Below are 55,753 nucleotides of genomic sequence, written 5' to 3'. Positions count from 1 at the left end.
CGTCGCCTCGCGGTAGACCGACGACACCACCGGCAATTGCTGGAGCGGGTTGACCACGTCGAGCAGATCGTCGAAGCCGACGCTCATCCTGTCGGCCAGCGTCTCCTCCGGCTCGGCGGCGGCCTTGCGCTGGGCGGTCGGCGGGCTGACGGCCTGGGCGGCCAGTCTCCTGTCGATGGTTGGGGTATTGACGCTCATGCGTGGTCTCCGAGGGCGGCGAGCAGCGACTCCAGCCGGGCGAAGCTGTCGGCGGAGGGGGAGGGGTCGTCCTTGCCCTGGCGCAGGAAATCCTCCAGCCGGGGGTGCAGGTCGATGGCGGCGTCGGTCTCCGGATCGGTGCCGCGCTTGTAGGCGCCGAGCCGGATCATCTCCTTCATGCCGTCATAGCCGGCGGCCAGCGCGCGGGCGCGGCCGACGATGCGGTTCTCGCGCGCGTCGTGGCAGCCGGGCAGGCTGCGCGACACGCTGCGCAGCAGGTTGACGGCGGGATAGCGCCCCTGCTCGGCGATCCTGCGGTCGAGCACCAGATGCCCGTCGAGGATGCCGCGCACCGCGTCGGCGATGGGTTCGTCATGGTCGTCGCCATCGACCAGAACGGTGAAGATGGCGGTGATGTCGCCGTCTCCAGAGCCTTCGGGACCGGGACCGGCGCGTTCCAGCAGGCGGGGCAGTTCGGCGAAGACGCTGGGCGGATAGCTCTTGGCGGTCGGCGGCTCGCCGGCGGCCAGCCCGATCTCGCGCTGGGCCATGGCGAAGCGGGTGACGCTGTCCATCAGGCACAGCACATGCTTTCCCTGGTCCCTCATCTCCTCCGCCACCGTCATGGTCAGCAGTGCCGCCTGCCGGCGCATCAGCGGCGGCTCGTCCGAGGTAGCAACGATAACGACGGAGCGCGCCAGCCCCTCCGGCCCCAGATCGTCCTGGATGAATTCGCGCACCTCGCGCCCGCGCTCGCCGATCAGGCCGATGACGATGGCGTCAGCCTCGGCATGGCGGGCGACCATCGCCAGCAGCGTCGATTTGCCGACGCCCGACCCGGCGAACACGCCCAGCCGCTGGCCGCGGCAGAGCGGCACGAAGCTGTCGATTACCCGGATGCCGCTGTCCAGCCGCGCCCCCACCCGGCGGCGGGCGCAGGCGGCCGGCGGCGGCTGGCGCAAGGATCGCGGATGCTCGCCGTTCGCCAGCGGCCCCTTGCCGTCGATCGGCTCGCCCAGCGCATTCACCACCCGGCCGAGCCAGCCCGGACCGGGCCTGAGCGTGAAGGCGGTGTCGTCGGTGACGGCGGCACAGCCCTCCGCCACGCCGTCGAGGCTGTCGAACGCCATCAGCAGCGAGCGGCCGTTGCGGAAGCCGATGGTCTCGCACAGCACGCGCCCGCCGCGGACGGTCTCCGCATGGCATTTGTCGCCGACCGACAGCACGCGCTGCAACCCGTCGACCTCCAGCGTCATGCCGGCGGCAGAGCGGATTTCCCCGCGCCACCGGCGCGTCGGCAGCCGGTCGAATTCCGCGGCCAGGGTGGCGAGTGCCCGCATCGCTTCTGTCTCCACCATGTCCATCGATGGAATCAGCCTAGAGCAGCGAATTTAAATCCGGTTTTAAACGGGCGCGGTCATCGTCCGGCACAGTGTTCCGGCAAGTTGTGATAGACCGAGGTCGCAATGGATTTGGGTAAAATTGGTTTCTTTCAGCTTGCCGGCACGCGGCTGGACTATCTGGCGCAGCGGCAGAAGCTGGTCGCCGAGAATGTGGTGAACGCCAACACGCCCGACTACCAGGCGCGCGACCTGAAACCCTTCGACAGCGTGATGGACGGCATCCGCCCGGTGGAGACCGCCCGCACCTCCGGCCTGCATCTGGCGAGCACCCGCTCCACCGCCGGCTTCCGCGAGGAGGGCAGGGCCGCCCTGTGGGAATCGACGCCCAGCGGCAACGCGGTGTCGCTGGAGCAGGAGATGATCAAGGGCAGCGAGACCCGCGACGCCTTCGCGCTGACCACCAGCCTGTTCCAGCGCAATGTGCAGATGCTGCGCATGGCCTGGAAGAACGGTTGACGGTATTCAAGACGGAGACGACCCGATGATGAACGATGTCCTCGGCGCCACGCTGAAGATCGCCGGCGCCGGGCTCCAGGCGCAGTCGACCCGCCTGCGCGTGGTGGCGGAGAATCTCGCCAACGCCGACAGCACCGCCACCGCCAAGGGCGGCGATCCCTACCGCCGCAAGACGGTGTCCTTCGACAGCGTGATGGACCGCGGCGTCGGGGCGGAGCTGGTGCAGGTCAAGCAGATCGGCCGCGACCGCAGCGACTTCCAGCTCGCCTACGACCCCTCGCACCCGGCGGCCGACGACAAGGGCTACGTCAAGAAGCCCAACGTCCAGCCGCTGGTCGAGATGATGGACATGCGCGAGGCCGGCCGCGCCTTCGAGGCCAGCATGAACGTCATCGAACAATCGCGCGCGATGATGACCCGCGTCGTCGACCTGCTGCGCAGCTGAGGAGCCGTTCCATGATCGAGATGTCCGTCGGCCGCGTCGCCGCCGCCTACGCCGCCAACCGCAGCCCGATTTCCAGCGGCCTCGCCGAGACCCAGGCGGCGGCTTCGCCGCTGTCCTCCGCCGGTCAGACCGACGCGGTCGCCGCCAGTGCCGAGAGCGACTTCGGCGGTTTCCTCGACAAGTCGATCTCCCAGGCGGTCGACACGCTGAAGGAGAGCGAGCGGGTGTCGCTGGCCGCCGTGTCGGGCAAGGCCAGCGCGCAGGATGTCGTGCGCTCCGTCCTGGCCGCCGAGATGACGGTGCAGAGCGTCGTCGCCATCCGCGACAAGATGGTCCAGGCCTATCAGGAGATCATGCGCATCGCAGTGTGAGCGGGTGCGTTTGAGAAGGAGTCCACCATGAATCAGGCCGACGTGCTGGAGGTGCTGCGCAGCGGCATCTGGACGACCCTGCTGGTCGCCGCCCCGCCGCTGATCGTCGCGGTGGTGGTCGGCGTGTCGATCTCGCTGGTGCAGGCGCTGACCCAGGTGCAGGAGATGACGCTGACCTTCGTGCCGAAGATCGTCGCGATCCTGGTGGTGACGGTGCTGGCGCTGCCCTTCATGTACGGCACGCTCGCCACCTACGCCGACCGGCTGAGCGACCTGATCGTCGCCATCGACTGATACCCGGCGATGCGGCGCCTCCTGTTGCGAGCGGTCATGGTCCCCCTTCTCGGGCTGCTCGTAAATCCGGCCGGCGGTGCGGCGGCGCCGCCGGCCAACCTCTCGCAGATCGGGGTGTGGAGCACCGCCCTTTACGCCCCGCCCAAACAGCCCGCCCCCCAGACACCGGCCAAAGCCCTGCCGCCGGAAGCGCAATGCATCGCCGCCATCCTCGATGCGGAGAAGGCGGCGGGTATCGCCGACCATCTGCTGCTGGCGATGGGCTTCACCGAGTCCGGCCGGCGGACCGAGGATAGGCTGTTCACCGCCTGGCCCTGGACGGTCAACACCGAAGGCCGCTCCCATTACTTTCCGACGCGCGATGCCGCAATATCCTTTGTGCGCGAGACCCAGGCGCGCGGCGTGCAGTCCATCGACGTCGGCTGCCTGCAAGTGAATTTGCGCTGGCACCCCGACGCCTTCCCCGACCTTGTCACCGCTTTCGATCCGGTCGCCAACGCCCGCTATGCCGCGTCCTTCCTGTCGGCGCTGCGGCGCGACCACGGCTCGCTGGAGACGGCCATCGCCCGCTATCACTCCGCCCAGTCCGAGCGTGGCGAGGCCTATCGCCAGCGGGTGACCGGCAACCTGCGCTGGGTCGCCGGGGCGCTGGGCTATCTGGAGACGCTGGCCGCCGGCCCCGGCGGCTCCGCCCCGGTCTGGACCGCGGCCGAGCGCGGGCGCCTGAGCTTCCTGTCCGGCCTGTTCGCCGACGGCCCGGCCCGGCCGCTGCTGCCGGCGGGGCAGAACTGAAGCCGGTTCAGTGCGGGAAATGCTCGACATGGCATTCCGCGGTCCGGCCGTAATAGACCACCCGCCTGCCGGAGAAGGACACCATGTAGCCGGCGCATCCGGCCGCCTTCACCGCCTCGCAGAAGCCGCGGTAGCTGTAGCCCGGCGCGTTGGACTGCGCCGCGCGCACCGCCGCCTCGACCCCGTCCGCCCGGAAGGCTGCGGCGACCGGCGTCGGCGTCGCGATGGCCGGCAACTCCACGCTGTCGCCGTCCGGCAGATAATAGATGCTGGTGCCGCGGCGGTAATCGACGGCATAGCCTTCGAACCCGGCGTCGATCAGCACGGCGACGATGGACGGGAAGTTCATCGTGCCGTCATGCGACGCGGCGAGGCAGGTCTGGGCAATCGTCTTCTGCTGCGCGTTCATCGGCGCTCTCCGTCTTGCGGTTCGGTGGGTTTGCAGGGGCGAGGGGAGATCAGCCGGTGGGGCTGCTCTTCAGCCCATGCGCCCCGGCGATCTTCCTCAAAATCCGGTCGAGCTGCGCGCGTTCCTCCGCCGTCAGGCAGGCGAAGGCCGCCTCGTCGTTCTCGTCGGCCAAGCGGGCCAGATCCGGCACCAGCAAGCTTCCCGCCTCCGACAGGGCCAGCACATGGGCGCGGCCGTCGGCCGGGTCGTCGTCGCGGGTGACCAGGGCCTTGGCGACCAGCCGGTCGGCCAGCTTGCTGATGGCGCCGCGGGTCATGCCCATCCGCCCGGCGAGCCGGTTGGGGGCCAGCGGACCGGCGTCCTGCAACTCCCGCATCATGACCCACTCGGCCACCGTCACCTCCTTGCCCTCCAGGCGGCGGGCGAAGGCGAAGGAGACATGGTTGGATACCATGCGCATCCAGTAGCCGAGATGGTCGGTCAGCCGGGAAACCGCGCCGTTGGCGTTCATGGAAGGCCGCTCCGTTTGTTGACTAGGAAACTACATGACGGTTTGTTTCCTAGTCAACCACTTTCCTGTCCCGACGCCAAACCGGGCCCGCCCTTAAATCCCGGTTTTACCGCGTCCCCCTATCGTTGCCGGAACGCCTCTCCTCCTCAAACCCGCCCCTCCACAAACCCGCCGGGATCCCCATGACCCTCACGGATCACGTCCGCAGCCGGTTCGGCCTGATCGGCGACATCGGTCTCGCGAACCGCGACGTGCTGTTCGCGGTCGGCATCCTGCTGGTGCTGGCGGTGCTGTTCCTGCCTGTGCCGTCCTGGTTCCTCGATCTCGGACTGGCGCTGTCCTTCTCGGTCGCGGTGCTGGTGCTGATGGTGTCGCTGTGGATCCCGCGGCCGCTGGATTTCTCCTCCTTCCCCACCGTGCTGCTGGTGGTGACGATGCTGCGGCTGGCGCTGAACATCGCATCCACCCGGCTGATCCTCAGCGAGGGGCACAACGGCCACGCCGCCGCCGGCCACGTCATCCAGGGCTTCAGCCAGTTCGTGATGGGCGGCAACTTCGTCATCGGCGTGGTGATCTTCTGCATCCTGGTCGTCATCAACTTCGTCGTCATCACCAAGGGCGCCACCCGCATCGCCGAGGTCGGCGCCCGCTTCACGCTCGACGCCATTCCCGGCAAGCAGATGGCGATCGACGCCGATCTCTCCGCCGGCATGATCGACGAGGGCGAGGCGCGCCGCCGCCGCAAGGAGCTGGAGGACGAGAGCACCTTCTACGGCGCCATGGACGGCGCCTCGAAATTCGTGCGCGGCGACGCGGTGGCCGGTCTGGTCATCACCGTCATCAACGTGCTCGGCGGCATGGCCATCGGCATCGCCCAGAAGGGGATGAGCTTCGAGCACGCCGCGTCGATCTACACCACCCTGACGGTGGGTGACGGTCTGGCGACGCAGATCCCGGCGCTGGTGGTGTCGCTGGCCGCCGGCCTGCTGGTGACCAAGGGCGGCAATGTCGGCTCGGCGGAAAAGGCGGTGATCGACCAGCTCGGCGCCTATCCGAAGGCGCTCTTGGTGGCGTCGGGCCTGCTGGTGGCGCTGGCGCTGACGCCCGGCCTGCCGATGGCGCCCTTCCTCGCCATCGGCGCCGCCTTCGCCCTGCTCGGCTGGTACGCGCCGCGCCGCAAGGCCCGCGCCGCCGCCCTCGCCAAGCTGGAGGAGAGCCGCAAGGCGCCCGCCGCCGTCCCGGAAGAGGCGGTGGAGGACATGCTGAAGGTCGACGAGGTGAAGGTGGAGGTCGGCAACCACCTCGTCCCGCTGATCCTCAACAAGAACGGCCCGCTGACCACCAAGGTGAAGACGCTTCGCAAGCGCTTCGCCACCGAGTTCGGCTTCGTCCTGCCCTCGGTCCGCATCAAGGATTCCAGCTTCCTGGCCCCCAAGAGCTACGTCATCAGCATCATGGGGGTGGAGGCGGCGAAGGGAGAGGTGCGGCCGAAGCACCTGCTCGCCATCGACCCGACCGGCGGTGCCGTCCCCGACATCGCCGGCGACGCGACGCGCGAGCCGACCTTCGGCCTGCAAGCCAAATGGATCGACCCGGCCCGCCATGAGGAGGCGGTGGCGAAGGGCTACACCGTCGTCGATCCGGAAAGCGTCATCACCACCCACCTGACCGAGGTCATCAAGGACAACCTCTCCACCCTGCTGACCTTTGCCGCCGTGCAGAAGCTGATCGACGGGCTGGGCCGCGAGTACCAGAAGCTGATCAACGACATGGTGCCGAGCCAGATCTCGCTGGTCGTGCTCCAGCGCGTTCTGCAGCAGTTGCTCTCCGAACGGGTGTCGATCCGCAACCTGCCCGCCATCGTCGAGGCGGTGGCGGAGGCGGTCGGCTGGACCCGCCACATCACGCTGATCACCGAGCATGTGCGGATGCGGCTGGGCCAGCAGATCCACCAGGGTCTGGCCGGGCCGGACGGCTTCGTCTCGGTGATCGCGCTCAGCCCGCGCTGGGAGCAGGCGCTGCTCGACAACATCGTGGTGGAGGGCGACGACCGCCGCTTCGTCATGCCGCCCAGCCAGGTGCAGGAGTTCCTGACCGCCGTGCGGCTGAAGATCCAGAAGCACGCCACCTCGCAAATCTGGCCCGCCCTGCTGGTGGGGGCCGAGGTGCGGCCCTTCGTGCGGTCGCTGCTGGAGCGGGTCAGCCCGATGACCCCGGTGCTGAGCCATGCCGAGCTGCACCGCAAGGCGGCACTCAAGACCGTCGATCAGGTGTAGGCGTCTATGGACAGCCTGAGCCAGTTCCTCACCCTGGAGATCTACTGCGGCCTGCTGGTGCTGGCGCGGGTGGCGGCGGCCATCGGCCTGCTGCCGGGCTTCGGCGAGGCGGCGGTGCCGATGCGGGTGCGGGCGGCCTTGGCGGTCATCGTCACGCTGGTGCTGCTGCCGGGGGTGGAGGGCCTGCCCGACCGCATGCCGGACCAGCCGGTGGAGATGCTGCGGGCGCTGGCCGGTGAAACGCTGGTCGGCGCCTATCTCGGCCTCGGCGCCCGGCTGTTCATGGCCGCCCTCCAGACCGCCGGCGCGGTGGCGGCCCAGGTGGTGGGGCTGAGCAACCCCTTCTCGATGGCGGCGGCGGGGTTCGAGGGCGGGTCGGTGCTGTCCGGCGTGCTGCTGATCGGCGGGCTGGCACTGCTGTTCGCATCCGACGTGCATTACCTGATGATCGGCGCGCTCGCCCGCTCCTACGGCTCCTGGCCGGCGGGGGTGTTCCCCGACCTCGGCATGATCGCCCAGCGCTTCGCCGAACTGCTGGCGACCACCTTCCGGTTGGGGGTAGGCTTGGCCGCACCCTTCATCCTCTATGGGCTGGTGGTCAATCTGGCGCTGGGTCTGGTCAACCGGGTGATGCCGGCGATGCCCGTCTATTTCGTTGCGACGCCCGGCGTTCTGATGATCGGCATGGGGCTGTTCATGGCGACGGCCGGGGCGATGCTGACCGCCTTCGTCGCCGCGCTGGGCGGCTGGCTGGCGGGAAGCTGAGGCATGGCGGAGCAGGACGACGAGCAGAAGACCGAGGAACCGACGGAGAAACGCCTGCGCGAGGCGGCGGAGAAGGGCGACGTCCCCCGTGCCCGCGACGTCGGGCTGCTGTCGGCGATGGTCGCCGCCTGGATGATCGTGCTGATGGCGGTGCCCGGCGTGGCGGCGAACCTGTCGGCCCTGCTGCTGCCGCTGATCGAGAATCCCGACGACATCCGCATCGACGGCAGCGCCATCGACGTCATCCAGAGCCTGCACTGGCTGATCGGCGGTGTCGCCGTCGCCCTGCTGCCGGTGCTGGGCATCCTGCTGGCCGGAGTGGCGGTGTCGGCGCTGGGGCAGGGGCCCTTCGTGGTGGCGTCCGACCGCATCCGGCCGAAATGGTCGCACCTGTCGCCCGCCTCCGGCTGGACACGGATCGCCGGCCGGCCGGCACTGGTCGAATTCGCCAAGAGCCTGGTCAAGCTCGCCATCATCAGCGGTGCCGCCTGGCATGCGCTGGCGCCCTACATCGCATGGACGGAGGATACTGTGGGCATGGACGTCGCCGGATTGCCCGTGCTGCTGCGGGACGTGACCTTGCGGCTGCTGCTGGCGGTCCTGCTGGCGACCGTCCTGATGGCGGCGGTGGACGTGCTGTGGAACCGCATGGAGTGGCGCCGCCGCCTGCGCATGAGCCACCAGGAGATCAAGGACGAGTTCAAGCAGATCGAGGGCGATCCCAACGCCAAGGCCCGCCTGCGCGACATCCGCCGCTCGCGCTCGAAGAAGCGGATGATGGCGAATGTCCCGCGCGCCACGGTGGTGATCACCAACCCCACCCATTTCGCCGTGGCGCTGGAGTATGAGCGCGGCCGCACCGCCGCCCCGATCTGCCTCGCCAAGGGCGCCGACCTGATCGCACTGCGCATCCGCGCGCTGGCCCAGGAGCACGGCATCCCCATCGTCGAGAATCCGCCGCTCGCCCGCGCCCTCCACGCCTCGGCCGAGGTCGACGGCACCATCCCGCTCCAGCACTATCAGGCGGTGGCGGAGGTCATCACCTATGTGCTGAAGCTGAAGGGCGGTCTGGCGCGGCGGGGGTGAGCGTCGCGCCAGCCGGAGCATGGGCCGGCAAACAGCCGCCAATATTTTATTTAATAAAAACTCTGAAATCTTTTGTAACACGATGCTATCGGCTTGCTAACGCGCGAATATCTGGAGCTACCTCGCAATTGTCACAAATTCGGTTGAGAGAGTTGTAGATGCGCATTCTGAATATCGCTGCCGTCGCCGCCGTCGCCATGATGGCCGTTCCCGCCGTTGCCTTCGCCGATGACTTCGAGGCGCTGTGCACGGCCACCGACAAGTCCGAGCCGACCGTCGCGTCCTGCAAATGCGCGTCCGGCAAGGTGACGGGTGCCGACCGCACCACCGCCATCGAGGCGATGAAGGCGATGAACGCCGCCATGGCGTCCGGCAAGGCCGAAGATGCCGCCGCGGCCACGCAGAAGCACGCCAAGGGCATCGAGATCGTGATGACCGCGCAGGCCACCTGCATGTAACCGGCTCACGCCGTCTGCCTGTTGCCTATCGCCTATCGGTTGTCCGGGCCGTCCATGGGACGGCCCGTTCCGTTTCAGTGTTGCACATCGTCCGAAAATCCCCGCCGGCTTCGCCGTCCAGGGCGGCCCCCCTTGCCATCCCGCCGGTCGCGTGTCAGGAACGGATCCGTCAGCCCGTGACGTGAAGGGGACCTCCGATGCCGCCGCTCTCCGCCAAGCCCGCCGCCAAGGCGGCAGCGCCCAAATCCGCCGCCGGCTCGCTGGCCGGTTTCTGTCCCTGGGCGGGGGAAGAGGGCGTGCGGGTCTACCTCCGTCCGGTCGCGCTGATGCCCATCGCCGCCTGGGCCAAGGGGGCGGCGGTGCCGCTGGCCGGCGGACGCTTCGCCTTCTCCACCGCCGAACTGATCGTGCGCGATGGCCTGTACCATGGGGCCTCGCGCATCGACCGCGCCTTCGCGCCGCTGTCGGAAATCCTGGCCTGGGGCTGGGAGCGCTCGCGTGCGGTGGCGGAGGCGCTGGACCGCCAGCTCGGCGCCCTGACCCGCGCCCGCGCGCCCTTCGCCGGGCTGTCGCCCGACCGGCCGCAGATCATGGGCATCGTCAACGTCACGCCGGACAGCTTCTCCGACGGCGGCGACTTCCTCGACCCCGGCGCCGCCATCGCCCATGGCGAGGCGATGCTGGCGGCCGGCGCCGACATCCTCGACATCGGCGGCGAGTCCACCCGCCCCGGCGCCGTCCCGGTCCCGCCCGAGGAGGAGGAGCGGCGCGTCCTGCCGGTCATCCGCCATTTCGCCGGAAAGGGGGCGACCGTCTCGGTCGACACCCGCCATGCCCGCGTGATGGAGTCCGCCGCCGCGGCCGGCGCCCGCATCGTCAACGATATCGCCGGCCTGTCCGATCCGCAGGCGCTGCCGGTGGTGGCGCGCACCGCCACCCCGGTGGTGGTGATGCACATGCAGGGCGACCCCGGCACCATGCAGGCCAACCCGACCTACCGCGACGCCGCACTCGACGTGTTCGACTGGCTGGAGGAGCGGGTCGCCCGCTGTGTCGCGGCCGGCGTGGCCCCGGAGCGCATCGCCGTCGATCCCGGCATTGGCTTCGGCAAGAAGACGGAGCACAATCTGGAGATCCTGCGCCACACCGCGCTCTATCATGCGCTGGGCTGCACGGTGCTGATCGGCCTGTCGCGCAAGGGCTTCATCGGCCGGCTGTCGCGCGAGGAGCCGCCGAAGGAGCGGCTGGCCGGCTCGCTCGCCGCCGGGTTGGAGACGCTGAACCAGGGCGCGCAGATCCTGCGCGTCCACGATGTGGCCGAAACGGCGCAGGCCCGTGCCTTGTGGGAGGGGTTGCATCCTCGGTAAAGGGCCGCGACGGCGGCCCCGCAGGCTCATGCCTGCGTAGGCAAGCGGCCGGACGGCCGCGCCCGCCGATTGAGGGAAAAGACGATCAGTCTGTAACCCTTTCGCGCAGCCGCGGATGGGGCCTTGACCCGGCCCGCCCGCCGCGCGAAGAAACATCCCAAGCTTGCACATCCGGTCCCGCACCCCGACATGCGGGGCCTGGATACCGTATCTGCACGAGGTTTTCATGACGCGACACCTGTTCGGCACCGACGGCATCCGTGGCACCGCCAACATCGACCCGATGACCGCCGAAACGGCCCTGCGCGTGGCGATGGCGACCGCGTTGCAGTTCCGCCGCGGCGACCACCGCCACCGGGTGGTGATCGGCAAGGACACCCGCCTGTCCGGCTATCTGCTGGAACCGGCGCTGACCGCCGGCTTCATCTCCATGGGGATGGACGTGGTGCTGGTCGGCCCGCTGCCGACCCCGGCGGTCGCCATGCTGACCCGTAGCCTGCGTGCCGACATGGGCGTCGTGATCTCCGCCTCGCACAACCCCTATCAGGACAACGGCATCAAGCTGTTCGGCCCCGACGGCTACAAGCTGTCGGACGAGGTCGAGGCCGCCATCGAGGCGCGCATGGCGCAGCCCTTCGCCCCCGACCTCGCCCGTCCGGCCGATCTCGGCCGCGCCAGCCGGATGGAGGACGCCACCGGCCGCTACATCGAATATGTGAAGAACACCTTCCCGCGCGGCCTGCGGCTGGACGGTCTGAAGATCGTCGTCGATTGCGCCAACGGTGCCGCCTACAAGGTGGCGCCCAAGGTGCTGTACGAGCTGGGGGCCGACGTGATCCCGGTCGGCGTCAGCCCGGACGGCACCAACATCAACAAGGGCTGCGGCGCAACATCCACCCAGACCCTGCAGGAGCAGGTGGTCGCCCACGGCGCCCATCTCGGCGTCGCGCTGGACGGCGACGCCGACCGCCTGATCATGGTGGACGAGGCCGGGCGCCCCATCGACGGCGACCAGCTGATGACGCTGATCGCCACCTCCTGGGCGCGGTCGCAGACGCTGCGCGGCGGCGGCGTCGTCGCCACCGTGATGTCCAACCTGGGCATGGAGCGCCATCTCGGCGGGCTCGGCCTGCATCTGGCCCGCACGCCGGTCGGCGACCGCTACGTCGTCGAGATGATGCGCGAGCGCGGCTATAACGTTGGCGGCGAGCAGTCGGGCCATGTCGTGCTGTCCGACTATTCGACCACCGGCGACGGGCTGATCGCCGCGTTGCAGGTGCTGGCGGTGCTGATCCAGGCCGACGGCCGGTCGGCCAGCGAGGTCTGCCGCGTGTTCGATCCCGTCCCGCAGAAGCTGACCAACGTCCGCTTCACCGCCGGGACCAAGCCGCTGGAGGACGCCGTCGTCCAGCAGGCGATCAAGGAGGGCGAGGCGCGGCTGGCGTCGAGCGGCCGTCTGCTGATCCGTAAGTCCGGCACCGAGCCGCTCATCCGCGTGATGGCGGAGGGCGACGATGCGGCGCTGGTCGACAGCGTGGTCGCCGACATCGCCGGCACCATCCAGGCCAGCGCCACCCGCAGCCTGGAGGCCGCGCAATGAGGGACAGCACCGTCAATGGCACCAGCATCAACGGCCGTGTCCTGATCGTCGCCGGGTCCGACTCCGGCGGCGGCGCCGGCATCCAGGCCGACATCAAGGCGGTCAGCGCGCTCGGCGCCTATGCCATGACCGCCATCGCCGCCTTGACGGCGCAGAACACCACCGGCGTCTATGGCGTGGTGCCGGTCGATCCCGCCTTCGTCGCCTTGCAGATGAAGCTGGTGCTGGAGGATATCGGCGCCGACGCGGTGAAGATCGGCATGCTCGCCAACGCCCCCGTCATCGAGGCGGTGGCGGCGGAGTATGAGGCGCGCGCCGTCAATGTGCCGCTGGTGCTCGATCCGGTGATGATCGCCAAGAGCGGCCACCATCTGCTCGACCCCGACGCGGTGCTGACCTTGCGTAAGCGCCTACTGCCGCTGGCCGAGGTGGTGACGCCCAACCTGCCGGAGGCCGAGGCGCTGACCGACCTGCCGATCCGCGACCTCGATGACATGCGCCGCGCCGCCGAGCTGATGCTCAGCTTCGGCCCGAAATCGGTGCTGCTGAAGGGCGGTCATCTGGAGGACGACACCCTCTACGACCTGCTGCTGACTGAGGAGGGCGAGACGGTCTTCCAGGGCAAGCGGGTGCACACTCCCCACACCCACGGCACCGGCTGCACCCTGTCCTCGGCCATTGCCGCCGGTCTGGCCCAGGGCCTGAACACCCGCGACGCGGTCGCCCGCGCCCGGCGCTATGTCGAGACGGCGATCCTGACCGCCCCCGGCCTCGGCCACGGCCACGGCCCGCTCAACCACCTGCACACGGTGCGGGAGTTTTCGTAAGGGGGCGGGTGCTCTGATATTCCAAGGAGCTTGGGCTGGCTGTCTCGGATGCCCTTCTCCCCTTGCGGGAGAAGGGTTGGGATGAGGGGGCGCGGCCTTAGGCCGTTGGAAATATTGGATTTGCAACCCCTCACCCCAACCCCTCTCCCGCAAGGGGAGAGGGGCATTTCCTCCGTAAGACGGGTGGTTGCGCCCTCACGGCACCCGCTTCTTCTCCAGCTTGCGCGCCAGGGTGCGCCGGTGCATGCCAAGCCGCCTTGCGGTCTCCGAGATGTTGAAGTTCGTCTCCACCAGCGTCTCGTGGATGCGCTCCCACTCCAGATTCTTGATCGAGGTGGTGCGGACGGTCGGGGCGATGGAGGTGTCGCCCTCGGTGCGGTCGAAGGCCGCCTCGATGTCGTCGGTGTTCGACGGCTTCGCCAGATAATGGCAGGCGCCCAGCTTTATCGCCTCCACCGCGGTGGCGATGCTGGCGAAGCCGGTCAGCACGACGATGCGGGTCTCCTCGTCCGCCTCGTGCAGCTCCTTCACGCATTCCAGCCCCGATCCGGTGGCGAGCTTCAGGTCGACCACGGCATAGTCGGGGTCCAGCGTCTGCAAAAGCTCCCGCATCTCCTCCAGCCCGGCGCAGGCATGGACTTCGTAGCCGCGGCGCTCGAAGGACCGGCGCAGCGCCTTGGCGAAGGACGCATCGTCCTCGACGATCAGCAGGGTGCGGAGGATGTCCTCTTCCAACTCAATCGTCTCCATCGGATCCTCCCGGCGACAGGGCGGACAGCGGCAGGGTCAGCGTCACGGTGGCGCCGCCTCCCGGCCGGTTCTTGGCCGAAACCGTCCCGCCCAGCTTGCGCAGCACATTGACCACCAGGAACAGACCGAGCCCGCTGCCCGGCCGCTTCTTGGTGGAGCGGTAGGGCTTGCCCAGCTCCTCCAGAATGGCGGAGTCGAAGCCGGGGCCGCCGTCGTTGACCGCCACCACCAGATTGTCGCCCTGCCGCAGGGCCGCGACGCCGATCCAGCCCGGCGAGGCTTCCAGCGCATTGTCCAGCACGTTGAACAGCACCTGTTTCAGGGCGAGGTCGGCGATCATCCGCTCACTTGGGCCGACCGTGTTGTCGTAGTCGAAGCGCTTGGGCGACCGGCTGGACAGCCAGTCTTCCACCAGCCCGTCGAGGAAGCCCTTGACCGTCGTGCGCACCGTGCCTTCGCCGCGCGCCTCGCCCGACGACATCAGGATGCCCGACACGATGGTCTTGCAGCGGTCGATCTGGTTCTGCATCTCCGCCATCTCGTCGGCCAGATCGGGGTCGGAGGTCAGCGACGGCATGCGGCGCCAGTCGTTGACGATCACCGACAGGGTGGCGAGCGGCGTCCCCAGCTCATGCGCCGCACCCGACGCCAGCAGCCCCATGCGGACGATGTGCGCCTCCTCCATCGAGCGCTGGCGCAGTTCCGCCAGATAGGCGTCGCGGGCGCGCAGGTTGCGGTTGATCTGGGTGAGGAAGGGGACCAGCAGGCTCGCCGCCAGCACGAAGCAGATGAACATGCCCTGGATGTGCAGGCTGAACAGCTCGCCCTCATAGGCGGGCGGCAGCGGCAGGGGTTGATTGTTGCCGATCAGCCAGGTGAAGCCGGCGGTCGCCACCAGGACCAGCGCCCAGGCCGACCAGGCCTCCAGCAGCACGGCGCCCAGCGCCACCTGGAGAAGATAGAGCGAGACGAAGGGGTTGGAGGCACCACCGCTGAGATAGAGCTGCAAGGTCAGCGCCCAGACGTCGATCAGCAGCTCCAGGAACAGCTGGGTGTTGGAGACGTCGGAGCTGCGGCGGATCTGGATCAGGCTGGCGATGTTCAGCGCGATCAGGACGAAGATCACCGCGGCCATCGGCAGCAGCGGCAGGCGGATGCCCATCTGCGCATGGACGATCAGGATCGTCACGATCTGTCCGACGACGGCAAGCCAACGCAGCTGGACGAGCAGGAACAGGTTTTTGCGGTCGGTGGTGTCGCGCACGAAAGACGTCCTGTTCCTCACCCGGTTCATCAGTCCATCGACTTATATAGAGAGTTACCGGCGGGCGGGGAGTTTTAGGACGCCTGTTTTCCGCTGAGTGTTTTCCGTCAGGCCCGCCGGCGCCGCATCTCGCTGCGGACCACGAACAGGACGGCGCCGATCAGCATCAGGTCCAGCGCGAACCAGGTCAGCGCATAGCCGAGATGGCTGTTGGGGAAGCTGACCACCGTCAGCCCGCCGACCGGCCAGCCGCCGGGATTGCGGGTGCTGTCGGCGTCTATGAAGTAGGGAGCGTCCTGCTCCAGCCCGGTCGCGGCGGCGATGGCGGCCACGTCGCGGGAATACCAGCGGCCGGCGGCCGGGTCGTTGCTGCGCAGGAAGCCGCCCTTCGGCTCGGTGAGGCGCAGCAGGCCCGTGACGCTCACCTCGCCTTGCGGTTGCCCCTCGGCGCGGGTCGCGGGATCGCGCTTGTCCGGCGGCACGAAGCCGCGGTTTACCAGAACGGCGAAGCCACGGTCGGTGACCAGCGGCGTCATCACCCAGAAGCCGCCGCCCAGGTCGCTGACGGCCTGTACCAGCGCCTCGCGGTCGTTGAGGAAGCGTCCTCTGACGCCGACCCGGCGGTATTCGTCCGAGGCGGCGCTGACCGACGCCCACGCCTCCGGCCCCGGAGCCGGGACGGGGGAGGCGTGGATGCGGGCGTCCACCCGCTCGATCAGGTCGAGCTTCCACACCCGGCGTTCGAGCTGCCAGATGCCGAGCGCGGTCAGGCCGGCGATGCCGGCGAGCGCCAGAAGGCCGAAGAGGGCCAGCGCCCAAGCCGGGCGGGCCCTCTTCACCGAAGAACCGCCCGCAGGGGGCGCGGACGGCAGTCCGGTCACGGCATCTTGCTCATGTCGTGGCCGGGCATCATGTTGGTGTTCAGGTGGTACATCACCCAAAGCGAACCGGCGAACATGATGACCACGACGATGATCGTGAAGATCATCGCCAGCATCGACCAGCCGCCTTCGACGCGGCCGTTCATGTGCAGGAAATAGACCATGTGGACGATGATCTGGACCACGGCCAGCGCCAGGATCACGGCCGTGGTGGTCGTGTTGTCCAGCGTGCCGTTCATCACCAGCCAGAACGGGATGACCGTCAGGATCACTGACAGGACGAACCCGATCATGTAGCTGCCGAAGGTGCCGTGGGCGCCCGCCGGATGGCCGTGGTCCCCATGATCCCCATGGCTGCCGTGGCCGTGATCGGCGTGGTGGTCGCTGTGCGCGTGGGTGCTCATCGCAGCGCTCCCATCAGATAGACGAAGGTGAACACACCGATCCAGATGACGTCCAGGAAGTGCCAGAACATGCTGAGGCACATCAGGCGCCGGCGGTTCGCCGGGATCAGGCCGCGGCGGGCGACCTGGACCATCAGCGTCACCAGCCACACGCTGCCGAAGGTGACGTGCAGGCCGTGGGTGCCGACCAGTGTGAAGAAGGACGACAGGAAGGCGCTGCGCCACGGGCCGGCGCCCTCATGGATCATGTGGGCGAACTCGAACAGCTCGATGCCGAGGAAGGCGAGGCCGAACAGCAGAGTGATCACCAGCCAGCCCTGGGTCTGGGCGGTGCGGCCCTTCTCCATCGCCAGCATGGCGAAGCCGTAGGTGATGGACGAGAACAGAAGCATGGAGGTGTTCAGCGCCACCAGCTTCAGGTCGAACAGCTCCTTCGGCGTCGGGCCGGCGGCGTAGCTGGTGCCCAGCACGCCGTAGGTCGCGAACAGCACCGCGAAGATGAGACAGTCGCTCATCAGGTAGATCCAGAAGCCGAGCGCGGTGCTGGCTCCCTCGTGGGCGTGCTCGTCCGTCACATGGAAGACGGGCGGGGTGGCGCCGCGCGGGGTGTCGTGCCCCGCGTGGCCGCCATGCATGGCTTCAACGGTCGTCGTCATGCTTTACACCTGTCCGGAGAGCAGACGGGTCCGCTCGTTCTCGGTCCGCACCACCTCATCCACAGGGATGTGGAAGTCGCGGTTGTAGTTGAAGGTATGGTTGATGGCGACCGCCAGCAGGCCGATGAAGCTCACCGCGGCCAGCCACCAGATGTGCCAGATCAGGGCGAAGCCGAGAGCCGTGCTGAGGCCGGCCAGGATGATGCCGGTGCCGGTGTTGCTCGGCATGTGGATCGGGCGGAAGCCCTCCAGCGGACGGGCGTAGCCGCGCTTCTTCATGTCCCACCAGGCATCGTTGTCATGGATGACCGGCGTGAAGGCGAAGTTGTAGTCCGGCGGCGGCGAGGAGGTCGCCCATTCCAGGGTACGGCCATGCCACGGATCGCCGGAGACGTCGACCAGCTGCTTGCGCTTCAGGATGCTGACGGCGATCTGGATCAGGAAGGACCCGATGCCGAGCGCGATCAGGACGGCGCCGAAGGCAGCGATCTGGAACCAGATCTGCAGCGACGGATCCTCGAAGACGCGCAGGCGGCGGGTGACGCCCATCAGGCCCAGGACGTAGAGCGGCATGAAGGCGAAATAGAAGCCGATCACCCAGAACCAGAAGGACATCTTGCCCCAGAACGGGTCGAGGCGGAAACCGAAGGCCTTCGGCCACCAGTAGTAGATGCCGGCGAACAGGCCGAACAGCACGCCGCCGATGATGACGTTGTGGAAGTGGGCGATCAGGAACAGGCTGTTGTGCAGGACGAAGTCGGCCGGCGGCACCGCCAGCAGAACGCCGGTCATGCCGCCGAGCACGAAGGTCAGCATGAAGGCGATGGTCCACATCATCGGCAGCTCGAACCGGATGCGGCCGCGGTACATGGTGAACAGCCAGTTGAAGATCTTCGCACCCGTCGGGATCGAGATGATCATCGTCGTGATGCCGAAGAACGAGTTCACGCTGGCGCCCGAACCCATGGTGAAGAAGTGGTGCAGCCACACCAGGTAGGACAGGATGGTGATGACGACGGTCGCGTAGACCATCGAGGTGTAGCCGAACAGCTTCTTGCCGGTGAAGGTGGAGGTCACTTCCGAGAAGATGCCGAAGCACGGCAGGATCAGGATGTAGACTTCCGGATGGCCCCAGATCCAGATCAGGTTCACGTACATCATGGGGTTGCCGCCCATGTCGTTCGTGAAGAAATGCGTGCCGGCATAGCGGTCCAGCGACAGCAGGACCAGCACGGCGGTCAGGATCGGGAAGGAGGCGACGATCAGGACGTTGGTGCAGAGCGAGGTCCAGGTGAAGACCGGCATCTTCATCATGGTCATGCCGGGGGCGCGCATCTTCACGATCGTGCAGATCAGGTTGATGCCCGACAGCGTCGTTCCGACACCCGCCACCTGCAAGGCCCAGATGTAATAGTCGACGCCGACGTCCGGGCTGGCCTCCAGCCCCGACAGCGGCGGATAGGCCAGCCAGCCGGTGCGCGCGAACTCACCGATGAACAGCGAGGCCATGATCAGGACGGCGCCGCCGACGGTCATCCAGAAGCTGAAATTGTTCAGGAACGGGAAGGACACGTCGCGGGCGCCGATCTGCAGCGGCACGACATAGTTCATCAGCCCCGTCACGAAGGGCATCGCGACGAAGAAGATCATGATCACACCGTGAGCGGTGAAGACCTGATCGAAGTGGTGCGAGTTGAGGTAGCCCTCGCTGCCGTTGAAGGCCATGGCCTGCTGGGCGCGCATCATGATGGCGTCGGCGAAGCCGCGCAGCAGCATGATCAGGCCCAGGATCATGTACATGATGCCGATGCGCTTGTGGTCGACGGTGGTGAACCACTCTTTCCACAGATAGCCCCACAGCTTGAAATAGCTGAGGGCGGCGACCAGCGCGATGCCGCCCAGCATCACCGCGAAGAAGGTCGCGACGACGATGGGCTCGTGATAGGGGAAGGACTCCAGGCTGAGGCGCCCGAAGAGGAAGGTCGTCAGTGTCTCAAGCATGCCGGTTTGCCCAATCAGGGATTGGCCAGCCGCTGCGGCCCGGCCGGGGAGGCGGACGCGCTGATCGGCGTGACGGTGGGGCGCTGCACGGCGCCCGAGTTTGCGGCGGCTTCAACGGCCTCGGCGACGGTGCACAGGCCGGTCGCCTGCGTGTCCGGGAACCCGGCCAGCGTGTTGGCCCGCAGGATGGCGTCGGCCGCGGCCTTGCCGCCGGCGTTCAGCCCGCCCGCGCGGTCGATGGCGGCCATGTCGCTCATGCACATGGTGCCGGGACGCACGCACATGTTCACGACGGCGTTGAACAGCTTCGGATCGACGGTGCCGAAATGCTGGACCGGAACGGCCTCGCTCGGCTTTTCCAGCGCCAGATAGGCGTTGCGGTCGAGCGAGCCGCCCGCCGTCTTCACCTTGGACACCCAGCCGTCGAAATCCTGGTTCGACAGGCCGAGGAAGTTGAAGCGCATGTGCGAGAAGCCCGCACCGCTGTAGTTGGACGAGAAACCCTTGTAGGTCCCCGGCTCGTTGATCACGGCGTGGAGCTTCGTCTCCATGCCCGGCATGGTGTAGATCATGCCGGCCAGCGCCGGAACGTAGAACGAGTTCATCACCGTCGAGGCGGTGAGGCTGAAGCGGATCTGCCGGTCGACCGGGGCCGCCATCTCGTTCACGGACGCGATGCCGTATTCCGGATAGACGAACAGCCATTTCCAGTCGAGCGCCACCACCTGCACGTCCAGCGGCTTGGCGCCGGCCGGAACGGGCTTGTCCGCCGCGATGCGGTCGAGCGGACGGTAGGGATCGAGCTTGTGGGTGGTCACCCAGGTGATGGCACCCAGGCAGATGATGATCAGCAGCGGGGCGGCCCAGATCACCAGTTCAAGCTGCGTCGAATGGTCCCAGTCCGGTTCGTAGCGGGCTGTGTTATTCGACTGACGGTAACGCCAGGCGAACAGCACGGTAAGCGCCATGACCGGGACGATGATCAGGAGCATCAGCAGGGTTGAGATGACCACAAGGTCACCCTGCTGGCTTGCAACGTCGCCGGCCGGGTTCAGCACGACCAGGTTGCAGCCACTCAACGCCGCCATCACTGGCAGCAGGGCGATTGCGCGATAACGGCTCAAGGCAGGACCTGTATCAAAGGTTTGCTTTGGGGAGAGAGCTAGCGGCAATAGCCTAGCTCCGACATTGGACAATTTGTCCAATGCAGCACTCCTGCGCGCTTGACAGATCACCGACTGTTGCGGTGACATATTGTATGATCTGCGGATCATCGCAAGCGAAATAACGCAGCCGGAGCCGACATGATGACTTCATCGATTGCGGCCGTAGAACGGGATGCGAGGCTGGTGAACGCGCGGCATCACGGGATCAATCCCGGAGAGATTGCCATCGGCGTGATCATTGGCCGAACCTCCGAGTTTTTCGACTTTTTCGTTTACGCCATCGCTTCCGTGATCGTTTTCCCGAAGCTGGTGTTCCCCTATGTCGATCCGCTGACCGGGACGCTTTGGTCCTTCGCCATCTTCGCGCTGGCCTTTGTCGCGCGACCGATCGGCACCTTCATCTTCATGGCCATCGACGAGAATTACGGGCGCAGCGCCAAGCTGACCATCGCCCTGTTCCTGCTGGGCATCTCCACCGTGGCGCTGGCCTTCCTGCCGGGCTACGAGTCCATCGGCGTCGCCGCCGCATGGCTGCTGGCCCTGTCCCGCATCGGGCAGGGTGTCGCGCTGGGCGGCACCTGGGACGGTCTGGCCTCGCTTCTGGCGATGAACGCGCCGGAGAACAAGCGCGGCTGGTACGCCATGATCCCGCAGCTGGGCGCGCCCATCGGCCTGATCGTGGCGAGCGGCCTGTTCGCCTACATGGTCAACAGCCTGTCGGCGGAGGATTTCTTCGCCTGGGGCTGGCGCTATCCTTTCTTCGTCGCCTTCGCCATCAACGTGGTGGCCCTGTTCTCCCGCCTGCGGCTGGTGCAGACGCCGGAGTTCGAGCGCCTGTTCGTGAACCGGGAACTGCAGCCGGCCCCGGTGGTGGAGACGCTGCAGGTGGAAGGCAGGCGCGTGGTGATCGGCGCCTTCGCCCCGTTGGCGAGCTTCGCCCTGTTCCACATGGTCACCGTGTTCCCGCTGTCCTGGATCTTCCTGAACGCCAATCAGGAGACCGGCGCCTTCCTGGTGATCGAGGTGATCGCCGCCGCTTTCGGCGTCTTGGCCATCGTCGCCTCCGGCTACATCGCCGACCGGGTGGGGCGGCGCACGCTGCTCGGCACCTGTGCGGCGGCCATCGCGGTGTTCAGCGGCTTCGCCCCGATGCTGCTCGACGGCGGTAAGGTGGGCGAGCTGGTGTTCATGGTGCTGGGCTTCGTCATCCTCGGCCTGTCCTTCGGCCAGTCTTCAGGCTCGGTGGCGTCGGGCTTCAGCCAGCAATACCGCTACACCGGATCGGCGATGACCTCCGATCTGGCCTGGCTGTTCGGCGCCGGCTTCGCGCCTTTCGTCGCCCTGTTCCTGTCCAGCCATTTCGGGCTGATCGCGTCCGGCCTCTATCTGTTGTCCGGTGCGGTCTGCACGCTGGTGGCCCTGAAGATCAACAAGACGCTGTCATCGTGAGGGCCTGAGGACCGCTCCTCTCCCTCTCCCCCCGGGGAGAGGGGCGGGGTGAGGGGGATGCACCGCGTGACTGTCCCAAGACTCCTCGCCGTGCTCCCCCCTCACCCTAACCCTCTCCCCGGGGGGGAGAGGGGAACCCGGCGCCGCCAGCCCCCTGGAACTGCAGGATCTTCGGCGTCCGCATGTCCTCGCCGATGGGGGCGTCGCTGGCGGCACCCCGCATGGCGGAGACCGGGCGGGGGAAGCCGCTGCGGCCGCTGTAGTCCGGCACCGGCAGGCTGCGGTAATAGGCCTCCTCCCGGTGCAGCGTCTGGGCGCACACCGCGTCGAGCGCCGTCACCGCCATAACCGCGCCGAAGGCGATGCGGGCGTTGCCGGCGCGCGGGTTGTTCTCCATCCCAGCCGCCAGCGTCGCCATGTCGACGGCGTCGCCGGCGATGCGGCTCCAGATCCAGGGCTTGGGATCGCCGAGCGCCAGCAGGCCGACGCCGGCGGTGAGTTCCCGCACGCCATAGGCGCGGATCAGGTTGGTCTTGTCCTCCATGCCCATCCAGCGGGCGATGCTGCGCCCGGCCATCACTTCGGCGAAGCCGAGGCCGATGCTGAACCAGCCCAGCCCGCGGGCAAGATTGTCTCCGGCCGAGGAGCGGTCGTAATAGGCCATGATGTCACCTCAGGGCTTGAGGACCACCTTGATGCAGCCGTCCCGCTTGTCGCGGAAGGTCTTGTACATCTCGGGTCCCTGGTCGAGCGGAACGGTGTGGGTGATGACGAAGGACGGGTCGATCTGCCCCTCCTGGATGCGGTTCAGCAGATCGTCGGTCCAGCGGTTGACGTGGGTCTGGCCCATGCGCCAGGTCAGTCCCTTGTTCATCGCCATGCCGAAGGGCATCTTGTCGACCAGACCGCCATAGACGCCGGGGATCGACAGGGTACCGGCGGGGCGGCAGACATAGATCATCTCGCGCAACACATGGGCGCGGTCCGATTCCAGCATCAGCGCCTGCTTGGCGCGGTCCATCATGCTGTCGATGGTGGCAGTGGCGTGCGCCTCCATGCCGACGGCGTCGATGCATTTCTCCGGACCCTTGCCGCCGGTCAGTTCGTTCAGCCGCTCGACGACGCTTTCCTCTTCAAAATCGATCGTGATGGCGCCGCCGGCCTTCGCCATCGCCAGCCGTTCCGGCACGCAATCGATGGCGATCACCTGTTTGGCGCCGAGCAGGATGGCGCTGCGGATCGTCATCTGCCCGACCGGGCCGCAGCCCCAGATCGCCACCGTGTCGGTCGGCTGGATGTCGCACTGGGCGGCGGCCTGCCAGCCGGTGGGGAAGATGTCGCCGAGGAACAGCACCTGTTCGTCGGTCAGCCCGCTGGGGATCTTGATGTGGGTGCGGTCGGCCATTGGCACCCGCACATATTCGGCCTGCCCGCCGGCATAGCCGCCGGTCAGGTGGGTGTAGCCGAACAGGCCGGCGGTGGTGTGGCCGAACATTTTGTCGGCCAGCGCCTTGTTGCGGTTGGAGCGCTCGCAGACCGAATAGTTGCCGCGGCGGCACTGGTCGCACTCGCCACACCAGATGGTGAAGGGAACCACCACCCGCTCGCCGACCTTCAGCGCGCTTTTGGCCTCGGCACCCACCTCCATCACCTCGCCCATGAACTCATGGCCGACGATGTCGCCCTTCTCCATGCCCGGCATGAAATTGTCGTGCAGGTGGAGGTCGGAGCCGCAGATGGCACAGGTCGTCACCTTGACGATGGCGTCGCGCGGATGCTCGATCTCCGGATCGGGGACCGTGTCGCAGCGGATGTCGTTGGCGCCGTGCCAGACCAGTGCTCTCATGGAAATCTCCCCTCATCGGCTACCTGTCGGTCGCCGTCATGGTCCTCTAAAGGCAACAGGGCCGGCGGACGGAGCGTTCCGCCGCCGGCCAGCTCCTTGCCTTCAGGGGAGAGTCAAAGGATCAGTGCCTTTTCGCGGGCGACATTGCCCGACATGATGGCGGTCTGGCCGTCGTCCAGGCTGTTGCGCAGGGCGGGAAAGTCGATCTCCTCCTCCTGCCGGATATGGCCGTCGACGATGCGTTTCAGGTCGAGCGCGACGGCGAGCCAGCGCGGGTCGTCCTTCGGTGTCTGTTCCAGGGTGAAGAGGTGCATCTTCATCTCGGCATGCTCGCCGTAGAGGTGTTTGGCGTCCTCCTCCTTGCGGGCCTCCTCGTGCAGCAGCGGATAGACGACGTCTTCCTCCGCCATGGCATGGGCGGCGAGCCGGCGTTTCAGCCGCAGCAGCAACTGGGTGCGGCGGCCCGGCGCGTCGATGGGGGTCTGCACGATCTCCACCAGCAGAGCCTGGATGTGGCGATGGTCGTCGATCAGCGCGTCGATGCCGTCGCGCCCGGCGGCGTGGCGGGCGGTGCCGGCCAGCTGCGCCACCACCGGCGGCAGCAGACGGCTCGCCACCAGGGCCAGCGCCGCGCCGCCGGCCATCATCGCCAGCCCGCGCGGCGACAGCCAGCCCGTGCCGTCGCGCTGCGGGTAATCCGATCCTGAGTAACGTGCCATGACGGGACTCCCTCCTGCCGGTTGGGTCATCTCGCCCAACCAACAGGCGCGCGCGCCCCGGCGTTCCGGTGATCCCTCAGGATGGCCGGGCCGCCCTCGATGCATCCGGCGACGGTTCGCCCGGCGCATCGGCGGTCGTCACCAGCAGGTGGAGAAGCATCAGGGCGGTGAAGAACAGGTAGGATTGCAGGATGTTGTAGGAGGTGTCGGCAAGCTCGCTCAGGGGGTGGAAGAAGTCGTTGCTGAGGATCGCGAAGCCGGCGCCCAGCATCATCAGCCGGCCCAGGTTCCGGCGCCGGTCGCCGCTGCTCCGTTCCAGCGCCGCCCGGTCGATCAGCACGAACAGCAGATAGGCGCAGACCGGCAGCAGCACGCCGTAATGCGGGACCCAGGCGATGGGCGTGCCGATGGTGAAGCAGGTGCCGGCCACCAGGAAGGACGCAATCGGCTGCCGCCCGCCATTCCTGATCCGCCAGAGCAGGCCGAACAGGACGAAGGCCACGCCGGAAACCAGGGTCGCGATGTGGACCAGCGGGTGGTAGGGGGCGAAGGCGCTGCCCCGCCATTCGGTGTCGCCGTTGGTGGTCGACATCAGGTTGGGGCCGTTGTGCAGCAGGCGGTGCAGCAGCCCGTTGACGGTCTGGTTGGAGTAGTAGCTTTCGCCATGCTGGCCCAGGAAGGACAGCACGTCGAGGTAATGCAGCGACGGCCCGAAGCCGTAGAGCGCGCAGGCGGCGGCGAAGCCGGGAAGCACCACGGCGGCCCAGCCGATGGCGAACCCCCATTCCCGCCGCAGCAGCGCCCAGGCCAGGAACAGCGACATCTGTGGCTTGATCAGCGTCGAGGCGCCGAGCAGCACGCCGGCCAGCACCCGTTGGTCGCGCAGGTAGAACAGGGTGGCGAAGACGAAGGCGGCGTTCAGCCAGACCTGGATCTGGCCGACGGCGAAGGCCTTGACCACCGGATAGAAGCACAGCGCCGCCACCGCCCCCAGGGCGGCCAGGGTCAGCCGGCTGACGCCGCCGCGCATCGCCCGGTCGAAGCCCATGCGCTCCGCCAGGTCACGCATCAGCAGTGCCATGCCGCCGGCCGTTGCGACGACCATCAGCAGGTTGATCAGGGCATAGATGCGCAGATGCAGCAGCCCGACCGCCGACAGCGCCTCCATCACCAGAAGCGAGGTCAGTGGATACTGGAACTTCACATGCTGGGTGAAGAAGACGGCGTCATAGACATTCTCCTTCCCATGCTCGCGCAGCCAGCTGAAGGCCGTCATCATGGGTTCCCAGCTGTCGAGCGGAAGCCGTTCCGGCGACCGGCCCGCCACCAGCAGCAGGACATCCCAAACCGTGGTGTCGCCGGTCCCGCCATCCAGATAGGGGCGGAAGACGACGCCAAGCAACGTGTCGGCACACAGCACGAACAGGAATGCCACCGACACCGTCCAGGCGGCGAAGCGGTCCTTGGCCAGGACATTGGCGGCCAAGATGTCGACCGCATTGGTCCTGTTGCCGCCCAGCGGTCCTTCCAGCGTTCCTTCCGCCGCGCGCACGAAATCCTTCGATCTCATCGACGACCACTCCCTGGCATTTGTCCCGGCTTGAGGCCGCCGGCAAGTCCGCGAAACTATGCCAGAGCATGGCGCTGGGGGAACGTGCCCCACCCGTGCCGGACCGGGGTAATGCCATTAAGCGCCGGCCACCCGCAGCGGTAGCCAACTACCACGCCGCGACCGTTGACGGCGCGTTCGGACGAAGAATGGCGGCGTGGAAAATATCGGGGCTGTGACTGTCCGGACCGGCCGCCACCGGTTGTCGGCGATTCAAAGTCGGGCCGCCGGCAACCCACCGTTGCCGAACGCATGGAGGTTATGCGTTTTCGGAATCCCTTGTTTTACCTTGGCTTATTGTTCTTAGGGGGCTGAGTATTCTAATGTCATGCTACCCCCATTTCGGGTTCGGCCGGATGCCGCCCCGACAGAGACAAGCTTCAGGCCCCCGGTGACCCGACGGTGATGGCGTCCTCTCACATAATCGTCGGTGGCGCCACGTGGTTCTACCTGTCGAGCCGGTACGGGATGACCTTCGACGCGGTCGCCTTCGGGGCGGCGATTCTGGGGGCGCTTGCCCCGGACATCGACCATCCGAAATCGACGCTCGGCCAGCTGGTCAAGCCGCTCTCCACCGCGATTTCCAACATCTTCGGCCATCGCGGCGTCACCCATTCCGCCCTCGCCATCGTCGGCTGCCTGTGGGTTCTGCACGAACATGCGGCCTACCAGCATGTGCTGATCCCCTTCATCGTCGGCTACCTCACCCATCTGGCCGGCGACATGCTGACGCCGGCCGGCCTGCCGCTGCTGTGGCCGATCAAGCGGCGGCGCAACTTCGCCCTGCCCATTCTGAAGACCGGCGGTTTTTCCGAACAACTGGCGGTGACGCTGATGGCGGGCTGGATGATCTCCGGCCTGTTCTCCGGCGGCTGGCCGGAATTCCCGCTGCAACGGCCCTGGCGCTCGGTGGTGGCCGCGGCGCAGACCTATCTGGGCGAGGGGGGCATGGAAAAGGCCGCTCCCCCGCTGCCCGTGCGCAAGCCGCCGGAAACCAGCCGGACCAAGCCGCTGAAGGGCTGATTCCCGGCCGTTCGGGCTTGCGTGCCGATACCCTGTCAAATCTTCCGCAAGAAACCCGAGGATCCATGTGGATTGTCGGAGATGGAGCCATGTATCCGAATTTTATTCCGCAAAAACGGAATTGCCGGAAACGCGCCTCCAAAAACAGGCCGGATGTTCTGATATTTTGCCGCAGGACCCATCATAGATTCTGCATAAATGCTTCAATGAAGAATTTTGTACGGATAAATGGCAGAAATACCAGATGGAAAGGATCCTGGAAAATCGGTTAGCCTGACAGGCGTTGGACCGGCCTCACCGACTGCCGGACACGGGCTTTTCGAAGCCGCCCCAAGCCCCCCGACCAGAGCCAGCCACGCGATGAACCAGATGACCGACCCGAGCGTTGCCCCCGCCTCCGAGCCGTCCCTCTCCAGCGAGGCCCTGACCACCGGGGCCGGCCCCTTCGCCGCCTTCGCTCCCGTCGTTCGTCCGGCCAGTCCGCTGCGTCAGGCGATCACCGCCGCCTACCGCCGGCCGGAGCCGGATTGCGTGGCGTGGCTGGTCGATCAGGCGGCGCTGCCGGCCGAGGTGACGGCGGCGGCGGCCCAGACCGCGCGCACGCTGATCTCGGCCCTGCGCGCCAAGCCGCAGGGGCGCGGGGTCGAGGGGCTGATCCACGAATACAGCCTGTCGAGCCAGGAGGGCGTGGCGCTGATGTGTCTGGCGGAGGCGCTGCTGCGCATCCCCGACCGCGCCACCCGCGACGCGCTGATCCGCGACAAGATCGCCGGCGGCGACTGGCACGCCCATCTCGGCAACAGCCCGTCGCTGTTCGTCAATGCCGCGACCTGGGGGCTGCTGGTCACCGGCAAGGTCACGGGCGTGCTGGGAAACAGCTTCGGCGGCGAGCAGGCTCTGTCGTCGGCGCTGACCAAGCTGATCCTGCGCGGCGGCGAGCCGCTGATCCGCCGCGGCGTCGATTTCGCCATGCGGATGATGGGCGAACAGTTCGTCACCGGCCAGACCATCGACGAGGCGCTGTCCAACAGCCGCAAGATGGAGGCGGAAGGTTTCCGCTATTCCTACGACATGCTGGGGGAGGCGGCGACCACCGCCGCCGATGCCGACCGCTATTACGCCGATTATGAAAAGGCCATCCACGCCATCGGCAAGGCCTCGGCCGGGCGCGGCATCTATGACGGCCCCGGCATCTCGATCAAGCTGTCGGCCCTGCATCCGCGTTATTCGCGAGCCCAGGCGGATCGCGTGATGGCGGAACTGCTGCCGCGCGTCACCGAACTGGCCCGGCTGGCCCGCAGCTACGACATCGGCCTGAACATCGACGCCGAGGAGGCCGACCGGCTGGAGCTGTCGCTCGACCTGCTGGAAGCGCTGTGCTTCGATCCTGACCTGACGGGTTGGGACGGCATCGGCTTCGTGGTCCAGGCCTATGGCAAGCGCTGCCCCTATGTCATCGACTTCGTCGTCGATCTGGCCCGGCGCAGCAGCCACCGGCTGATGGTGCGTCTGGTGAAGGGCGCCTATTGGGACAGCGAGATCAAGCGCGCCCAGGTTGACGGGCTGGAGGATTTCCCGGTCTACACCCGCAAGCTGCACACCGACGTGTCCTATGTCGCCTGCGCCCGCCGGCTGCTGGGTGCCCCCGACGCGGTGTTCCCGCAGTTCGCCACCCACAACGCCCAGACCCTGGCGACCATTTACCAGATGGCCGCCCAGCTGAACGGCGACTTCAAGGTCGGCCAGTACGAGTTCCAGTGCCTGCACGGCATGGGCGAGCCGCTCTACAAGGAGGTTGTCGGCCCGCTGAAGCGGCCCTGCCGCGTCTATGCCCCGGTCGGCACCCATGAGACGCTGCTGGCCTATCTGGTCCGCCGCCTGCTGGAGAACGGCGCCAACAGCTCCTTCGTCAACCGCATCGCCGACAAGAGCGTGTCCATCGACGATCTGGTCGCCGACCCGGTGGCGCTGGCCCGCGCCGCCCTGCCGGTGGGTGCCAAGAACCCGCTGATTTCCCTGCCGGCCGATCTCTACGGCGCCGAACGGGCGAACTCCGCCGGGCTCGACCTGTCGAACGAAATGGTCCTGGCCGACTTGTCCGCCGCCCTGCGCGACAGCGCCGCCATCGCCTGGACCGCCGCCCCGCTGCTGGCGGACGGCGAGCGCAGCGGCGGACATCCCGGCAAGGCCCAGCCGGTGCTGAACCCGGCCGACCATCGCGACGTCGTCGGGCAGTGCGTCGAGGCCGGCCCCACCGACATCGCCGACGCCATCCTGTTCGCCGAGGCCGCCGCTCCGGTCTGGGCGGCCACCCCGCCGGCCGAGCGCGCCGCCTGCCTGTTCCGCGCCGCCGACATGATGCAGGCGCGCCTGCCGACCCTGCTCGGCCTGATCATCCGCGAGGCCGGCAAATCCACCGCCAACGCCATCGCCGAGGTGCGCGAGGCCATCGACTTCCTGCGCTATTACGGCGCCAGGGTCCGCGACGGCTTCGCCAACGACACCCATCTGCCGCTGGGGCCGGTGGTCTGCATCAGCCCGTGGAACTTCCCGCTCGCCATCTTCTCCGGCCAGGTCGCCGCGGCGCTCGCCGCCGGCAACCCGGTGCTGGCCAAGCCGGCGGAGGAAACCCCGCTGGTCGCGGCGGAGGCCGTGCGCATCCTTCGGGCCGCCGGGGTTCCGGCCGGCGCGGTCCAACTTCTCCCCGGTGCGGGCGAAGTCGGTGCCGCCCTGGTCGGCCACGCCGGCACCCGCGCGGTGATGTTCACCGGCTCCACCGAGGTGGCCCGCCTGATCCAGCGCCAGTTGGCCGGGCGTCTGTCGCCGCAAGGGGCGCCGATCCCGCTGATCGCCGAAACCGGCGGCCAGAACGCCATGATCGTCGACAGCTCCGCCCTGGCCGAGCAGGTGGTCGGCGACGTGATCGCGTCCGCCTTCGACAGCGCCGGCCAGCGCTGCTCGGCCCTGCGCATCCTCTGCCTGCAGGAGGATGTCGCCGACCGCACGCTGACCATGCTGAAGGGCGCGATGCGCGAGCTGCGCATCGGCAGCCCCGACCGGTTGGCCGTCGATGTCGGCCCGGTCATCACCGCGGAGGCGCGCGACGGCATCGTCCGCCATATCGAGGCGATGCGGGCCAAGGGCCGCCGGGTCGAGTCGCTGCCGCTGCCGGCGGAGACCGCTGAAGGCACCTTCGTCGCGCCGACCATCGTCGAGATCGACGGCATCGCCGATCTGGAGCGCGAGGTGTTCGGCCCGGTCCTGCACGTCCTGCGCTTCCGCCGCGACGATCTGGACCGGCTGGTCGACGCCATCAACGGCACCGGCTACGGCCTGACCTTCGGTCTGCACACCCGCATCGACGCCACCATCGACCGGGTGACGAGCCGGATCGAGGCCGGCAACCTGTACGTCAACCGCAACACCATCGGCGCGGTGGTCGGCGTACAGCCCTTCGGCGGCCATGGCCTGTCCGGCACCGGCCCGAAGGCCGGCGGCCCGCTGTACCTGTCGCGCCTGCTGTCCGTACGTCCGGTATTGGACCTCGGCCTGCGCGGCGACGACGCCGTACGTGCGCCGGCCCATGCCCTGGCCGACTGGCTGGCCGACCGGGGCAAGGCGGAGATCGCCACCGGCGTCCGGTCGCTCGCCAAGCGGTCCCTCGTCGGCGGCAGCGTCGAACTGGCCGGCCCGGTCGGCGAGAGCAACGTCTACAGCCTGATCCCGCGCGGCCGCATCCTGCTGCTGCCGCAGACCGAAGACGGGCTGTACCGTCTGCTCGGGGCTGCCCTCGCCGCCGGCAACGAGGTGGTGGTCGATGGCGACGCCGCCGTCACCGCCGGCCTGACGGGTCTTCCGGCGGAGCTTGCTGCCCTTGTCCGGGTGGGGGCGAACTGGACCGGCTTCGGGCCGCTGGCCGGTGCGCTGGTGGAGGGCGACTCCGCCCGCCTGCTGGCCGCCAACCGCCGCATCGCCGAGCTGCCCGGCCCCCTCGTCCTGACCCAGGGCGTTCCGGCCGGTGGCGCAGGCGTGGAGATCGCCTGGCTGATGAACGAGCGCTCGCTCAGCGTCAACACCACCGCCGCCGGCGGCAACGCCAGCCTCGTGGCGATGAGCTAAGAGCGGGATCTGAAATCCCCCTCTCCCCGGGGGAGAGAGGAGATGTCTGCAAGTGCCCGGCGCAGCCGCTCTGCCGTTTCCGGATCGGCCGGAAAGAACGCTTCGATCGCCAATTCGGACAGCGTCACGTCCACCGCCGTCCCGAAAACGGTCGTCGTGCTGAACAGGTTCAGAAGCCCGAAGGACGTGTGCAGCCGCAGCGGCACGACCACGTCGTGATGGTGCCCGGCCTCATACTCGCCCTCATAACCGGAGGCCGGCGCCGGGTAGCCCTGCAACTCGCTGCGCAGGGCGACCAGGACCGGGTCGGCGCCCGCCTCGATCTGGCGGGTCAGGCGGGACAGCACATGGTCCCGCCACTGCGCCCAGTTGCCGATGCGGCCGGCCAGCCCGCCGGGATGCAGGCTGAGGCGCAGGACATTGACCGGTCCGGCCAGCAGCTCGGCCGACACCCCCTCCAGCATCGGCGCCACCGCCCGGTTCGCCGCCAGCAGGTGCCAATGCCGGTCCACCGCCAGCGCCGGGAAGGGCTCGTGCCCGGTCAGCACCAGATCGACCGCCTTGCGTGCCGCTTGCATCGCCGGGCTGTCCAAACTGTGCTCGCTGTAGACCGGGGCAAAGCCGGCGGCGACCAGCAGGGCGTTGCGCTCGCGCAAGGGCACGTCCAGCCGTTCGGCCAGATGGATCAGCATGCCGCGGCTGGGCTGCGACCGGCCGGTCTCCAGAAAGCTGACATGCCGGGTCGAGATGTCCGCCTCGCAGGCGAGGTCGAGTTGGCTCAGCCCCCGGCGCTGGCGCCAGGACCGCAGCAAGGCGCCGACCGGCGGCGGGGTCGGAACCCTGCCGTTTCGGCTGGGTGTCTGCGGGGTGTCCTGGGGCATGGGTGCTGGCTCCGAACCGGTGTTGCGGTCGATGGTTGCCGTCATCCGCGGGCGAAGGCCAGCAGTTCCGCGTTGAAGCGGTCGCGGTGGGTGATGAACAGGCCATGCGGCGCCCCCTCGTAGAAAGACAGCCTGGCGTTCGGCATCAGCGCCACCGTGCGCTCGGCGAGCGACAACGGCGTCGTCACGTCGCGGTCGCCATGGACGACCAGCGTCGGCACGGCGATGGCCGGCAGCTCTTCCCGGAAATCGGCCGCGGTGATGGCGCGGTTGCACTCCAGCAGGGCCATCAGCGAGGATTGCAGCGCCATGCCCACGATCCAGCCCTTCATCTCCGCCGAGGTCTCCGCGGTCACGAACGGGTCGATGTTGTCGCCGAGCCATTTCGGGAAGTCGCGCAGCAGCTGGTCCGTCCGGAAGGCCTCGAACAGCGCCGGATCGACACCGTCAGGGTTGTCGCCGGTCCGCGCCATCAGCGGCGTGATGGTTCCGACCATCACCACGCCCTTGACCCGCCCGGCACCGTGGCGGGACAGATAGCGCACGATCTCCCCCGTCGCCATCGAATGGCCGACCAGGGTCACGTCGCGCAAATCCAGCCCATCCAGCAGTGCCGCAATGTCGTCCGCCAGCCGGTCGAAGCCATAGCCGGACGGCGATTCGTCCGACCGTCCATGGCCGCGGCGGTCGAAGGCGATGCAGCGGCACCCCTGTTCTGACAGCGGCGCCATCTGGTAGGCCCAAGTGTCGGAGGTCAGCGACCAGCTCGACACGAACAAGATGGGATGGCTGCCTTCCCTGTTGCCCCAGTCGCGATAGAACAGGCGCACGCCATCGTCGGTGTCGATGAAGCCCATGACGTCACTCCTCCCCCTGCTGTCCGCCGGATTGTCCCGGCAAACCCATGATCGCCCGGGAAAGGGACCGGAATCGATTACGTGGCAGGTAATGAGGCACACCTACGTTCCTGCGGCAGGCGCATGCCTGCCATCACTGCCGCACTGCGGTACGCGGATGCACGATCCGGTTTAAGGTCCTGCACCGTCACCGCTGCCGTCCGGAACCTCGATGCGTCTGATCTTCCTGCTCGGTCTTGCCGGCTTCGCCAGCGCCTTCTCTCTCCGCACCACCGATCCGATGCTGACGCTGATCGCCGACGATCTCGACGTGACCGTGCGGCAGGCGGCGCTGCTGGCCTCGGCCTACACGCTGCCCTATGCGCTGATGCAGATCGTGCTGGGGCCGGTGGGCGACGCCATCGGCAAGTCGCGGCTGGTCCGGCTGGCGCTGTCGGTGCTGACGGTCGGTCTGGTGCTGTCCACCATCGCGCCGACTTACGGCACGGTGATGGCCGGGCGCATCCTGGCCGGCGCCTTCGCCGGCGGCATCATCCCGGCCTCCATGGCGCTGATCGGCGACCGGGTCCCCTATGAGGAGCGGCAGATCGCCATCAGCCGTTTCCTACTGGCGGTGATCCTCGGGCAGATGTCGGGCTCCGCCGTGTCGGGCGCGCTGGCCGAGGCCTTCGGCTGGCGCGCGGTGTTCGGCCTGTCCGCCGGCCTGACCGCGCTGATCTGTGCAGCATCCCTGATCGGGCTCGCGCGCGAGGTCGAGACGCGCTCGCCCCTGTCGGTGGCGGAGGCGCAGCGGCGCTACGCCACCGTGCTGACCAACCCGGCCTCTCTGTTCGTCTTCGCCACGGTGGCGGCGGAAGGGCTGCTGATCTTCGGCGTCTTCCCCTTCGTGGCGCCGGTGCTGATCGAGCATGGCGCGGCCGGCGCCTTCCAGGCCGGGCTGACCATCGCCGCCTTCGCCATCGGCGGCGTCGTCTATAGCGCCGTGGTGCGGCGGCTGATCGCCTCGCTCGGCCAATGGGGCATGATGAAGGCGGGCGGGCTGGCGGCCGGGCTTGCCTATCTGGTGATCGCCTTCCCGGTGCCCTGGCCGGTGGTCAGCCTCGCCTTCCTGGTCGCCGGCTTCGGCTTCTACATGCTGCACAACACCATGCAGACCCAGGCGACGGAACTGGCCCCCACCGCCCGCGGGTCGGCGCTGGCCCTGTTCGCGTCGAGCTTCTTCATCGGCCAGGGCATCGGCCCGGTGCTGTACGGCTATATCTCCACCCACACCGGCTTCGGGCCGCTGTTCCTCGGCGTCGGCGCGCTGACCGCCGGGCTGGGCTTCGCCTCGGCCCGGCTGATCCGGCGCCGGTGAGGGCGCGATGCGACTCAGCGCGCCAAAAGGATCTTGTATCCTTTTTCATGCATGCATTTGGTGAGGTAGCTGCCAAGCGAGACGACCGGAGTGCTGAGTTCGCAGTCGGCAAGGTCGCGGTTGTATTTGACGATGTCGACGCCTTCCATATCGACAATCGGAGCCTCGGCCTTGGTCACGCAGCCGGCGAGAATGGTCAAGGCGACTGGAGCGGACAGGGCAAGCAGAACCAAGCGGGTCATGTAGTCTTTTTTCCTTTTCCCGGAATTTCGATGGCAGGGGGCGTCGCTGCGGCAACTTACCCGATGCCGTGGATCAGAGCGCGGTACAGGCTGCGATGCAATAAGAAGTTGATCGCATGCTTGCATGAACCCCTCAGGGTTATAGTATTGCCCGTTACAGGCAGGACCGGATGTAGGGCCGGTTCGCCTCCCACAACTCGTCCAGAATGGCGGCTGCCGCCGTGCTGGAATTGACGACGGGGTCGATCAGCAGGGCCTGAAGCGCCAGTTCCTTCGACCCGTGCAGCGCCGCCTCCACCGACAGTTGCTGCACGTTGGCCTGGACCGACAGCAGCTTCAGGATGCCGTCGGGCAGCCGGCCGAGCGAGACCGGATGGACGCCCGCGGCATCGGCCACCAGCGGCACCTCGACCGCCAGTTCGTCGGGCAGGCCGGGGATGACGCCGCGGTTGATGACGATGCCGCTTTCGATGAAGCGTTTCTGGTTGTGCAGCTGGCCGGCGATCACCGCCACCGCCCGCTCGCCCCAGGATGGCTTGGTCCAGTCGTCGGGGATCGGTTTGCTGCCGTCGATGACGCCGTCCATCAGGTCGCGCAGAATGACGCGGCCCTCCTCGTCGTGCTTGAAGTCGAAGCCGTGTTCCCCGGCCTCCCAGCCATAGGGCAGGAATTCGCCGGTGTGGTCGTCACTGGGCGTCACCCACAGGCCGAAGGCGTGGAACAGACGGCGTGCCAGCGGGGTGAAGGCCGGGTCGTGCGTCGCCTCCCGCTCGCGCAGCAGGGGATAGAGGTCGCGTCCCGTCGCCTTTTCCCGGATGGCGGTCAGCCATTGGAAATGGTTCAGCCCGGCTCCCCAGACATCGACCTCCTTCTCCGCCCTGCCCAGGATCTGGCAGATGAACCAGCGCGCCAGGAAGATGCCGTGGCAGAGCCCCAGCGTCCGCACAGCGGTGCAGCGCGACAGCCCCAGGACGATGCGGCTTTCCGGGTTCGACAGGTTGATGAACAGGGCGTCAGGGCAGATCGCCTCGACGTCGCGAGCGATGTCGACGATCAGCGGCAGGGTGCGCAGGGTGAAGAACAGCCCGCCGGGCCCGCCATTCTCGCCCAGCGTGTGACGGATGCCATGCTTCTTCGGCACCTCGAAATCCAGTTTCCACAGCCGGTTGCGGTCGATGGCGATGGCGCACAGCACGAAGCCGGCACCCTGGAGGGCGGCCCTGCGGTCGGTGGTCTTCTCGATGGTGATGCCGGCGTTGCCGCGGCGGTTCAGCACCTCCGCCAGCGCCGCCATGCGGTCGAGCGCGTCCGGGTTGGTGTCAACCAGCGTCAGGGTGCTGCCGGCCAGCTCGGTGGTGGAGAACAGATCCTGGAACAGGCTGAGCCCGAAGGCGGCGCTGCCGGCGCCGATGAAGACGATCCTGGTGGTGTTTTGCATCTTGGTTTCCTCCGCAAACGGAGCGGCTGACCGCCGTCTTGTCGGGTCAGGCTACGCCGTTCGAACAGGTCCGCACAGTGCCTGTGTGCAACCACCTGTGGCTGCGCCACCGCGTCGCGCCCCAAGCGTCCGCATGCTTGCCCCATGGCGGAACAGGCCCGGCTGGGGCATGCTGGGGAAAACGGACCGTCCCCGTGGGAGGATAAAGATGGACAGCTTCAGCCAGCCCGTGTCCCAGGCCGCCGACGCCAAGCCGCTGAGTTTCCCGCCGGATTTCCGCTGGGGCGCATCGACCGCCGCCTACCAGATCGAAGGCGCGGTGACTGCCGACGGGCGCGGCCCTTGCGTGTGGGACAGCTTCACCGCTGAAGGCCGCATCATGGACGGCAGCAGCGCCGCCGTCGCCTGCGACCATTATCACCGCTACCCGGAAGACATCGCGCTGATGAAGGCGGCGGGCTTCGACAGCTACCGCTTCTCCATCGCCTGGCCGCGCATCCTGTCGACGGGAACCGGGGCGGTGGAGACGCGCGGCCTCGACTTCTACGACCGGCTGGTCGACAGCCTGCTGGAGGCCGGCATCACGCCGATGGCCTGCCTCTACCATTGGGACCTGCCGCAGCCGCTGGAGGATGCCGGCGGCTGGCAGGGGCGGGAGATCGTCGGCCCCTTCGCCGACTATGCCCGCATCGTCACCGCCCGGCTGGCCGACCGGGTCAAGAGCTGGATGATGCTGAACGAGCCGAACGTGGTCGCCATCTTCGGCTATGGCGTGGGCGAGCACGCCCCCGGCCACAGGCTGGGCGAACAGGGCATCCTGCGCGCCCTGCACCACCAGAATCTGGCGCAGGGCGCCGCCTTGCGCGCCATCGCGGCGGAGCGGTCCGGCCTGACGCTGGGCACCGTCCTCAACCTTCAGCCGAGCGTTCCCGACAGCGACCGGCCGGAGGATGTCGCCGCTGCCGCCCGCTGGGACGCGGTGTGGAACCGGGTGACGCTGGACGGGCTGATGCGCGGGCAGATCCCGGCACTGCTGGCCGACAGGATGGCGGAGTTCGTGCTGCCCGGCGACGAGGAGGCGATCCGCTACCCCATCGACCTGCTGGGCATCAACTACTACTCGCGCATGACGATGAAGCATGAGGAGGGGCGGCCCTTCGACGTCGGCTGGGGCGAAGCCAAGTGCCGGCGCTGGACCGGCATGGCCTGGCCGGTGCAGCCGGAGGGGCTCTACGACCTGCTGAGCGAACTCCGCACCGATTACGGCAACCCCGCCGTCTTCATCGCGGAGAATGGCTGTGCCTATGACGACGTGGTGACGCCGGACGGCCAGATCCACGATGCCGAGCGGGTTCTCTACTACCGCGAGCATCTGGAATCGGTGGCGCAGGCGCTGGCCGACGGCTGCAACGTCAAGGGCTATCTGTGCTGGAGCCTGCTGGACAATTTCGAATGGGCCTTCGGCCTGTCGAAACGCTTCGGCATCGTGCGGGTCGATTACGACACGCTGGAACGCACGCCCAAGGACAGCTACCGCTTCCTCGCGGAGGTTGTGAGAACTGGACGGCTTTAACCCTTCTTTCGCCGCTGCCCCTGTACTTTCGGCCTGTCACGTCCTATTCGTTGGTTATACGGATGTTGAGGGATTGTGCGGAGGCCCGGGATGGGCGGGATGACCGAAGATAGAGTCGGCGACACGGGCGCCGGAACGGGCAGGCGCGGCGACGACTCCGGCGGCAAGGCTCCCGGCTTCGCCCGCCGCTTCCTGAGCCTGGCGGGCGGCTATTGGCACGGGCGCTCGCGGGTGACCGTCTGGGCGCTGACCGTGGCGCTGGTCGTGCTGACGGTGGGGCAGGTCTCGGTCCCCGTCCTGATCAATTTGTGGAGCGAGCGGCTGTTCGACGCGCTCGAACAGCGCTCCATGGACCGTTTCCTGACCATGATCGGTCTGGTCGGGCTGATCATCCTCTACAACATCGTCATCGTCGTCCTGCATCTGCGGGTGAAGCGCCGGTTGCAGATGGGCTGGCGCGACTGGCTGACCCGCAAGCTGCTGGAGGACTGGCTGCGCCGCGGCCGTCACCACCAGATCGCCTATATGCCGGGCGAGCACGACAACCCCGACGGCCGCATCGCCGAGGACATCCGCATCACGGCGGAGATGGCCATCGACCTCGGCCATTCGCTGACCTACTGCGCGCTGCTGCTGATCAGCTTCACCAACATCCTGTGGATGCTGTCCGGGACCCTGTCGGTCACTCTGCTCGGGATGGAGCTGGCGGTGCCGGGCCACCTGCTGTTCGTGGCGCTGCTCTATGCCGCGGTCGGCACCACCATCGCCATGCTGATCGGCCAGCCGCTGGTCAACGCGGTCAACCGACGCCAGGGCTATGAGGCCGATTTCCGCTTCGCCCTGGCCCGCATCCGCGAGAACGGCCAGACCATCGCCCTGCTGCATGGCGAATCGGCGGAGCGCGGGCATCTCTCCGGCCTGTTCGGCGGGGTGGTGCGGGGCTGGAACGGCCAGACCCGCGCGCTCAGCCACATGATGGTGTTCAGCGCCAGCTATTCCGTGCTGTCCACCGCCTTTCCGGTTCTGGTCGCCGCCCCGCGCTACATCGCCGGCACCATCACGCTCGGCGTGCTGATGCAGACGGCGCAGGCCTTCCAGCAGACGGTCGGCGCCCTGTCCTGGCCCATCGACAATTTGCCGCGCGTCGCCGAATGGCGGGCGTCGGTGGAGCGCGTGCTGAACCTGCACGACGCGCTGGTGCGGCTGGACCGCAATGTCTGCGACGTGCCCGACGCCCACATCCAGCTGGTGCGCTCCGACGAGCACGACAGGCTGACCTTCCGCGGCGTCGCCATCGACGAGCCGAACGGCACGGCGGTCGTCCATCCTTTCGACCTGGAGGTGCGGCCGGGCGACCGCGTGCTGATCGGCGGCGATGCCACGGCGACCATCCGGCTGTTCCGCGCCGTGGCCGGCGTCTGGCCCTGGGGGCGCGGGCTGATCACCCTGCCGGCCCACACCCGCGTCTTCTTCATGCCGGAACGCCCCTATCTGCCCCATGCCAGCCTGCGCGCGGTGCTGGCCTATCCCGGGACCGCGTCGTCGGTCGGCGACGACAAGGCGGCCGGCGCGCTGGTCAGCGTCGGGCTGCCCGACCTCGTCGGCCGGCTGGACAGCATCGACCATTGGGACGAGGTGCTGTCGGTGCCCGAGCGCCAGCGGCTGGGCTTCGCCCGGCTGCTGATCCGCCGTCCCGACTGGATCTTCCTGGAGGATGCGACCGACAGCCTCGATCCCCCGGTGGAGGAGGAGCTTCTGTCGCTGATGGAGCGCGAACTGCCGCACGCCACCCTGCTGACCATCGGCCATCATGCCGGGCTGGCCGCCCACCACGGCCGCAAGCTGGTGCTGGAGCGCACCAACGGCGCCGTCACGCTGCGGGAGGAGGTGCCGCCGATCCGGCCGGTGGAGGAAAGCGCGGCCTGACCGGCCGTCTCCCGGAACCTTGGAACCCGTCCGAAAAGCTGCCACACTGCGCGGCGGTCATTGTTGGCACCCACAGAAGCAGCCGCCCCGCATCACCATGGACATGAGCGTGAAGAAGACCAGCATCAACGCGGCATGGCGGGGGCTGGCGAACTGCCGGGGGTGCGGCATCCGGGACTCGGCGCTGTTCGCCGACCTGACGGAACCGGATTTCAACCTGATCCATCTGCCCATCGACGAGATGACGGTGGCGCCGGGGGCGGCGCTCTACCATGTCGGCGACGAGCCGGCGGCGCTCTACACCGTGCGCGGCGGGCTGGTGAAGCTGGTGCAGTATCTGCCGAACGGCGGCCAGCGCATCGTCCGGCTGCTGCGCACCGGCGACACCGCCGGGCTGGAGGCGGCGCTGGGCGAGCCCTACCGCCACACCGCCATCGCCATCCACCCGGTCCTGACCTGCCGCATCCCGCGCGCGGTGATCCAGCGCCTGTCGGAGGAGACGCAGCACCTGCACCAGCAGCTGATGCGCCGCTGGCATCAGGCGGTGGAGCGGGCCGACGCCTTTCTGGTCGAGCTCGGCACCGGCAGTGCGCGGGCGCGGGTCGCCCGGCTGTTCCTGACCCTGGTCGACGACCGGGGCGAGTGCGACTTCTTCGGTCGGGAGGATGTCGGCGCCGTGCTGGGCATCACCACCGAGACCGCCAGCCGCGTCGTCGCCGAACTGAAACGGCAGGGCCTGCTCGACGAGCTGCGGCCCAACCGATTCCGCTGCGACGTGACCGCCCTGCGCGAGCTGGCGGACGGGCCGTAGCCCGGGGTCCGTCGCATCCGAAGAGTGTTTTTGGCGCAAAGCCCTTCTCCCCTTGCGGGGCGGGATGAGCAACTGTCTTTCGGATTGCGTCTGGCCCCGGTTGGGTAGCGCCCCAGCGCCACGGCCTCAATCCTTCCCTCCCGACCCTCTCCGCCAAAGAGAATCGGAGACACGGCAAACCGGCAAACCCATTTGTGTGAATGCCTTAGCCCGCCGGGGGAGAGGGGTTCCTTGCGTCGGTTGGCGGGCTGATGATCAGCAGGGTGTCCTGCGGCTGGATGATGTAGCGGTTGCGCTCGGTGAAGGGGATGTCGCGGCCGTGGCTGTGGACCTGCACCACCATGCCGGCGGTGACCTCCGCCATGGTCAGGCCGACCTCGTCCGGTTCCGCCCGGCGTTCGCTGAGCACCATCTGCCCGCCGGCCGACATCAGGTCGCACAGGAAGGGGGTGGCATAGCGCGTCTCCACCGCATCGGCCATCAGGTAGCCGCCGATCTTGGGCGGCGATACCACCAGATCGGCGCCGCTGAGGTTGGCGAGCTTGATGTTCTCCTCCTGCTTGATGTTCGCCACGATCTTGGTGGCGGCGGACAGGTGGCGCACGGTCAGGATCACCAGGATGGTGGTGTCGTCGCGCCCGGTGCTGACGATCACCGCCTTCGCCTTGCCGACGCAGGCGTTCTTCAGCGTGTCCTCGCTGGTGCCGTCGCCGAGCAGGCCGACGAAGCCGCAGTCGGCCGCCAGCTGGATGCGGTCCTCCGACTCGTCGATGACGACGATGTGGTCGGCCGGATGGCCTTTCGAGACGGTCTCCTGCGCGGCGATGAAGCCGCTGTGCCCGAAGCCGCACAGCACGATGTGGCCTTGCAGCTGCTTCTGGATGCGGCTCAAGCGGAATTCCTCCACGATCCTCTGCACCACCAGCTCATAGGCGGTGCCGAGAAAGATGAACCAGATGAAGATGCGGATCGGCGTGACGGCGAAGGCGTCGATCAGCCGGGCGGTGTGGCTGACCGGCACGATGTCGCCATAACCGACGGTGGTCACCGTGATCATGGCGAAGTAGAGGATGTCGGGAAAGCTGATGTGGCCGTCGATCTGGTCCTTCAGCCCGTCGCGGTCGAACCAGAACACCGCGATGACCAGGGCGATCAGGGCGGCGACGATGCCGACGCGCAGCAGCAGGGTCTTTTCCGCCGACAGTCCGGAGCGGACATGGAGAAGCCGCCCCTTGCGCTGGGAGGGGCGCAGGGATGGTTTGGTCCGGCGTCTGTCCTGAAGTCTCCGTTCCACCGCTTCCCGCATCCGCCGTCTGTCCGTGCGGGGCTTGTCGAAAGCCCCGGCTGACTGAACGTACGTGATCGCATTCCGGCTACAAGGCTTGCGCTTTAGAGTGTGATCGGTTCAAGCGGAATCGCTTGAAGCGTGAATCACACGGAAACCCAAAAGCCTAGGATCAGTCTGGTGCTTCCTGAAGCACCAGACTGATCCTAGAATTTGAAGACCGCCTCCATCCCGGCGAAGTGGATGGTCTTGGCCGGGCCGCTGTCCTTCAGGAAGGAACCCGGCTGGAACAGAGAGTAGGAGATCAGCCCCTCGAAGGAACGGCCGGAGCTGTAGGACAGCACCAGCTCGCCCTGGGTGCCGACATAGCGCGCCTTCGATCCCGCACCGGAGCGCAGAAGCCCGCCGGTCAGGTCGTACACACCGTCGTCCAGGCTTTCCCGCCAGAAGGCGACGGCGGAGGCCGACAGGCTGAATTCGTCGGACAGGGCGAGGTCCAGCGACGGATGCAGGTTCATCAGGTTGAACGGGCCGATGGGCGTCAGTTCGCCGAAATACTTGGCGCGCGGGAACAGCGGGTTGAAGGTCTCCAGCCGGTCGTCGCGCGGGTTGCTGTCGCCGCTGGCGATGTTGGCCTTCAGGCCGAGCCGGGGTTGCAGCGGCAAGCCCGTGAAGCGATGGCCGCTGTCGGTGGCGAGCGACCAGGCCCGGATCGACCCGCTGCCGAAACGGCCGAACTGCCCCATCGCCTCCCAGTTCCAGTCCCAGCCGTCGGCCTTGCCGAAGCTGCGCAGGCCGACGGTGTGACGCAGCTCGTTCGCCCGGCCGGCGTCGAAGCCGGCGCGGCGGTTGCGATAGCCGATGTAATAGGCGTCCAGCCCGGCGCTGCCGCCCCACCCGAAATCCACTGGACGGGTGGCGTAGAGCGCCCAGGCAGTACGCTTGGCGTCGCGGCCGTCGTCGAACAGCTCCGGCGTCGGCTGGATCGGACGGCCGTAGAAGGCGTCGACCCGCCAGGGGCCGGCGGTGACGATGCCCTTCACCGCGTCGAAGGCGCGCGGGACGTTGGCGCCGTAACGGATGGAGATCAGCCGTTCCGAACCGTAGGCCAGCATCTGGCGGCCGACGCGCAGCGTGCCCTGGGCCTCGCCCAGCGGGACGTTCAGGTCGGCGAAGCCCTGCATCAGGTCGATGCGGTCGGCATCGGGCGGCGCCAGCGGGTCCAGCTTGCCCACCGCGTCGGCCATGATCAGCTGGCCGAACAGGCGCAGGCTCTCCCCTATGCGCAGGTCGGCGTAGGGTAGGGCGCGCCACAGCCCGTAGGCGTCGTTCCGCGGCTCGTCCTGGCCCCAGCCGCTGTTGCGGACCGCCTCGCCGCGCAGGCGCAGCTCCAGCCCGGTGGAGAGCGAGGCGAAACCGTCCGGTGTGACCGGGATGGCTTTGAACCGCTCCCAAGAGGCGCCGGTCCCCGCCCCGGCCTGGAGCAGATAGCGGTAATCCTCGTCATAGCGGGTGTTGGTCAGCGGTGGCGGATCGGCTGCACAGGCCGGACCGATCCACAGCAAAAGGGCGACCGCCGCCGCGCGAAGGCGGGCCGTCATGGGGCATCTCCGTGATGGCGCTGGACTGCACCGATCCTATGGGGATGCCCGGCCGGGGGATTGTTCCTTCCGAACCGCTTTTGACGGTTCTGCGCACCCGCGTCCCGGTTTGGCCGGATTTGGCAGGGAGGGCACCTGCGCCCTCCCTCGCCGCAGCGGTTACTTGCTGTAGTCGTAGAAGCCGCGGCCGGTCTTGCGGCCGAGGTAGCCGGCGTCGACCATCTCCTTCAGCAGCGGGGCCGGGCGGTACTTCGGATCGTTGAAGCCTTCGTAGAAGACCTCCATCACCGACAGCATGGTGTCGAGACCGATCAGGTCGGCCAGCGCCAACGGGCCGATGGGGTGGTTGCAGCCCGCCTTCATGCCGGCGTCGATGTCCTCGGCGGTGGCGATGCCTTCCTGAAGCGCGAAGATCGCCTCGTTGATCATCGGGCAGAGGATGCGGTTGACGGCGAAGCCGGGGCTGTTCTTGGCGGTGATCGGCGACTTGCCGACGCGCTTGGCGAAGGCCATCGCCTTGGCGTGGGTGTCGTCGCTGGTCTGGATGCCGCGGATGATCTCCAGCAGCGCCATCAGCGGCACCGGGTTGAAGAAGTGCAGGCCGATGAAGCGGTCCGGACGGTCGGTGGCCGTCGCCAGCTTGGTGATGGAGATCGAGGAGGTGTTGGTGGCGACCAGCGCCTCCGGCTTCAGCGTGGCGCAGAGATCCTTCAGGATCTTGACCTTGAGGTCCTCGTTCTCGGTCGCGGCCTCGATCACCAGATCGCAGGCGGCCAGCTTCGACTTGTCGGTGGTGGCGGTGATGCGCGCGACGGCGGCCTCGCGGTCGGCGGCGGTCATCTTCTCCTTCTTGACCAGACGGTCCAGGCTGCCGCCGACGGTCGACAGGCCGCGCTGCACCGCCTCTTCGGAGATGTCGGTCATGATCACCGTCAGGCCGGCGACGGCGCAGACCTGGGCGATGCCGTTGCCCATCTGTCCGGCGCCGATGACGCCGATCGTTTCGATCCCCATGCTCTCGGCCATGTTTCTTGTCCCTAATCGGTTGAGCGCGTGCGTTGGTTCGCAGATGCAGCATCTTCTACACGGTTTTTCGTTGCGCTGCGATGACTTGTCGTAAGGGGCAAGGGCGGCTTTCGCCCGGCGCGGCGACCTGCCGCAGGGACGGGTGTCGGCGGAAATCCGCCAGCCCGTACAACGCCATCGGCGGATTTCCGCCGACGCGGACCATGGCGCCGAAAGCCGGCTCCAGGCTTTTCAACTGTTTGCGATGCCAACTGACAATGGCACGCCCCTTGCTCTCTTCCAGGCCAACCGCGGCGACGGGTCGCGGATCAAGCCCCATGGGAGAGACACGATGTTCCGGAAGACTCTGCTCGCCGCCACCGCCTTCGCTGCCGCGGCACTCGCCGCCCAGGGCGCCTCGGCCGCCGATCTGGTCCGACTCGGCAACCTGAAATTCGCCCATTACGGCGCGGTTTCCTACATGAAGGAGATCGCCGGCAAGTACGACCTGAAGATCGAGGAGCGGGTCTTCCCCAAGGGCATCGACATCCTGCCGGCCATCGTCGCCGGCGAGATCGACGTGGCCGCCAGCGCGGTGGACGCCGCCATCGCCGGCCGTGCGTCGGGCGTGCCGATCTATGCGGTGGCCGGCTTCGCCAAGGGCGGGGCGCGCATCGTCGCCAAGCCGGATGCCGGCATCAAGACCGTCGCCGACCTGAAGGGCAAGAAGGTCGCCACCCCCCGCGGCGGCGCGCAGGAGCTGATCCTGCTGGCCGAGCTGGCGAAGCATGGCTTGAGCTGGTCGGACCGTTCCGGCAAGGACGTGCAGATCGTCTACATGGCCTATGCCGACATGAATCAGGCCCTGCTGGCCGGCAGCATCGACGCCATGTCGCAGTCCGAACCGCAGTCGAGCCAGGCCATCAACAAGGGCTTCGGCGTCGAGGTGGTGAAGCCCTATGACACCGAACTGGGCGAGCCGGTGCGGTCTCTGGTCATCACCGAGGACTTCTACAAGAAGAAGCCCGACGTCGCCCAGCGTCTGGTCAATTGTTTCGTCGAGGCGACGGCGACCTTCATCGCCAACCCGGATCTGGCTGAGAAGTATGTCCGCGAACAGATGTTCAAGGGCCAGATCTCCAGCCAGGACTTCAAGGACGCGATCGGCAACTCGCCCTACAGCTACGACCTGTCGATCCATCACGTCCAGGTCACGACCGACATGATGCAGAAGTTCGGCGTCGGCCGCATGGACAACCCGCCGAAGGCCGCCGACTGGGTGAAGCTGGACCTGCTGGAAAAGGCGAAGGCGACCAAGGCCGCCGCGAATGACGCCGGCACCGGCACCGTGAAGGCGAACTGAGCCCCACCCAGCGGAAGGAGGACACCCCATGTCCCAAGCCACCCCCCGTTTCTCGCCCGCCGCGGTGCTGCGCGGCTCCCTGGTCCCGGTCCTGGTGATCGCGCTGTGGCAGATCCTGTCCACCTCCGGCCTGATCAACCCGGTGGTGCTGCCGTCGCCGGTGCAGGTGGTCGTGCGCTGGTGGGCCTATCTGCTGCCGACCGAGGCCTATGATCCGGCGCAGTCGAGCTGGATCCTGTGGGCGCTGTCGGGCGAGATGCTGTTCGACGCCTGGTCCAGCCTGTACCGCGTGGTGCTGGGCTTCGCGGTCGGCGCCGGGCTGGCGCTTCCGCTGGGGCTCGCCATGGGCGGCAACCCGCGCATCTACGCGCTGTTCGACCCGCTGATGCAGGTGCTGCGGCCGATCCCGCCCATCGCCTACATCCCGCTGGCGATCCTGTGGTTCGGGCTGGGCAACGCGCCGGCGGTGTTCCTGATCGCCATCGGCGCCTTCTTCCCAGTGCTGATGAACACCATCGCCGGGGTGCGCCATGTCGACGGCATCTATCTGCGCGCCGCCCGCAACCTGGGCGCCGGCAAGCTGACCATGTTCGTCCGCGTCATCCTGCCGGCCGCCACCCCCTACATCCTGGCCGGCGCCCGGATCGGCATCGGCACCGCCTTCATCGTCGTCATCGTGTCGGAGATGATCGCCGTCAACTCCGGCCTCGGCTTCCGCATCCTGGAGGCGCGCGAGTTCATGTGGTCCGACAAGATCATCGCTGGGATGTTCACCATCGGCCTCCTGGGCCTCGCCATCGACATCGGCATGAACCGCCTGAACAACCACCTGCTGCGCTGGCACCGCGGTCTTGAGAATTGATGGGGAGGGGATGGAGATGACGCCCATGCTGAAGACCGTTGCCGATACCGCGCCCGTCGCCCCCGTCGGCGAGGCGGCGCCTGTGCAGATCCAGGTGCGCGGGGTGGAAAAGACCTTCGCCGTCGGCGCGCAGAAGATCGTCGCCTTGCAGAACATCGACCTCGACATCCGCAAGGGCGAGTTCGTCTGCCTGCTGGGGCCCTCGGGCTGCGGCAAGTCCACGCTGCTGAACGCGGTCGCCGGCTTCCAGCCGCCGACGAAGGGGACCGTCACCGTCGATGGCCGCATCATTACCGAACCCGGTCCCGACCGCGGCATGGTGTTCCAGGAATATGCCCTGTTCCCCTGGATGACGGTGGCGCAGAACGTCGCCTTCGGCCTGGAGATCAAGGGGATGTCCAAGCCGGAGATCGCCGAGCGGGTGGAGTGGCTGCTGCAGAAGCTGCATCTGCAGGACTTCCGCAACCGCTTCCCGAAGGATCTGTCGGGCGGCATGCGCCAGCGCGTCGCCATCGCCCGCGTGCTGGCGCTCGACAGCCCGATCCTGCTGATGGACGAGCCGTTCGGCGCGCTCGATGCCCTGACCCGCCGGACGCTTCAGGACGAGCTGCTGCGCATCTGGGAGGAGGTCGGCAAGACCATCCTGTTCGTCACCCACTCCATCGAGGAGAGCATCTATCTGGCCGACCGCATCATCGTGATGACCTACCGGCCGGGCACCATCAAGCGCGACGTTCGGGTCGACATGCCGCGCCCGCGCGACGGCTCCGCCCCCGAGTTCAACCGCCTGAAGCGCGAGCTGTCGCAGATGGTGATGGAGGAGCAGCAGCGCTTCAGCCAGGACGAGATCCGCTCCGTCACCGCCGATTGACGGGCGACGGACAAGACTGCAAAGGAAGGGCGCCCCGATATGGGCGCCCTTTTCATGTCAGAGCTTCGCCGCCTCTTCGCTCATGCGCTGGCGCAGCCAGCCATGCGAGGGGGAGCCGCTGTTGCGGCGGTGCCAGATCATCGACACTTCATAATCGCCGATGTCGAAGGGCAGCGGGCTGGTGGCGAGGCCGAGCGCGTCGGCACACAGCCGGGCCAGCCGGGCCGGCAGCGAGGTCAGCATCGGCGCCTGGGTCAGGATCATCGGGATCGCCAGGAACTGGGTGGTGGAGGCGGCAACCCGCCGGCTGGTGCCGAGCGCCGCCAGCTCATCGTCGATGAAGCTGGTCAGTCCGCCGCGCAGCGACGGCATCAGATGCGGATAACGTGTGTAGTCCTCCAGCCCGATCGGCGGGGTGACCGGGACGAGGGCCGGGTTGAACAGGCAGACATGGGTTTCATGGTACAGCACCTGCCGGTCGTGCCAGCGCCGTGTCTCCGGCAGATAACCGATGGCGAGGTCCAGCGTGCCGTCGTCCAGCGCGTTCAGCATGGCGTCCGGGTCGAGGCTGAGCAGGGAGACCGAGACGCGCAGGTCGCCTTCCGCCGCGTCGCGCAGGATGCCGGTCAACAGGACCGCCTGCATCGAATCGGGGGTGGAGATGGTGAAGTTCCGCTCCTCCCGCTGGGGATCGAAATCCTCCTCCGCCGACAGTGCGCGGGCCGCGCCGACCAGCAGGTCGCGCAGGGGTTCGGCCAGACGCTGGGCGCGCGGCGTCGGCTCCATCCGGTTGCCGGTCCGTACGAACAGCGGGTCGCCCACCAGCGTGCGCAGCCGGCCCAGCGCGTGGCTGACCGCCGACTGGCTGACGCCCAGCGCCTCGGCCGCGCGGGAAACATTGCGGGTCTCCAGCAGCGCATCGAACACCTTGATCAGGTTGAGGTCGAGCGCCGGGTTATGAATTGCTTTCATGACGATATGAGCCAAACCATCCTAGTTCATTGTGCACTGGACGGTGTATTCTGTCTAGCCAGCGCTGATCCAACAGCCACCAATCAAAAAAACTTCCGATTCCAAGCCAACGCCCGCAACCGGGCAGCGGACCTGTCGTCGACAGCATGTTCCGGCGGTTCCGTTCAGGGAGAAAGAGGCAAGAGCCATGGTTCGCATCAACGTCAACGGCGAGGAGCGTCAGGTCGACGTTCCCGAGGACATGCCGCTCCTGTGGGTTCTGCGGGACGAGCTTAACATGACCGGCACCAAGTTCGGCTGCGGCATCGCCCAGTGCGGCGCCTGCACCGTCCATGTCGACGGCGCGCCGACCCGCGCCTGCCAGACCCCGGTCGGCATGCTGACGCCGGACAGCAAGGTCACGACCATCGAGGGTGTGAAGGGCAAGGCAGCCCAGGCCGTCCAGGCGGCGTGGCAGAAGCTGGACGTTGTCCAGTGCGGCTATTGCCAGTCGGGCCAGATCATGAGCGCGGTGGCGCTGCTGACCGACAACCAGAACCCGACCGACCAGGACATCGATGCGGCGATGGACGGCAATGTCTGCCGCTGCGCCACCTATGTCCGCATCCGCGCGGCGATCAAGGATGCCGCCCAGACGATGAGGGCCTGATCCATGCTGCATCATCTGATCCGTCAGGCCGCCCAGACTGGGTTCCCGGACTCCGGTTTCGCTCCCGGCCCGCTGCGCGCCCCGTCGCGCCGCGGTTTCCTGAAGGCCATCGGCGCCGGTGCCGGCGTGCTGGTGGTCGGCGCGCATCTGCCGATGCCGGCCTTTGCCGCCGATGCGGCGCCGAAGATCGTCGGCCCGGCCGACCCGCGCCCGCATGCCTTCATCATCGTGGCGCCCGACAACACGGTCACGGTGCTGGCCAAGCATCTGGACAAGGGCCAGGGCATCGTCACCGGCATCGCCACCATCGCGGCCGAGGAGCTTGACGCCGATTGGGCCCAGGTGCGCGGCGCCTTCGCTCCGGCCGATGCCAAGCTCTACGCCAATCATTTCTTCGGCATCCAGGGCACCGGCGGCTCGACCGCCGTCGCCAACAGCTGGGACGAGCTGCGCATGGCCGGCGCCGCCGCCCGCGCCATGCTGGTCGCCGCCGCCGCTGCGCGGTGGAAGGTTCCGGCCGGCGAGGTGACGGTGTCGAAGGGCGTGGTCCGCCATGCCGCCAGCAACCGCAGCGCCACCTTCGGCGAACTGGCGGAGGAGGCGTCCAAGCTGCCGGTGCCGCAGCAGGTCAAGCTGAAGGAGCAGAAGGACTATGTGCTGATCGGCAAGCCGGACCTGCACCGGCTGGACCACATCAGCAAGACCAACGGCACCGCCATCTTCTCGATGGACATCCGCCGCCCCGGCCAGGTGACGGCGGTGCTGGCCCGCAGCCCGCGCTTCGGCGGCACGGTTAGAAGCGTCGACGATGCCGCTGCCCGGAAGGTGCCGGGCGTCATCGAGGTGATCAGCCTGCCTGTCGGCGTCGCGGTAATCGCCAAGAACACATGGGCCGCCATGAAGGGCCGCGAGGCGCTGACGGTCGCCTGGGACGACGCCAAGGCCGAGACCCGCGGCACCGACGCCATGCTGGCCGACTACCGCAAGGCGGCGGAGACGCCGGGCTCGGTCGCGGCGAACAAGGGCGATGCCGACAAGGCCATCGCCGACGCCAAGGCCAAGGGCGGCCATGCGGTGGACGGCGAATTCGTCTTCCCCTATCTCGCCCATGCGCCGATGGAGCCGCTGAACGCCGTGGTGGCGCTGAACCCGGAGGGTGGCTGCACCATCTGGGCCGGATCGCAGTTCCAGACGGTCGAGCAGATGACCGCCGCCCACATCCTGGGCTGCAAGCCGGAGCAGGTTAAGATCGAGACCCAGTGGGCCGGCGGCAGCTTCGGCCGACGCGCCACCACCAACGCCGACTACATCGCCGAGGCGGTGATGATCGCCAAGGCCTATCCCAAGGCCCCGGTGCATCTGGTCTGGACGCGCGAGGACGACATCAAGGGCGGCCGCTATCGCCCGCTGTTCCTGCACAGGATCACCGCGGCGGTCGACGCCAAGGGCGCGCTCGTCGGCTGGAAGCAGCGCATCGTCGGCCAGAGCTTCATGGCCGGCACGCCGTTCGAGGCGGTGATGGTCAAGAACGGCGTCGATGCGACGATGGTCGAGGGCGCGTCGGACATGGCCTATCCGGTGGCGAACCTCGCGGTCGATGCCCACACCGTGGCCTCGCCGGTCACCACCCTGTGGTGGCGGTCGGTCGGGCACACCCACACCGCTTACGCCAAGGAGGTGATGATCGACCGCCTCGCCAAGGCGGCCGGCAAGGATCCGGTGGCCTTCCGCATGGAGATGCTGAAGGACCACCCGCGTCTGGCCGGCGTGCTGAAGCTGGCGGCCGAGAAGGCCGGTTGGGGCCAGCCTCTTGCGCAGGGCAAGGGCCGCGGCGTCGCCGTGCATGAAAGCTTCAACACCTATGTCGCCCATGTCGCCGACGTGACGGTCGATGCCAAGGGCCAGATCAGGGTGGACCGGATCGTCGTCGCCGTCGATTGCGGCGAGGTCGTCAACCCGGACATCGTCAAGGCCCAGATGGAGGGCGGTGCCGGCTGGGGCATCGGCCATGCGCTGCGCGGCGAGATCACCATGACCGACGGCGTGGTGGATCAGGCCAACTTCGACAGCTATCTGCCGCTGCGGATGTCGGACATGCCGGTGGTCGAGGTCCACATTGTGCCGTCGCACGAGCGGCCGACCGGCGCCGGCGAGCCGGGCGTCCCGACCGTGGCACCGGCGGTGGCGAACGCCGTCTTCTCGGTGACCGGACAGCCGTTGCAAACGCTGCCCTTCAGCCGGGGCGGTATCGTCAGCTAAGGCGAGGCTTTGTCCGAGACTGCAACGATCCCGGCCGTCCGCGCGGCGACCGGGATCGTTGCAGGCGGGATCGATTTGGAGCGATGGGCAGGCCAGCCATGGTCGACCAGCAGCTTCACGGCGGGATCCAGTGGCACAGGGCCGGCGGGGACGGGAGTTTCCGCCGGCCCTTTTTTGTGGGGCGCATCGAGATGCAGAAGCCGGGCGACCTGCCAGGATTGGGCGTCCGTCAAGGGTGACGCGGGAAGCTGCGGTCCCCAAGGGTCTTTCCAGGGGTCTGTCGCAGCGGTCGCAGGCGTCAATACCGTGAGATAGCAGGCCGCCCGCAGGACGCCTCCCATCAGCAGGACGGCCAGGGCCAGGATTGCCCAATGGCGGCGGCGCAGCCGCAGGGCGATCCTGTCGGTCTGCGGTGTCTGTTCGTCAACGGGACGGGTTCGGTCGGTCGCGGTCATGCGGGGCAAAGCATGGCCCAAGCCGGCATCGGCCCGCCCGGCCTTTCCCGGCGAAATGCAGGGGCAGGGGGAGTGCCCCCCGCGTTCCGCCCTGACCGGCCGGCATTCTCCGTCCGGACAGCAATCCCTACCGCTTTCCCAGGAATTGCAGCGGAGGCGACATCCCCGTCGCTGATATGGGTTCAGGCAAGCCGCCGTCGGTCGATCTCCGCCCGCACCTCGCGGAACCAGCGCAGCTTGTCCTCGAAGGGCAGGCGGGCGAGACCGCTCGGCGAGGGTATGACCACGTCGGCGATGCCGTCGAACAGGCCGCGCTCCTGCACGCCCCAGGGCGCGTCGGGCAGGCCGGTCGCCGCCAGATAGACGCCCTTGCCGGTGTAGGCCAGCACCCGCGGCCGGACGAAACCGACGATCCGCGCCAGCCGCGGCACGCCGCCGCGCAGTTCCGCCCGCGACAGTTCGGCGGCGCTGGCGGTGGCGCGGGCGACGAGGTTGGTGGAGCCGAGGCCGATGGCCGGCAGGGTGATGTCCTCCTCCGGCCGATAGAGGCGCGGCGTCAGCCCGGCCTCATGCAGCAGGCGCCAGAACTGGTTGCCGCGCCCGGCATAATGATGGCCGAGCGCGCCGGAGCGCAGGCCGGGGTTGAAGCCGACGAACAGGCAGTCGAGCCCCGGCGCGACGATGTCCGGCAACGGCCCGGCGGGGGGCGGCAATCCCTGCGGGGCCGGGGTCAGGGGCGGGGCCGGAATGTCGTCGAACAGGTCCATGGCAATCGCATCCTCTCCGCAAGGGAGAGGAATATAGGACGCCGCCGCCCCGCTCAAAGCGAGGCGGCCACCGCGGGTGCGGGCGGGCTGCCGCGCTCGTCCTGCAGCAGGGCCAGGACGCGGTCGGTCATGCGCAGGGCCAGCGCCACGATGGTCATGGTCGGGTGGTCGGCGCCCATGGTCGGGAAGACGGAGCTGCCGGCAATGTAGAGGTTTCCCACGCCATGGACGCGGCCATCGGAATCGACCACGCCGTGGCGCGGCGAGTCATGCATGCGGGTGGTGCCCATATGGTGCCAGCACCAGCCGACATCGGCCATCGTCGCCTCGCCTACGTTTTCCTCGGCCCCGTTCTCCGCGTCCTCAACCGTGATCAGGCCGCGGCGCAGCAGGTCCTCGCGCAGCAGGCGCTGGGTTTCGGCGGCGCCCCAGCGATCCTGGGCGGTCAGGCGCCAGTCCACCTTGGGCAGGTTGCGGCCGAACGGGTCGGTGGCGTGGTCCAGCGTCACCCGGCTTTCCGGGTTGGGCACCGGCTCCAGCACCGTTTCCAGGGTGAAGCGGCGGGGCAGCCAGCCCGGATCGACGGTGCTGTCGAACAGCGCATGGGCCAGCTGCGGCATGCTGCGCAGGATGCGCGGGCCGGCGTTGCGCAGCAGGCTCGCCGCTTCGTCCTCCGACACGCCGAAGCGGCGGCAGCGGTGGCGCGACGGCAGGATCCGCAGGTCGCGCATCGCCTTGAAGGCGTCCAGCGCTGCCGAATGGTAGGAGGCGACCAGATATGTCCGGGAGTTGGGCAGCGCGTGCCGTTCCTGGAGATCCTCGGTCGGCGACAGGGCCAGCGCGATCGACGGGTGCGGCCGGCGCAACCGTCGCCGGGCGAGGCACAGGCTGACGTCGTAAAGCGTGCGGTGATGCCCCTGCCGGGTCAGACGGATCGGCGGGGTCTTGAAGCGGGGGTGATCGGCGAAGTAGCGGCCGACCAGATCGCTGCCGTTGCCCAGTCCCGCCGCCTGCACCTTGTTGGACAGCAGCAGGATGCGCGCATTCTCGATGCCGCCGCAGCCCAGCACGAACAGCCGGGCACCGACGGTGAAGCCCGGACCCTCCAGCGTGCGGACCTGCACCCGCTCCACCGCCGTTGCCGAATGGTTGGTGTCCAGCCCGGTGACGTTGGCGTTCAGGAAGGCGGTGATGTTGGCGGCACGCCCGATCTCGGCGCGATAGGCCTCGCCCATGCGGATCGGCGGGCTGAGCTGGGCGACGCGGTTCTCGAAGGCGCTGGCGCTGCCGTCCTCGTTCTCCACCGGAATCAGCTCGGTCTTCGGGCCGCGGACCTGCTCCATCCAGTAGTCGTTCTCGTACTCGAACGGGCCGAGGCCGAGCACGCTGTGCGAGCGCTCGTAATAGGGCATCATCGTGTCGCGCGGGATCGGCCAGCCGCTGCCGGGGATCCAGGGGCGTTCGGCGAAGTCCGTCCGCTCCAGCGGGCGGGAGAAGCCGCCCCAGCAATTGGTGCTGCCGCCCAGATAGCGGCTGCGCGCGGTGGTCAGCCGCTCATAGGGCAGACCGACGTTGCGGCCGGCGTACAGCGCCTGGGAAATGCCGTCGACCTCCAGCCCGCCGCCTTCCAGCAGGACGACGCTCAGGTTGCCGCCCGCCAGTTCGCGCGCGATGGTCAGGCCGGCGGCACCGCCGCCGATCACGCACAGATCGCAGTCGATGTGCGTGCCGTTCAGGACATGGCGGGCGTCACGAAGCAAGCGGGCCTCCGTACTGGGGACATGTGCATACCGGGGTCATAAGCCCCCCTTCTTGCCCCGGACGCGTGGCCTAGACCGAGCACTCATTCGGATATACCCCCGGCGCGTCCCCCTTGGTCCGGAGGCTGCGAAAGCGCGGCACCCCGGACGAACCGGACGGCCCTCGACCGGGAGGGAACGACCGCCGCGCCCAACGGTTGAGAAGGTGAAGAGGGGTGCTTCGGCCCGGCCGCAGGTTTGGCCGCCCGGCACCGGAAACCTTGCAAGTCACACTGCAATTCGAGGAGCCGCCGCCATGAAACGCCACCATCTTCTCGCGACCGCCGCCATGCTTCTGGTCTCGGCGCCTGCGCTGTCGCTGGCCCAGACGCCGGCGCCGGCCAAGACCGTGACCGAGAAGGGCCAGTTGGCGCAGCAGGACATGACCTTCGCCGAAAAGGCGGCGATCAGCGACATGTTCGAAATCCAGGCCGGCAAGCTGGCGCAGGATCAGGCGAAGGAACAGGGCGTCAAGCAGTTCGGCAGCCATATGGTGGCCGACCACACCAAGACCTCCGACGCCATGAAGACCATGGCCCGGGAAAAGTCGATGACCCTGCCGACCAAGCTCGATTCCGAGCACCAGCAGAAGCTGGACAAGCTGCGCGGCCTGAAGGGCGACCAGTTCGATTCCGCCTATCTCCAGGGCCAGACGGATGCCCACCAGACCGCCGTCACCCTGTTCCGCCAGCAGGCGGAGAACGGCAAGGACGCCGACCTGCGGCGCTTCGCCGAACAGAGTCTGCCGACGCTGGAGCAGCATCTGCACCAGGTCCGCGACCTGCGACCCAATGTTGCGTCCGCCGGCGGCGCCCAGCAGAGCACCAGCTTCGAAAAGATGATGGGCAAGGATGTCTATGGCGACAACGGCAAGAAGCTGGGCGACGTCGCCGACATCATCCTCGACGCCCAGACCGGCAAAGCCACCCAGGTGATCCTGAACCGCGGCGGCGTGCTGGGCATCGGCGCCAAGCATGTGGCGCTGGACTACAATTTGCTGCGTTCCGACGGCAACCGCTTCGTCGCCCGTCAGGTGACCGAGGATCAGGTCAAGCAGATGGCGGAGTTCAAGTACGACGACACCACCGTCTCGCTGGGCAAGCGCCACGGCACCAGCAGCGGCAGCAGCGCCGACCACAACGCCACCGGCCACAACACGGGCGCTGCCGGCGGCGACGCGGCGCATGGCACCGCCAACAGCCTGGACAGCACCCAGCCGCGCACCCCGCAGCCGAACCAGCAGTGATCCGTTAGCGATTTCCTGAAACCAAGCCGCCCGCCGCCGGGAGTCCATTTCCCGGCGGTCCGGGCCGGCCAACCGATGGAGAACACGCGATGGCGAACGCCAGCAAGAAGCACATGAGCCCGAGTGGGCAGGGCAAGGGCACCGGCACCGGGGCCACCACCGACCTGCCGGCCGGCGCCATCGGCGACAACATGGTGCTGTCGAACCGCGACAAGTCCCGTCATTCCGACGCCCGCGGCCTGGACGGCAAGGCCGTGCAGACCGAACAGATGCAGGACCACGCCGCCAACCACAATCCGGACGAAGACCGTCCGGAGGAATGACGGACAGGACAGCGTGAAGCTATCCGTCGAGCGGGACCGGCCAATGCCGGTCCCGTTTTTTGTCCC

53 protein-coding genes (1 of these 53 cut by a window edge) are annotated in these 55,753 nt (G+C 67.9%); 26 read left to right on the top strand and 27 right to left on the bottom strand.

Translation table 11 applies throughout. The features are described from left to right. Together CRT60_RS05110 and fliI are read right to left on the bottom strand one after the other, a co-directional pair. Positions 1–198, bottom strand: partial view of a hypothetical protein gene (locus CRT60_RS05110; RefSeq protein WP_098735361.1) — the 5' end (the start) only. It extends 414 nt beyond the left edge of the window; the window shows 198 of its 612 coding nt (coding positions 1–198); its start codon is at positions 196–198; the stop codon falls past the left edge of the window. Then, complete coding sequence (gene fliI / locus CRT60_RS05105; RefSeq protein WP_098735360.1) at positions 195–1,538, bottom strand: flagellar protein export ATPase FliI; 1,344 nt, start codon at positions 1,536–1,538, stop codon at positions 195–197. Before fliI ends, CRT60_RS05110 begins: the two co-directional genes overlap by 4 nt. A 126-nt stretch (positions 1,539–1,664) precedes the next feature. Here fliI and CRT60_RS05100 point away from each other — a divergent pair, with 126 nt between their 5' ends. From CRT60_RS05100 to CRT60_RS05080, 5 genes are read left to right on the top strand one after another with little or no spacing between them, the layout of a single operon-like run. Beyond that, on the top strand, positions 1,665–2,057 hold the full coding sequence (locus tag CRT60_RS05100; protein WP_098735359.1) for a flagellar biosynthesis protein FlgG: 393 nt from the start codon (positions 1,665–1,667) through the stop codon (positions 2,055–2,057). A gap of 25 nt (positions 2,058–2,082) precedes the next feature. Next, complete coding sequence (flgC, locus tag CRT60_RS05095; protein WP_085940669.1) at positions 2,083–2,502, top strand: flagellar basal body rod protein FlgC; 420 nt, start codon at positions 2,083–2,085, stop codon at positions 2,500–2,502. An 11-nt stretch (positions 2,503–2,513) separates the two neighbouring features. Then, a complete protein-coding gene (fliE, locus tag CRT60_RS05090; RefSeq protein ID WP_098735358.1) occupies positions 2,514–2,873 on the top strand; it encodes a flagellar hook-basal body complex protein FliE in 360 nt (119 codons plus the stop codon). A 27-nt stretch (positions 2,874–2,900) separates the two neighbouring features. Continuing rightward, entirely contained in the window at positions 2,901–3,167 is a 267-nt protein-coding gene (gene fliQ / locus CRT60_RS05085; protein ID WP_085090915.1) for a flagellar biosynthesis protein FliQ, read from the top strand. Positions 3,168–3,203: 36 nt separating this feature from the next. After that, on the top strand, positions 3,204–3,959 hold the full coding sequence (locus CRT60_RS05080) for a lysozyme family protein (protein ID WP_244592282.1): 756 nt from the start codon (positions 3,204–3,206) through the stop codon (positions 3,957–3,959). Positions 3,960–3,966: 7 nt separating this feature from the next. On the opposite strand, the gene CRT60_RS05075 is transcribed toward CRT60_RS05080, so the two are convergent. Together CRT60_RS05075 and CRT60_RS05070 are read right to left on the bottom strand one after the other, a co-directional pair. After that, positions 3,967–4,368 (bottom strand): DUF1398 domain-containing protein, encoded by a 402-nt coding sequence (locus CRT60_RS05075; RefSeq protein ID WP_098735356.1) that lies wholly within the window; start codon positions 4,366–4,368, stop codon positions 3,967–3,969. A gap of 49 nt (positions 4,369–4,417) precedes the next feature. Continuing rightward, on the bottom strand, positions 4,418–4,879 hold the full coding sequence (locus tag CRT60_RS05070) for a MarR family winged helix-turn-helix transcriptional regulator (protein WP_193548405.1): 462 nt from the start codon (positions 4,877–4,879) through the stop codon (positions 4,418–4,420). 182 nt (positions 4,880–5,061) lie between these two features. On the opposite strand from CRT60_RS05070, the gene flhA reads away from it, so the two are divergent. The 7 genes from flhA (at position 5,062) to thiD (ending at position 13,258) form a co-directional block, all read left to right on the top strand. Then, the gene (gene flhA / locus CRT60_RS05065) at positions 5,062–7,155 is read left to right on the top strand and encodes a flagellar biosynthesis protein FlhA (protein ID WP_098735355.1); all 2,094 of its coding nucleotides are present in this window, start codon (positions 5,062–5,064) and stop codon (positions 7,153–7,155) included. A 6-nt stretch (positions 7,156–7,161) separates the two neighbouring features. Continuing rightward, a complete protein-coding gene (locus CRT60_RS05060; protein ID WP_098735354.1) occupies positions 7,162–7,920 on the top strand; it encodes a flagellar biosynthetic protein FliR in 759 nt (252 codons plus the stop codon). Between the two features lie 3 nt (positions 7,921–7,923). After that, a complete protein-coding gene (locus tag CRT60_RS05055; RefSeq protein ID WP_098735353.1) occupies positions 7,924–9,006 on the top strand; it encodes an EscU/YscU/HrcU family type III secretion system export apparatus switch protein in 1,083 nt (360 codons plus the stop codon). Between the two features lie 158 nt (positions 9,007–9,164). Then, complete coding sequence (locus tag CRT60_RS05050; protein ID WP_098735352.1) at positions 9,165–9,464, top strand: hypothetical protein; 300 nt, start codon at positions 9,165–9,167, stop codon at positions 9,462–9,464. Between the two features lie 197 nt (positions 9,465–9,661). Continuing rightward, the gene (gene folP / locus CRT60_RS05045) at positions 9,662–10,831 is read left to right on the top strand and encodes a dihydropteroate synthase (protein WP_098735351.1); all 1,170 of its coding nucleotides are present in this window, start codon (positions 9,662–9,664) and stop codon (positions 10,829–10,831) included. A gap of 226 nt (positions 10,832–11,057) precedes the next feature. Continuing rightward, a complete protein-coding gene (glmM, locus tag CRT60_RS05040) occupies positions 11,058–12,431 on the top strand; it encodes a phosphoglucosamine mutase (RefSeq protein WP_098735350.1) in 1,374 nt (457 codons plus the stop codon). Then, a complete protein-coding gene (gene thiD, locus CRT60_RS05035; RefSeq protein WP_098735349.1) occupies positions 12,428–13,258 on the top strand; it encodes a bifunctional hydroxymethylpyrimidine kinase/phosphomethylpyrimidine kinase in 831 nt (276 codons plus the stop codon). The genes glmM and thiD overlap by 4 nt, the downstream gene beginning before the upstream one ends. A gap of 195 nt (positions 13,259–13,453) precedes the next feature. Here thiD and CRT60_RS05030 read toward each other — a convergent pair whose 3' ends face one another. The 7 genes from CRT60_RS05030 to cyoA form a co-directional block, all read right to left on the bottom strand. Beyond that, positions 13,454–14,008 (bottom strand): response regulator transcription factor, encoded by a 555-nt coding sequence (locus CRT60_RS05030; RefSeq protein ID WP_098735348.1) that lies wholly within the window; start codon positions 14,006–14,008, stop codon positions 13,454–13,456. Further along, positions 13,995–15,272: an ATP-binding protein gene (locus CRT60_RS05025; protein WP_244592281.1), complete on the bottom strand. Its 1,278-nt coding sequence runs from the start codon at positions 15,270–15,272 to the stop codon at positions 13,995–13,997. Before CRT60_RS05025 ends, CRT60_RS05030 begins: the two co-directional genes overlap by 14 nt. A gap of 107 nt (positions 15,273–15,379) precedes the next feature. Then, positions 15,380–16,111, bottom strand: coding sequence for an SURF1 family protein (locus tag CRT60_RS05020; RefSeq protein WP_244592280.1), 732 nt, complete (start codon positions 16,109–16,111; stop codon positions 15,380–15,382). A gap of 38 nt (positions 16,112–16,149) precedes the next feature. Continuing rightward, complete coding sequence (cyoD, locus tag CRT60_RS05015) at positions 16,150–16,557, bottom strand: cytochrome o ubiquinol oxidase subunit IV (protein ID WP_098735345.1); 408 nt, start codon at positions 16,555–16,557, stop codon at positions 16,150–16,152. Then, positions 16,554–17,213: a cytochrome o ubiquinol oxidase subunit III gene (gene cyoC / locus CRT60_RS05010; protein ID WP_425290394.1), complete on the bottom strand. Its 660-nt coding sequence runs from the start codon at positions 17,211–17,213 to the stop codon at positions 16,554–16,556. Before cyoC ends, cyoD begins: the two co-directional genes overlap by 4 nt. Positions 17,214–17,216: 3 nt before the next feature. Beyond that, complete coding sequence (gene cyoB / locus CRT60_RS05005) at positions 17,217–19,214, bottom strand: cytochrome o ubiquinol oxidase subunit I (RefSeq protein ID WP_098735344.1); 1,998 nt, start codon at positions 19,212–19,214, stop codon at positions 17,217–17,219. A 14-nt stretch (positions 19,215–19,228) separates the two neighbouring features. Beyond that, complete coding sequence (cyoA, locus tag CRT60_RS05000) at positions 19,229–20,338, bottom strand: ubiquinol oxidase subunit II (protein ID WP_161957977.1); 1,110 nt, start codon at positions 20,336–20,338, stop codon at positions 19,229–19,231. A gap of 180 nt (positions 20,339–20,518) precedes the next feature. Between cyoA and CRT60_RS04995 the strand changes: the two genes are divergently transcribed. Further along, the gene (locus CRT60_RS04995; RefSeq protein WP_098735342.1) at positions 20,519–21,829 is read left to right on the top strand and encodes an MFS transporter; all 1,311 of its coding nucleotides are present in this window, start codon (positions 20,519–20,521) and stop codon (positions 21,827–21,829) included. 106 nt (positions 21,830–21,935) lie between these two features. On the opposite strand, the gene CRT60_RS04985 is transcribed toward CRT60_RS04995, so the two are convergent. The 4 genes from CRT60_RS04985 to CRT60_RS04970 all read right to left on the bottom strand — a co-directional run bounded on the left by CRT60_RS04985 (position 21,936) and on the right by CRT60_RS04970 (position 25,964). After that, positions 21,936–22,493, bottom strand: coding sequence for a cyclase dehydrase (locus tag CRT60_RS04985; RefSeq protein ID WP_098735341.1), 558 nt, complete (start codon positions 22,491–22,493; stop codon positions 21,936–21,938). A gap of 9 nt (positions 22,494–22,502) precedes the next feature. Further along, the gene (locus CRT60_RS04980; RefSeq protein ID WP_098735340.1) at positions 22,503–23,675 is read right to left on the bottom strand and encodes a zinc-dependent alcohol dehydrogenase; all 1,173 of its coding nucleotides are present in this window, start codon (positions 23,673–23,675) and stop codon (positions 22,503–22,505) included. A 113-nt stretch (positions 23,676–23,788) separates the two neighbouring features. Next, entirely contained in the window at positions 23,789–24,394 is a 606-nt protein-coding gene (locus tag CRT60_RS04975; RefSeq protein ID WP_098735339.1) for a hemerythrin domain-containing protein, read from the bottom strand. A gap of 76 nt (positions 24,395–24,470) precedes the next feature. Then, positions 24,471–25,964 (bottom strand): glycosyltransferase family 87 protein, encoded by a 1,494-nt coding sequence (locus CRT60_RS04970; RefSeq protein ID WP_098735338.1) that lies wholly within the window; start codon positions 25,962–25,964, stop codon positions 24,471–24,473. Positions 25,965–26,408: 444 nt separating this feature from the next. Here CRT60_RS04970 and CRT60_RS04965 point away from each other — a divergent pair, with 444 nt between their 5' ends. Both CRT60_RS04965 and putA read left to right on the top strand, forming a co-directional pair. Then, positions 26,409–27,026: a metal-dependent hydrolase gene (locus CRT60_RS04965; RefSeq protein WP_098735337.1), complete on the top strand. Its 618-nt coding sequence runs from the start codon at positions 26,409–26,411 to the stop codon at positions 27,024–27,026. A gap of 369 nt (positions 27,027–27,395) precedes the next feature. Next, positions 27,396–31,145, top strand: a complete 3,750-nt coding sequence (gene putA / locus CRT60_RS04960; RefSeq protein WP_098735571.1) for a trifunctional transcriptional regulator/proline dehydrogenase/L-glutamate gamma-semialdehyde dehydrogenase — start codon at positions 27,396–27,398, stop codon at positions 31,143–31,145. On the opposite strand, the gene CRT60_RS04955 is transcribed toward putA, so the two are convergent. Both CRT60_RS04955 and CRT60_RS04950 read right to left on the bottom strand, forming a co-directional pair. After that, complete coding sequence (locus CRT60_RS04955) at positions 31,142–32,026, bottom strand: helix-turn-helix domain-containing protein (RefSeq protein WP_098735570.1); 885 nt, start codon at positions 32,024–32,026, stop codon at positions 31,142–31,144. The genes putA and CRT60_RS04955 overlap by 4 nt on opposite strands. Before the next feature lie 41 nt (positions 32,027–32,067). Then, positions 32,068–32,883 (bottom strand): alpha/beta fold hydrolase, encoded by an 816-nt coding sequence (locus CRT60_RS04950; RefSeq protein WP_098735336.1) that lies wholly within the window; start codon positions 32,881–32,883, stop codon positions 32,068–32,070. 211 nt (positions 32,884–33,094) lie between these two features. Here CRT60_RS04950 and CRT60_RS04945 point away from each other — a divergent pair, with 211 nt between their 5' ends. Then, positions 33,095–34,240 (top strand): MFS transporter, encoded by a 1,146-nt coding sequence (locus tag CRT60_RS04945; RefSeq protein ID WP_098735335.1) that lies wholly within the window; start codon positions 33,095–33,097, stop codon positions 34,238–34,240. Positions 34,241–34,254: 14 nt separating this feature from the next. Here CRT60_RS04945 and CRT60_RS36830 read toward each other — a convergent pair whose 3' ends face one another. Next, the gene (locus CRT60_RS36830; RefSeq protein WP_174471163.1) at positions 34,255–34,482 is read right to left on the bottom strand and encodes a hypothetical protein; all 228 of its coding nucleotides are present in this window, start codon (positions 34,480–34,482) and stop codon (positions 34,255–34,257) included. A 154-nt stretch (positions 34,483–34,636) separates the two neighbouring features. After that, the gene (locus CRT60_RS04935) at positions 34,637–35,920 is read right to left on the bottom strand and encodes a family 4 glycosyl hydrolase (protein ID WP_098735333.1); all 1,284 of its coding nucleotides are present in this window, start codon (positions 35,918–35,920) and stop codon (positions 34,637–34,639) included. A 208-nt stretch (positions 35,921–36,128) separates the two neighbouring features. Here CRT60_RS04935 and CRT60_RS04930 point away from each other — a divergent pair, with 208 nt between their 5' ends. From CRT60_RS04930 to CRT60_RS04920, 3 genes are all read left to right on the top strand, one after another. Further along, positions 36,129–37,493: a GH1 family beta-glucosidase gene (locus tag CRT60_RS04930; protein WP_098735332.1), complete on the top strand. Its 1,365-nt coding sequence runs from the start codon at positions 36,129–36,131 to the stop codon at positions 37,491–37,493. 99 nt (positions 37,494–37,592) lie between these two features. Beyond that, positions 37,593–39,419 (top strand): ABC transporter ATP-binding protein/permease, encoded by a 1,827-nt coding sequence (locus CRT60_RS04925; protein WP_244592279.1) that lies wholly within the window; start codon positions 37,593–37,595, stop codon positions 39,417–39,419. Between the two features lie 103 nt (positions 39,420–39,522). Next, positions 39,523–40,230 carry a Crp/Fnr family transcriptional regulator gene (locus CRT60_RS04920; protein WP_244592278.1) on the top strand — a complete coding sequence of 236 codons (708 nt, stop codon included), beginning with the start codon at positions 39,523–39,525 and terminating at the stop codon, positions 40,228–40,230. A gap of 205 nt (positions 40,231–40,435) precedes the next feature. On the opposite strand, the gene CRT60_RS04915 is transcribed toward CRT60_RS04920, so the two are convergent. The 4 genes from CRT60_RS04915 to CRT60_RS35500 form a co-directional block, all read right to left on the bottom strand. Then, entirely contained in the window at positions 40,436–41,524 is a 1,089-nt protein-coding gene (locus tag CRT60_RS04915; RefSeq protein WP_244592277.1) for a potassium channel family protein, read from the bottom strand. A 197-nt stretch (positions 41,525–41,721) separates the two neighbouring features. Further along, positions 41,722–43,116: an alginate export family protein gene (locus tag CRT60_RS04910; protein ID WP_098735328.1), complete on the bottom strand. Its 1,395-nt coding sequence runs from the start codon at positions 43,114–43,116 to the stop codon at positions 41,722–41,724. A 159-nt stretch (positions 43,117–43,275) separates the two neighbouring features. Further along, positions 43,276–44,142 (bottom strand): 3-hydroxybutyryl-CoA dehydrogenase, encoded by an 867-nt coding sequence (locus CRT60_RS04905; RefSeq protein WP_193548404.1) that lies wholly within the window; start codon positions 44,140–44,142, stop codon positions 43,276–43,278. A gap of 55 nt (positions 44,143–44,197) precedes the next feature. Next, a complete protein-coding gene (locus tag CRT60_RS35500) occupies positions 44,198–44,461 on the bottom strand; it encodes a hypothetical protein (protein ID WP_143273091.1) in 264 nt (87 codons plus the stop codon). Between the two features lie 12 nt (positions 44,462–44,473). Here CRT60_RS35500 and CRT60_RS04900 point away from each other — a divergent pair, with 12 nt between their 5' ends. Genes CRT60_RS04900 through CRT60_RS04890 form a run of 3 tightly spaced genes read left to right on the top strand, consistent with a single transcriptional unit; the run spans position 44,474 to position 47,217 of the window. Further along, positions 44,474–45,484 carry an ABC transporter substrate-binding protein gene (locus CRT60_RS04900; RefSeq protein WP_098735327.1) on the top strand — a complete coding sequence of 337 codons (1,011 nt, stop codon included), beginning with the start codon at positions 44,474–44,476 and terminating at the stop codon, positions 45,482–45,484. Between the two features lie 28 nt (positions 45,485–45,512). After that, positions 45,513–46,346, top strand: coding sequence for an ABC transporter permease (locus CRT60_RS04895; protein ID WP_098735326.1), 834 nt, complete (start codon positions 45,513–45,515; stop codon positions 46,344–46,346). A 25-nt stretch (positions 46,347–46,371) separates the two neighbouring features. Continuing rightward, entirely contained in the window at positions 46,372–47,217 is an 846-nt protein-coding gene (locus CRT60_RS04890; protein WP_244592276.1) for an ABC transporter ATP-binding protein, read from the top strand. A gap of 57 nt (positions 47,218–47,274) precedes the next feature. On the opposite strand, the gene CRT60_RS04885 is transcribed toward CRT60_RS04890, so the two are convergent. After that, complete coding sequence (locus tag CRT60_RS04885) at positions 47,275–48,189, bottom strand: LysR family transcriptional regulator (RefSeq protein ID WP_098735325.1); 915 nt, start codon at positions 48,187–48,189, stop codon at positions 47,275–47,277. Positions 48,190–48,376: 187 nt separating this feature from the next. Between CRT60_RS04885 and CRT60_RS04880 the strand changes: the two genes are divergently transcribed. Next, the gene (locus CRT60_RS04880) at positions 48,377–48,838 is read left to right on the top strand and encodes a (2Fe-2S)-binding protein (RefSeq protein ID WP_098735324.1); all 462 of its coding nucleotides are present in this window, start codon (positions 48,377–48,379) and stop codon (positions 48,836–48,838) included. 3 nt (positions 48,839–48,841) lie between these two features. Continuing rightward, complete coding sequence (locus CRT60_RS04875; RefSeq protein WP_193548403.1) at positions 48,842–51,097, top strand: xanthine dehydrogenase family protein molybdopterin-binding subunit; 2,256 nt, start codon at positions 48,842–48,844, stop codon at positions 51,095–51,097. On the opposite strand, the gene CRT60_RS35495 is transcribed toward CRT60_RS04875, so the two are convergent. The 3 genes from CRT60_RS35495 to CRT60_RS04865 all read right to left on the bottom strand — a co-directional run bounded on the left by CRT60_RS35495 (position 51,094) and on the right by CRT60_RS04865 (position 54,079). Beyond that, positions 51,094–51,552 (bottom strand): hypothetical protein, encoded by a 459-nt coding sequence (locus CRT60_RS35495; protein ID WP_143273089.1) that lies wholly within the window; start codon positions 51,550–51,552, stop codon positions 51,094–51,096. The genes CRT60_RS04875 and CRT60_RS35495 overlap by 4 nt on opposite strands. A gap of 182 nt (positions 51,553–51,734) precedes the next feature. Continuing rightward, positions 51,735–52,319: a mismatch-specific DNA-glycosylase gene (locus CRT60_RS04870; RefSeq protein WP_098735323.1), complete on the bottom strand. Its 585-nt coding sequence runs from the start codon at positions 52,317–52,319 to the stop codon at positions 51,735–51,737. Between the two features lie 53 nt (positions 52,320–52,372). Beyond that, a complete protein-coding gene (locus CRT60_RS04865) occupies positions 52,373–54,079 on the bottom strand; it encodes an FAD-dependent oxidoreductase (protein WP_098735322.1) in 1,707 nt (568 codons plus the stop codon). Positions 54,080–54,374: 295 nt separating this feature from the next. Here CRT60_RS04865 and CRT60_RS04860 point away from each other — a divergent pair, with 295 nt between their 5' ends. Both CRT60_RS04860 and CRT60_RS04855 read left to right on the top strand, forming a co-directional pair. Continuing rightward, positions 54,375–55,364: a DUF4142 domain-containing protein gene (locus CRT60_RS04860; RefSeq protein ID WP_098735321.1), complete on the top strand. Its 990-nt coding sequence runs from the start codon at positions 54,375–54,377 to the stop codon at positions 55,362–55,364. An 89-nt stretch (positions 55,365–55,453) separates the two neighbouring features. Then, on the top strand, positions 55,454–55,687 hold the full coding sequence (locus CRT60_RS04855) for a hypothetical protein (protein WP_098735320.1): 234 nt from the start codon (positions 55,454–55,456) through the stop codon (positions 55,685–55,687). Positions 55,688–55,753: the final 66 nt, after the last annotated feature.

This window comes from Azospirillum palustre, assembly GCF_002573965.1.
Classification (GTDB): Bacteria; Pseudomonadota; Alphaproteobacteria; order Azospirillales; family Azospirillaceae; genus Azospirillum; species Azospirillum palustre.
This window is presented reverse-complemented; position numbering and strand designations above follow the sequence as displayed.

Bases quoted from the DNA above. Each gene is read 5' to 3' on its own strand.
- fliI (WP_098735360.1), bottom strand. From the start codon at position 1,538: ATGCGGGCACTCGCCACCCTGGCCGCGGAATTCGACCGGCTGCCGACG.
- CRT60_RS05100 (WP_098735359.1), top strand. From the start codon at position 1,665: ATGGATTTGGGTAAAATTGGTTTCTTTCAGCTTGCCGGCACGCGGCTG.
- flgC (WP_085940669.1), top strand. From the start codon at position 2,083: ATGATGAACGATGTCCTCGGCGCCACGCTGAAGATCGCCGGCGCCGGG.
- fliE (WP_098735358.1), top strand. From the start codon at position 2,514: ATGATCGAGATGTCCGTCGGCCGCGTCGCCGCCGCCTACGCCGCCAAC.
- fliQ (WP_085090915.1), top strand. From the start codon at position 2,901: ATGAATCAGGCCGACGTGCTGGAGGTGCTGCGCAGCGGCATCTGGACG.
- CRT60_RS05080 (WP_244592282.1), top strand. From the start codon at position 3,204: ATGGTCCCCCTTCTCGGGCTGCTCGTAAATCCGGCCGGCGGTGCGGCG.
- CRT60_RS05075 (WP_098735356.1), bottom strand. From the start codon at position 4,368: ATGAACGCGCAGCAGAAGACGATTGCCCAGACCTGCCTCGCCGCGTCG.
- CRT60_RS05070 (WP_193548405.1), bottom strand. From the start codon at position 4,879: ATGAACGCCAACGGCGCGGTTTCCCGGCTGACCGACCATCTCGGCTAC.
- flhA (WP_098735355.1), top strand. From the start codon at position 5,062: ATGACCCTCACGGATCACGTCCGCAGCCGGTTCGGCCTGATCGGCGAC.
- CRT60_RS05060 (WP_098735354.1), top strand. From the start codon at position 7,162: ATGGACAGCCTGAGCCAGTTCCTCACCCTGGAGATCTACTGCGGCCTG.
- CRT60_RS05055 (WP_098735353.1), top strand. From the start codon at position 7,924: ATGGCGGAGCAGGACGACGAGCAGAAGACCGAGGAACCGACGGAGAAA.
- CRT60_RS05050 (WP_098735352.1), top strand. From the start codon at position 9,165: ATGCGCATTCTGAATATCGCTGCCGTCGCCGCCGTCGCCATGATGGCC.
- folP (WP_098735351.1), top strand. From the start codon at position 9,662: ATGCCGCCGCTCTCCGCCAAGCCCGCCGCCAAGGCGGCAGCGCCCAAA.
- glmM (WP_098735350.1), top strand. From the start codon at position 11,058: ATGACGCGACACCTGTTCGGCACCGACGGCATCCGTGGCACCGCCAAC.
- thiD (WP_098735349.1), top strand. From the start codon at position 12,428: ATGAGGGACAGCACCGTCAATGGCACCAGCATCAACGGCCGTGTCCTG.
- CRT60_RS05030 (WP_098735348.1), bottom strand. From the start codon at position 14,008: ATGGAGACGATTGAGTTGGAAGAGGACATCCTCCGCACCCTGCTGATC.
- cyoD (WP_098735345.1), bottom strand. From the start codon at position 16,557: ATGAGCACCCACGCGCACAGCGACCACCACGCCGATCACGGCCACGGC.
- cyoC (WP_425290394.1), bottom strand. From the start codon at position 17,213: ATGACGACGACCGTTGAAGCCATGCATGGCGGCCACGCGGGGCACGAC.
- cyoB (WP_098735344.1), bottom strand. From the start codon at position 19,214: ATGCTTGAGACACTGACGACCTTCCTCTTCGGGCGCCTCAGCCTGGAG.
- CRT60_RS04995 (WP_098735342.1), top strand. From the start codon at position 20,519: ATGATGACTTCATCGATTGCGGCCGTAGAACGGGATGCGAGGCTGGTG.
- CRT60_RS04985 (WP_098735341.1), bottom strand. From the start codon at position 22,493: ATGGCCTATTACGACCGCTCCTCGGCCGGAGACAATCTTGCCCGCGGG.
- CRT60_RS04980 (WP_098735340.1), bottom strand. From the start codon at position 23,675: ATGAGAGCACTGGTCTGGCACGGCGCCAACGACATCCGCTGCGACACG.
- CRT60_RS04975 (WP_098735339.1), bottom strand. From the start codon at position 24,394: ATGGCACGTTACTCAGGATCGGATTACCCGCAGCGCGACGGCACGGGC.
- CRT60_RS04970 (WP_098735338.1), bottom strand. From the start codon at position 25,964: ATGAGATCGAAGGATTTCGTGCGCGCGGCGGAAGGAACGCTGGAAGGA.
- CRT60_RS04965 (WP_098735337.1), top strand. From the start codon at position 26,409: ATGGCGTCCTCTCACATAATCGTCGGTGGCGCCACGTGGTTCTACCTG.
- putA (WP_098735571.1), top strand. From the start codon at position 27,396: ATGACCGACCCGAGCGTTGCCCCCGCCTCCGAGCCGTCCCTCTCCAGC.
- CRT60_RS04955 (WP_098735570.1), bottom strand. From the start codon at position 32,026: ATGCCCCAGGACACCCCGCAGACACCCAGCCGAAACGGCAGGGTTCCG.
- CRT60_RS04950 (WP_098735336.1), bottom strand. From the start codon at position 32,883: ATGGGCTTCATCGACACCGACGATGGCGTGCGCCTGTTCTATCGCGAC.
- CRT60_RS04945 (WP_098735335.1), top strand. From the start codon at position 33,095: ATGCGTCTGATCTTCCTGCTCGGTCTTGCCGGCTTCGCCAGCGCCTTC.
- CRT60_RS36830 (WP_174471163.1), bottom strand. From the start codon at position 34,482: ATGACCCGCTTGGTTCTGCTTGCCCTGTCCGCTCCAGTCGCCTTGACC.
- CRT60_RS04935 (WP_098735333.1), bottom strand. From the start codon at position 35,920: ATGCAAAACACCACCAGGATCGTCTTCATCGGCGCCGGCAGCGCCGCC.
- CRT60_RS04930 (WP_098735332.1), top strand. From the start codon at position 36,129: ATGGACAGCTTCAGCCAGCCCGTGTCCCAGGCCGCCGACGCCAAGCCG.
- CRT60_RS04925 (WP_244592279.1), top strand. From the start codon at position 37,593: ATGACCGAAGATAGAGTCGGCGACACGGGCGCCGGAACGGGCAGGCGC.
- CRT60_RS04920 (WP_244592278.1), top strand. From the start codon at position 39,523: ATGAGCGTGAAGAAGACCAGCATCAACGCGGCATGGCGGGGGCTGGCG.
- CRT60_RS04910 (WP_098735328.1), bottom strand. From the start codon at position 43,116: ATGACGGCCCGCCTTCGCGCGGCGGCGGTCGCCCTTTTGCTGTGGATC.
- CRT60_RS04905 (WP_193548404.1), bottom strand. From the start codon at position 44,142: ATGGCCGAGAGCATGGGGATCGAAACGATCGGCGTCATCGGCGCCGGA.
- CRT60_RS35500 (WP_143273091.1), bottom strand. From the start codon at position 44,461: ATGGGGCTTGATCCGCGACCCGTCGCCGCGGTTGGCCTGGAAGAGAGC.
- CRT60_RS04900 (WP_098735327.1), top strand. From the start codon at position 44,474: ATGTTCCGGAAGACTCTGCTCGCCGCCACCGCCTTCGCTGCCGCGGCA.
- CRT60_RS04895 (WP_098735326.1), top strand. From the start codon at position 45,513: ATGTCCCAAGCCACCCCCCGTTTCTCGCCCGCCGCGGTGCTGCGCGGC.
- CRT60_RS04890 (WP_244592276.1), top strand. From the start codon at position 46,372: ATGCTGAAGACCGTTGCCGATACCGCGCCCGTCGCCCCCGTCGGCGAG.
- CRT60_RS04885 (WP_098735325.1), bottom strand. From the start codon at position 48,189: ATGAAAGCAATTCATAACCCGGCGCTCGACCTCAACCTGATCAAGGTG.
- CRT60_RS04880 (WP_098735324.1), top strand. From the start codon at position 48,377: ATGGTTCGCATCAACGTCAACGGCGAGGAGCGTCAGGTCGACGTTCCC.
- CRT60_RS04875 (WP_193548403.1), top strand. From the start codon at position 48,842: ATGCTGCATCATCTGATCCGTCAGGCCGCCCAGACTGGGTTCCCGGAC.
- CRT60_RS35495 (WP_143273089.1), bottom strand. From the start codon at position 51,552: ATGACCGCGACCGACCGAACCCGTCCCGTTGACGAACAGACACCGCAG.
- CRT60_RS04870 (WP_098735323.1), bottom strand. From the start codon at position 52,319: ATGGACCTGTTCGACGACATTCCGGCCCCGCCCCTGACCCCGGCCCCG.
- CRT60_RS04860 (WP_098735321.1), top strand. From the start codon at position 54,375: ATGAAACGCCACCATCTTCTCGCGACCGCCGCCATGCTTCTGGTCTCG.
- CRT60_RS04855 (WP_098735320.1), top strand. From the start codon at position 55,454: ATGGCGAACGCCAGCAAGAAGCACATGAGCCCGAGTGGGCAGGGCAAG.